The 55,328-nt window shown below is 61.3% G+C and carries 53 protein-coding genes and 2 pseudogenes (1 of these 55 running past the window's edge); 31 read left to right on the forward strand and 24 right to left on the reverse strand.

Annotated elements, in window-relative coordinates:
- The 3 genes from M5G11_RS22575 to M5G11_RS22585 form a co-directional block, all read left to right on the forward strand.
- A partial coding sequence (locus M5G11_RS22575; RefSeq protein ID WP_273925375.1) for a calcium-binding protein occupies positions 1 to 1,902 on the forward strand: 1,902 nt, incomplete at its 5' end.
- Between the two features lie 219 nt (positions 1,903 to 2,121).
- Positions 2,122 to 2,727: an SCO family protein gene (locus M5G11_RS22580; RefSeq protein WP_273910306.1), complete on the forward strand. Its 606-nt coding sequence runs from the start codon at positions 2,122 to 2,124 to the stop codon at positions 2,725 to 2,727.
- Positions 2,727 to 3,224 carry a copper chaperone PCu(A)C gene (locus M5G11_RS22585; RefSeq protein ID WP_273910308.1) on the forward strand — a complete coding sequence of 166 codons (498 nt, stop codon included), beginning with the start codon at positions 2,727 to 2,729 and terminating at the stop codon, positions 3,222 to 3,224. The genes M5G11_RS22580 and M5G11_RS22585 overlap by 1 nt, the downstream gene beginning before the upstream one ends.
- A 67-nt stretch (positions 3,225 to 3,291) precedes the next feature.
- Here the strand turns inward: M5G11_RS22585 and M5G11_RS22590 are convergent, their stop codons facing one another.
- Positions 3,292 to 4,725 carry a purine-cytosine permease family protein gene (locus tag M5G11_RS22590; RefSeq protein WP_273910310.1) on the reverse strand — a complete coding sequence of 478 codons (1,434 nt, stop codon included), beginning with the start codon at positions 4,723 to 4,725 and terminating at the stop codon, positions 3,292 to 3,294.
- Between the two features lie 174 nt (positions 4,726 to 4,899).
- Between M5G11_RS22590 and dapF the strand changes: the two genes are divergently transcribed.
- The 5 genes from dapF (at position 4,900) to M5G11_RS22615 (ending at position 7,931) form a co-directional block, all read left to right on the forward strand.
- The gene (dapF, locus tag M5G11_RS22595; protein ID WP_273910311.1) at positions 4,900 to 5,694 is read left to right on the forward strand and encodes a diaminopimelate epimerase; all 795 of its coding nucleotides are present in this window, start codon (positions 4,900 to 4,902) and stop codon (positions 5,692 to 5,694) included.
- Between the two features lie 181 nt (positions 5,695 to 5,875).
- Positions 5,876 to 6,760, forward strand: coding sequence for an EamA family transporter (locus M5G11_RS22600; RefSeq protein WP_273910313.1), 885 nt, complete (start codon positions 5,876 to 5,878; stop codon positions 6,758 to 6,760).
- A 33-nt stretch (positions 6,761 to 6,793) separates the two neighbouring features.
- Positions 6,794 to 7,114 carry a YbjQ family protein gene (locus tag M5G11_RS22605; RefSeq protein WP_273910315.1) on the forward strand — a complete coding sequence of 107 codons (321 nt, stop codon included), beginning with the start codon at positions 6,794 to 6,796 and terminating at the stop codon, positions 7,112 to 7,114.
- A gap of 161 nt (positions 7,115 to 7,275) precedes the next feature.
- Entirely contained in the window at positions 7,276 to 7,491 is a 216-nt protein-coding gene (locus M5G11_RS22610; protein ID WP_273910316.1) for a hypothetical protein, read from the forward strand.
- A gap of 137 nt (positions 7,492 to 7,628) precedes the next feature.
- A complete protein-coding gene (locus M5G11_RS22615; RefSeq protein WP_273910319.1) occupies positions 7,629 to 7,931 on the forward strand; it encodes a hypothetical protein in 303 nt (100 codons plus the stop codon).
- Between the two features lie 64 nt (positions 7,932 to 7,995).
- Here the strand turns inward: M5G11_RS22615 and M5G11_RS22620 are convergent, their stop codons facing one another.
- The 8 genes from M5G11_RS22620 to M5G11_RS22655 form a co-directional block, all read right to left on the reverse strand.
- Complete coding sequence (locus tag M5G11_RS22620) at positions 7,996 to 8,325, reverse strand: hypothetical protein (RefSeq protein ID WP_337994603.1); 330 nt, start codon at positions 8,323 to 8,325, stop codon at positions 7,996 to 7,998.
- Between the two features lie 452 nt (positions 8,326 to 8,777).
- Entirely contained in the window at positions 8,778 to 9,326 is a 549-nt protein-coding gene (locus tag M5G11_RS22625) for a cupin domain-containing protein (protein ID WP_273910323.1), read from the reverse strand.
- A 63-nt stretch (positions 9,327 to 9,389) separates the two neighbouring features.
- Positions 9,390 to 10,583, reverse strand: coding sequence for an MFS transporter (locus tag M5G11_RS22630; protein WP_273910325.1), 1,194 nt, complete (start codon positions 10,581 to 10,583; stop codon positions 9,390 to 9,392).
- 114 nt (positions 10,584 to 10,697) lie between these two features.
- Positions 10,698 to 13,181 (reverse strand): TonB-dependent siderophore receptor, encoded by a 2,484-nt coding sequence (locus M5G11_RS22635; protein WP_273910327.1) that lies wholly within the window; start codon positions 13,179 to 13,181, stop codon positions 10,698 to 10,700.
- Between the two features lie 98 nt (positions 13,182 to 13,279).
- Positions 13,280 to 14,242, reverse strand: a complete 963-nt coding sequence (locus M5G11_RS22640) for a FecR domain-containing protein (protein ID WP_273910329.1) — start codon at positions 14,240 to 14,242, stop codon at positions 13,280 to 13,282.
- Complete coding sequence (locus tag M5G11_RS22645; protein WP_273910331.1) at positions 14,239 to 14,769, reverse strand: sigma-70 family RNA polymerase sigma factor; 531 nt, start codon at positions 14,767 to 14,769, stop codon at positions 14,239 to 14,241. The genes M5G11_RS22640 and M5G11_RS22645 overlap by 4 nt, the downstream gene beginning before the upstream one ends.
- Positions 14,770 to 14,838: 69 nt before the next feature.
- A complete protein-coding gene (locus M5G11_RS22650) occupies positions 14,839 to 16,194 on the reverse strand; it encodes a heavy metal sensor histidine kinase (RefSeq protein ID WP_420793802.1) in 1,356 nt (451 codons plus the stop codon).
- The gene (locus tag M5G11_RS22655; protein ID WP_273910333.1) at positions 16,194 to 16,874 is read right to left on the reverse strand and encodes a heavy metal response regulator transcription factor; all 681 of its coding nucleotides are present in this window, start codon (positions 16,872 to 16,874) and stop codon (positions 16,194 to 16,196) included. The genes M5G11_RS22650 and M5G11_RS22655 overlap by 1 nt, the downstream gene beginning before the upstream one ends.
- Before the next feature lie 154 nt (positions 16,875 to 17,028).
- On the opposite strand from M5G11_RS22655, the gene M5G11_RS22660 reads away from it, so the two are divergent.
- Together M5G11_RS22660 and queF are read left to right on the forward strand one after the other, a co-directional pair.
- Positions 17,029 to 17,535, forward strand: coding sequence for a cupredoxin domain-containing protein (locus M5G11_RS22660; RefSeq protein WP_273910335.1), 507 nt, complete (start codon positions 17,029 to 17,031; stop codon positions 17,533 to 17,535).
- Positions 17,536 to 17,592: 57 nt separating this feature from the next.
- Positions 17,593 to 18,423: an NADPH-dependent 7-cyano-7-deazaguanine reductase QueF gene (gene queF, locus M5G11_RS22665; protein ID WP_273910338.1), complete on the forward strand. Its 831-nt coding sequence runs from the start codon at positions 17,593 to 17,595 to the stop codon at positions 18,421 to 18,423.
- A 43-nt stretch (positions 18,424 to 18,466) separates the two neighbouring features.
- Here queF and M5G11_RS22670 read toward each other — a convergent pair whose 3' ends face one another.
- Together M5G11_RS22670 and M5G11_RS22675 are read right to left on the reverse strand one after the other, a co-directional pair.
- Positions 18,467 to 18,730: a DUF4404 family protein gene (locus M5G11_RS22670; protein ID WP_273910340.1), complete on the reverse strand. Its 264-nt coding sequence runs from the start codon at positions 18,728 to 18,730 to the stop codon at positions 18,467 to 18,469.
- Between the two features lie 124 nt (positions 18,731 to 18,854).
- Positions 18,855 to 19,439 (reverse strand): HAD superfamily inactivated hydrolase PcrP, encoded by a 585-nt coding sequence (locus M5G11_RS22675; protein WP_273910342.1) that lies wholly within the window; start codon positions 19,437 to 19,439, stop codon positions 18,855 to 18,857.
- Between the two features lie 203 nt (positions 19,440 to 19,642).
- Here M5G11_RS22675 and M5G11_RS22680 point away from each other — a divergent pair, with 203 nt between their 5' ends.
- Positions 19,643 to 20,347 carry an MlaA family lipoprotein gene (locus M5G11_RS22680; protein ID WP_273910344.1) on the forward strand — a complete coding sequence of 235 codons (705 nt, stop codon included), beginning with the start codon at positions 19,643 to 19,645 and terminating at the stop codon, positions 20,345 to 20,347.
- Positions 20,348 to 20,389: 42 nt separating this feature from the next.
- Here M5G11_RS22680 and M5G11_RS22685 read toward each other — a convergent pair whose 3' ends face one another.
- A complete protein-coding gene (locus M5G11_RS22685) occupies positions 20,390 to 20,689 on the reverse strand; it encodes a PilZ domain-containing protein (RefSeq protein WP_273910346.1) in 300 nt (99 codons plus the stop codon).
- A 267-nt stretch (positions 20,690 to 20,956) separates the two neighbouring features.
- On the opposite strand from M5G11_RS22685, the gene rssB reads away from it, so the two are divergent.
- Together rssB and rssC are read left to right on the forward strand one after the other, a co-directional pair.
- Positions 20,957 to 22,141, forward strand: a complete 1,185-nt coding sequence (rssB, locus tag M5G11_RS22690) for a two-component system response regulator RssB (RefSeq protein ID WP_273910348.1) — start codon at positions 20,957 to 20,959, stop codon at positions 22,139 to 22,141.
- Positions 22,138 to 22,620 (forward strand): anti-sigma factor antagonist RssC, encoded by a 483-nt coding sequence (gene rssC / locus M5G11_RS22695; protein ID WP_273910349.1) that lies wholly within the window; start codon positions 22,138 to 22,140, stop codon positions 22,618 to 22,620. Before rssB ends, rssC begins: the two co-directional genes overlap by 4 nt.
- Positions 22,621 to 22,672: 52 nt before the next feature.
- Here rssC and M5G11_RS22700 read toward each other — a convergent pair whose 3' ends face one another.
- The 4 genes from M5G11_RS22700 to M5G11_RS22715 all read right to left on the reverse strand — a co-directional run bounded on the left by M5G11_RS22700 (position 22,673) and on the right by M5G11_RS22715 (position 28,233).
- On the reverse strand, positions 22,673 to 24,571 hold the full coding sequence (locus M5G11_RS22700) for an alkaline phosphatase D family protein (RefSeq protein ID WP_273910351.1): 1,899 nt from the start codon (positions 24,569 to 24,571) through the stop codon (positions 22,673 to 22,675).
- 164 nt (positions 24,572 to 24,735) lie between these two features.
- Entirely contained in the window at positions 24,736 to 25,662 is a 927-nt protein-coding gene (gene tal, locus M5G11_RS22705) for a transaldolase (RefSeq protein ID WP_273910352.1), read from the reverse strand.
- Between the two features lie 121 nt (positions 25,663 to 25,783).
- Positions 25,784 to 26,794, reverse strand: coding sequence for a tRNA dihydrouridine(20/20a) synthase DusA (gene dusA, locus M5G11_RS22710; RefSeq protein ID WP_273910353.1), 1,011 nt, complete (start codon positions 26,792 to 26,794; stop codon positions 25,784 to 25,786).
- 524 nt (positions 26,795 to 27,318) lie between these two features.
- On the reverse strand, positions 27,319 to 28,233 hold the full coding sequence (locus M5G11_RS22715) for a LysR family transcriptional regulator (protein WP_273910355.1): 915 nt from the start codon (positions 28,231 to 28,233) through the stop codon (positions 27,319 to 27,321).
- Between the two features lie 245 nt (positions 28,234 to 28,478).
- Here M5G11_RS22715 and M5G11_RS22720 point away from each other — a divergent pair, with 245 nt between their 5' ends.
- The 8 genes and pseudogenes from M5G11_RS22720 (at position 28,479) to M5G11_RS22755 (ending at position 38,037) form a co-directional block, all read left to right on the forward strand.
- The gene (locus M5G11_RS22720; protein WP_273910356.1) at positions 28,479 to 29,816 is read left to right on the forward strand and encodes a nucleobase:cation symporter-2 family protein; all 1,338 of its coding nucleotides are present in this window, start codon (positions 28,479 to 28,481) and stop codon (positions 29,814 to 29,816) included.
- Between the two features lie 66 nt (positions 29,817 to 29,882).
- A complete protein-coding gene (locus tag M5G11_RS22725; RefSeq protein ID WP_273910357.1) occupies positions 29,883 to 30,392 on the forward strand; it encodes a nucleoside deaminase in 510 nt (169 codons plus the stop codon).
- Positions 30,389 to 30,739, forward strand: coding sequence for a hydroxyisourate hydrolase (locus tag M5G11_RS22730; RefSeq protein ID WP_273910358.1), 351 nt, complete (start codon positions 30,389 to 30,391; stop codon positions 30,737 to 30,739). Before M5G11_RS22725 ends, M5G11_RS22730 begins: the two co-directional genes overlap by 4 nt.
- 397 nt (positions 30,740 to 31,136) lie before the next feature.
- Positions 31,137 to 31,994 (forward strand): hypothetical protein, encoded by an 858-nt coding sequence (locus M5G11_RS22735; protein WP_273910359.1) that lies wholly within the window; start codon positions 31,137 to 31,139, stop codon positions 31,992 to 31,994.
- Between the two features lie 291 nt (positions 31,995 to 32,285).
- Positions 32,286 to 32,687, forward strand: a pseudogene (locus tag M5G11_RS22740) (chemotaxis protein); the annotation flags it as partial.
- 366 nt (positions 32,688 to 33,053) lie between these two features.
- The gene (locus M5G11_RS22745; protein WP_273910360.1) at positions 33,054 to 34,865 is read left to right on the forward strand and encodes an acyltransferase family protein; all 1,812 of its coding nucleotides are present in this window, start codon (positions 33,054 to 33,056) and stop codon (positions 34,863 to 34,865) included.
- A gap of 380 nt (positions 34,866 to 35,245) precedes the next feature.
- Positions 35,246 to 36,994: an LTA synthase family protein gene (locus M5G11_RS22750; protein WP_273910361.1), complete on the forward strand. Its 1,749-nt coding sequence runs from the start codon at positions 35,246 to 35,248 to the stop codon at positions 36,992 to 36,994.
- Positions 36,995 to 37,110: 116 nt separating this feature from the next.
- Entirely contained in the window at positions 37,111 to 38,037 is a 927-nt protein-coding gene (locus tag M5G11_RS22755; RefSeq protein WP_273910362.1) for a methyltransferase domain-containing protein, read from the forward strand.
- Between the two features lie 250 nt (positions 38,038 to 38,287).
- Here M5G11_RS22755 and M5G11_RS22760 read toward each other — a convergent pair whose 3' ends face one another.
- From M5G11_RS22760 to M5G11_RS22770, 4 genes and pseudogenes are all read right to left on the reverse strand, one after another.
- Positions 38,288 to 39,073: a sulfite exporter TauE/SafE family protein gene (locus tag M5G11_RS22760; RefSeq protein WP_273910364.1), complete on the reverse strand. Its 786-nt coding sequence runs from the start codon at positions 39,071 to 39,073 to the stop codon at positions 38,288 to 38,290.
- A gap of 170 nt (positions 39,074 to 39,243) precedes the next feature.
- Positions 39,244 to 40,029, reverse strand: a complete 786-nt coding sequence (locus M5G11_RS27685; RefSeq protein ID WP_420793804.1) for a methyl-accepting chemotaxis protein — start codon at positions 40,027 to 40,029, stop codon at positions 39,244 to 39,246.
- A 117-nt stretch (positions 40,030 to 40,146) separates the two neighbouring features.
- Positions 40,147 to 41,130: pseudogene (locus M5G11_RS27690) on the reverse strand (cache domain-containing protein); the annotation flags it as partial.
- 156 nt (positions 41,131 to 41,286) lie between these two features.
- Positions 41,287 to 42,165, reverse strand: coding sequence for a LysR family transcriptional regulator (locus tag M5G11_RS22770; protein WP_273910366.1), 879 nt, complete (start codon positions 42,163 to 42,165; stop codon positions 41,287 to 41,289).
- A gap of 132 nt (positions 42,166 to 42,297) precedes the next feature.
- On the opposite strand from M5G11_RS22770, the gene M5G11_RS22775 reads away from it, so the two are divergent.
- The gene (locus M5G11_RS22775) at positions 42,298 to 42,729 is read left to right on the forward strand and encodes a PACE efflux transporter (protein WP_273910368.1); all 432 of its coding nucleotides are present in this window, start codon (positions 42,298 to 42,300) and stop codon (positions 42,727 to 42,729) included.
- Between the two features lie 99 nt (positions 42,730 to 42,828).
- Here M5G11_RS22775 and M5G11_RS22780 read toward each other — a convergent pair whose 3' ends face one another.
- Positions 42,829 to 43,263: a hypothetical protein gene (locus M5G11_RS22780; protein ID WP_420793803.1), complete on the reverse strand. Its 435-nt coding sequence runs from the start codon at positions 43,261 to 43,263 to the stop codon at positions 42,829 to 42,831.
- 165 nt (positions 43,264 to 43,428) lie between these two features.
- Between M5G11_RS22780 and M5G11_RS22785 the strand changes: the two genes are divergently transcribed.
- Both M5G11_RS22785 and M5G11_RS27445 read left to right on the forward strand, forming a co-directional pair.
- Positions 43,429 to 45,333, forward strand: a complete 1,905-nt coding sequence (locus M5G11_RS22785; protein WP_273910371.1) for a M14 family metallopeptidase — start codon at positions 43,429 to 43,431, stop codon at positions 45,331 to 45,333.
- Between the two features lie 526 nt (positions 45,334 to 45,859).
- The gene (locus tag M5G11_RS27445) at positions 45,860 to 46,141 is read left to right on the forward strand and encodes a GGDEF domain-containing protein (RefSeq protein ID WP_337994602.1); all 282 of its coding nucleotides are present in this window, start codon (positions 45,860 to 45,862) and stop codon (positions 46,139 to 46,141) included.
- Between the two features lie 130 nt (positions 46,142 to 46,271).
- On the opposite strand, the gene M5G11_RS22795 is transcribed toward M5G11_RS27445, so the two are convergent.
- Positions 46,272 to 47,174: a hypothetical protein gene (locus tag M5G11_RS22795; protein ID WP_273910372.1), complete on the reverse strand. Its 903-nt coding sequence runs from the start codon at positions 47,172 to 47,174 to the stop codon at positions 46,272 to 46,274.
- A 439-nt stretch (positions 47,175 to 47,613) separates the two neighbouring features.
- Here M5G11_RS22795 and M5G11_RS22800 point away from each other — a divergent pair, with 439 nt between their 5' ends.
- Entirely contained in the window at positions 47,614 to 47,901 is a 288-nt protein-coding gene (locus tag M5G11_RS22800; protein WP_273910373.1) for a hypothetical protein, read from the forward strand.
- A gap of 3 nt (positions 47,902 to 47,904) precedes the next feature.
- Here the strand turns inward: M5G11_RS22800 and M5G11_RS22805 are convergent, their stop codons facing one another.
- Positions 47,905 to 48,384 (reverse strand): RidA family protein, encoded by a 480-nt coding sequence (locus M5G11_RS22805; RefSeq protein WP_273910374.1) that lies wholly within the window; start codon positions 48,382 to 48,384, stop codon positions 47,905 to 47,907.
- A 152-nt stretch (positions 48,385 to 48,536) separates the two neighbouring features.
- Here M5G11_RS22805 and M5G11_RS22810 point away from each other — a divergent pair, with 152 nt between their 5' ends.
- From M5G11_RS22810 to M5G11_RS22825, 4 genes are all read left to right on the forward strand, one after another.
- Complete coding sequence (locus M5G11_RS22810; protein WP_273910375.1) at positions 48,537 to 49,064, forward strand: DUF3455 domain-containing protein; 528 nt, start codon at positions 48,537 to 48,539, stop codon at positions 49,062 to 49,064.
- 91 nt (positions 49,065 to 49,155) lie between these two features.
- On the forward strand, positions 49,156 to 49,710 hold the full coding sequence (locus tag M5G11_RS22815; RefSeq protein ID WP_273910376.1) for a sigma-70 family RNA polymerase sigma factor: 555 nt from the start codon (positions 49,156 to 49,158) through the stop codon (positions 49,708 to 49,710).
- The gene (locus M5G11_RS22820) at positions 49,707 to 50,420 is read left to right on the forward strand and encodes an anti-sigma factor (RefSeq protein WP_273910377.1); all 714 of its coding nucleotides are present in this window, start codon (positions 49,707 to 49,709) and stop codon (positions 50,418 to 50,420) included. The genes M5G11_RS22815 and M5G11_RS22820 overlap by 4 nt, the downstream gene beginning before the upstream one ends.
- A gap of 207 nt (positions 50,421 to 50,627) precedes the next feature.
- Complete coding sequence (locus M5G11_RS22825; protein WP_273910378.1) at positions 50,628 to 51,824, forward strand: HPP family protein; 1,197 nt, start codon at positions 50,628 to 50,630, stop codon at positions 51,822 to 51,824.
- On the opposite strand, the gene M5G11_RS22830 is transcribed toward M5G11_RS22825, so the two are convergent.
- Complete coding sequence (locus M5G11_RS22830) at positions 51,765 to 52,628, reverse strand: LysR family transcriptional regulator (RefSeq protein WP_273910379.1); 864 nt, start codon at positions 52,626 to 52,628, stop codon at positions 51,765 to 51,767. The two genes, M5G11_RS22825 and M5G11_RS22830, sit on opposite strands and share 60 nt — an antisense overlap.
- 264 nt (positions 52,629 to 52,892) lie before the next feature.
- Here M5G11_RS22830 and M5G11_RS22835 point away from each other — a divergent pair, with 264 nt between their 5' ends.
- Both M5G11_RS22835 and M5G11_RS22840 read left to right on the forward strand, forming a co-directional pair.
- Positions 52,893 to 53,837 carry a LysR family transcriptional regulator gene (locus tag M5G11_RS22835; protein ID WP_273910381.1) on the forward strand — a complete coding sequence of 315 codons (945 nt, stop codon included), beginning with the start codon at positions 52,893 to 52,895 and terminating at the stop codon, positions 53,835 to 53,837.
- An 84-nt stretch (positions 53,838 to 53,921) separates the two neighbouring features.
- Positions 53,922 to 55,328, forward strand: partial view of a DOPA decarboxylase gene (locus M5G11_RS22840; RefSeq protein ID WP_273910382.1) — the 5' portion only. It continues 6 nt past the right edge of the window; 1,407 of the gene's 1,413 nt are visible here — the first part of the coding sequence; its start codon is at positions 53,922 to 53,924; its stop codon lies beyond the right edge, outside the window.

The raw sequence follows: 55,328 nt of genomic DNA on the forward strand, positions 1-55,328 counted from the left end.
AATGATCGCCTGGAGGGTGGACGTGGTAATGACCGCCTCAACGGCGGGCAAGGTTCGGACCGCTACGTGTTCAACCTGGGCGATGGCGATGATGTCATCAGTGATGACAATGGCTATGGCTCGGGCACCGATGTGCTGACGTTCGGCGCTGGCATTGCTGCGGCGGACATTACCGCCAGCCGTGCCGGCACCAGCCTGATCCTGAGCCACGCCAACGGCCAGGACCGCGTCACCTTGCTCAACTGGTTCTACGACACCAGCAACCGCTATCAGCTTGAGCGCATCGAGTTTGCCGACGGTACGCTGTGGACCAGCGGCCAGCTTACGGCGCCATTCCTCACCCAAAATGGCAGTGAAGGCGACGACGTGATCAGCGGGCTGACGGCGGCGTTCAGCCAGACACTCAATGGCAATGGCGGCAACGACACGCTGACCGCTGGCAACGGCAATGATCGCCTGGAGGGTGGGCGTGGTAATGACCGCCTCAACGGCGGGCAAGGCTCGGACCGCTACCTGTTCAACCTGGGCGATGGCGATGATGTCATCAGTGATGACAACGGCTATGGCTCGGGCACCGATGTGCTGACGTTTGGCGCTGGCATTGCTGCGGTGGATATTACCGCCAGCCGTGCCGGCACCAGCCTGGTCCTCAGCCACGCCAACGGCCAGGATCGCGTCACCCTGCTGAACTGGTTTTACGACACCAGCGACCGCTACCAACTCGAACGCATCGAGTTCGCCGACGGCACCCTCTGGACCAGTGCGCAACTGAGCGCCAAGGTACTGCAGCAAACGGGAACCACCGGAGATGATGTCATGGTGGGCGTTACTGCAGGCTTTAACCAGTTCATGAGCGGGGGCGATGGCAATGATCGGGTCACCGCAGGTAGCGGCATCGACCGGCTCGAAGGTGGTGCCGGGGATGACCGCCTGGACGGCGGTACAGGCGCTGACACCCTGGTCGGAGGCGCCGGCAACGACACCTACGTTATCGACAATGCCGGCGACAGCCTCAGCGAAAACCTCGACGAGGGTATCGACACCGTTGAAAGCAGCCTTACCCATACCCTGAAGGCCCACTTCGAACATCTGCTGTTGACTGGTAGTTCGGCGATCAATGGCACGGGTAACGAGCTGGACAACGTACTCACCGGCAATGCCGGCAACAATAGCCTGGTGGGTGGCCTGGGTAATGATCGCCTTGATGGCAAGGCGGGGGTAGATACCCTGCAGGGTGGTCAGGGCAACGATACCTACGTGGTCGACAGAACCACGGACGTGATCGTTGAAAACCCGGGCGAGGGCATTGATACGGTGGAATCGAGTGTCACCCTGGTACTGGGTAACCACCTGGAGAACCTCACTTTGCTGGGCAGCACCGCCCTCAATGGCACCGGCAATGCACTGGACAATCTGCTCAAGGGCAACAGTGCTGCCAATACCCTGGTTGGCGATGCGGGCAACGACACGCTCGATGGCGGTGCTGGTGCGGATGTGTTGGCCGGGGGCGGTGGCAACGACACCTACCTGTTCGGCCGGGGCTATGGCAACGATACCCTGGTAGAAAACGACGCCACCCCTGGCAACAGCGACCTCGTCCAGTTCATGGAGGGCATCAACCGCGACCAGCTCTGGTTCAAGGCGGTTGCAGGGACGCAGAACCTTGAAGTGAGTGTCATCGGCACCAGCGACAAGCTCACCCTCAAGGACTGGTACCTGGGCGCAGCCAACCACGTCGAGCAGTTCAAGACGCAGAGCGGCAGTGTCTTGCTCGATAGCCAGGTACAAAACCTGGTGGACGCGATGGCCGCGTTCGCGCCACCGCCTGCCGGGCAGACTTCCCTGTCGGCCTCGCAGCGCGCGGCACTTGAGGTGGTGATCGCGGCCAACTGGCAGTCCTGACGGCGCAGCGTCCTGCTCACCCGGTTGCCTTACGCCGGGTGGGCAGGTGGCGTTGCCTTGCGGCGGGCCTTGAAACTTCCTGCGACATCAAGCCGCACCCGCTGGGCGATGGTTGCTGGAACCCTCGTCCCTGATCGTGACAAAATCCGCGCGTGCTGAAAAACGTTCGTATGAAAGGCCCGACCCTCGAGCCTGACACCTTCCCAAAAGGATGGTTACATGACTGATTTACTGACCCGGCGCCAGGTTATCGCCGGGCTCAGCGTGCTGAGCCTTGGTGCTTTGGCAGGCTGCGACAGCTCCAGCAAGTTGAACTTCAAGTACGGCAAGGACATGAGCAACGAGATCCTCGGCCGTACCTTCCGCCTTCGCGACGTCAATGGCGACCAGTACAACCTGTCGAGTTTCCAGGGTTCGATGCCGATGGTGTTCTTCGGCTTCACCCAATGCCCGGCGGTCTGCCCGACCACCTTGGCGCGCGCCGCGCAGATCAAGAAGCTGATGGGTCGCGACAAGGACTTCCTTCAGGTCATCTTCATCAGCCTGGACCCTGAGCGCGACGAGCCGAAAATGCTCGATGCCTACGTCAAGGCGTTCGACCCTTCGTTCGTGGCCTTGTCCGGCACCCTCAAGGAAACCGCGGCCACTGCGAAAGAGTTCGGCGTGTTCTACGAGAAAGTGCCGATGGGTGACAGCTACACCGTCTCCCACAGCTCGACCAGTTTCGTCTTCGATTCCCGTGGCGTACTGCGCCTGGGGCTTTCCCATTCCCTGACCGCAAAAGAGTGCGTAGAAGACCTACTCACCGTCATGGAGGTTTGCTGATGCGTTCCACCCTCGTTAACGCCACTTCGTTCAAGCGCGGCCTGGCTGCCCTGGCCTTGCTCGGCCTGAGCCTGCCAGCCTTGGCCCAGACCAGCGTCGATGACGCCTGGGTACGGGCAACCGTGCCGGGCCAGCCGTCCACCGGTGCGTTCATGAAGCTCACCGCCAGCACCGACAGCAAGCTGGTCGGCGTTGCCTCGAACGTCGCCAAGGACGTGCAAGTGCACGAAATGGTGATGAAGGGCGAAGTGATGCACATGGGCCCGGTCGATGCCGTCGCGTTGCCAGCAGGCAAGACCGTGTCGCTCGATCCGAACGGTTACCACGTGATGCTGATGGGCCTGGTCAAGCAGGTGAAGGAAGGCGAACACGTGCCGCTGACCCTGATCGTCGAAGATGCCCAGGGCAAGCGTGAGAACATCGAGGTCAATGCGCCGGTCAAGGCGCTGACCACCTCGGGCGAAAGCCACGACATGCACGACCACAAGCACATGTAATAAACCGCCTTGAGTTGCGCGACCGCCCGGTGGCGCAACCCAAGGTGCAGGGTTGTCAGCGGCGAACCTATTTGGCTGGCGCGGGTTCGCTGTTACCTGGCAATACCATCTGTGCCGGTGCATGTGCTGCCTTGCCACGGGCAACCACGTAGTACAGCACGCTAGGCACGATCAACCCGATGATCCAGGAAATGTCCACGCCACCCAGGTGTTCGACCATCGGCCCGGTATAGAGCTTGGTCGAGATGAACGGCATCTGTACCAGCACACCAACGGTGTAGACGATGATCCCCGGCATGTTCCAGCGGCCGTAGCGGCCATTCGGATCGGAGAGGGCCGGGACGTCGTAGCGCTCCTTGGTAATGAAGTAGTAGTCCACCAGGTTGACCGCGCTCCAGGGCACGAAGAAGGTCAGCAGGAACAGGATGAACGACTTGAACGCCATCAGGAACGAATGCTGACCGAGCAAGGCGATCAGGGTCGAGGTGCCGACAATGGCCAGCACAAAGCACAAGCGTTGGGTGCGGGTGACGTTCATGTGGCCACGAAAGCCGCTGATGATGGTGGCGATGCACATGAAGCTGCCGTAGCTGTTGAGCGTCGAGATGGTCACCTTGCCGAAGGCGATGCTGAAGTACAGCAACGCGGCAATCCCGCCAGTGCTGCCCAGGCCGACAATGTAGGCCACTTCACGGCCGGCGAACTGGCCGTTGGCAATCGCGGCGGCGAACACGCCGAGCACCATCGATGCCTGTGCCCCCACCACTGAACCCAGCCCTGCGGCAAGAAAGGTCTTCACCGACGAGGTGTTGCTTGGCAGGTAGCGCGAGTAGTCCGCCACATAGGGGCCGAACGAGATCTGCCAGGATGCCGACAGCGATACTGCGAGCAGGAACGATGCCCAGCTGAAGTGGCGGTTCTCCAGCAGTACGCTGATGTCGCTGATCACCATCAAGCGAGCGAACAGGTAGACGAAGGCAATGATGCCCAGCACGCTGGCAATGCGCCCGATGTAGTGGATGACCCGGTAGCCGAACAGCGTCGCCAGGACGATCACGGCGGCGAAGATCAGGATGCCGGCGCTGTCGCTCACCGACAGCAACTGGCCGATGGCCTGGCCGGACAGCACCGTGCCGGTTGCGGTGAAACCCAGGTACATCAGGCACACCAGCGCAATCGGGATCGCCGCACCATAGACGCCGAACTGCACCCGGCTGGAAATCATTTGCGGCAGGCCCAGTTTCGGACCCTGGGCGGCATGCAGGGCCATGACGGCACCGCCGATCAGTTGTCCGAGCAACAAGCCGATCAGCGACCAGAACACATCGCCGCCGAGCACCACGGCAAGGGCACCGGTGACAATCGCCGTAATCTGCAGATTGGCACCGAGCCAAAGGGTGAATTGGCTGTAGAGCCGTCCGTGGCGTTCGTTTTCCGGGATGTAGTCGATCGAGCGGCGCTCGATCAAAGGCTTGCTGCGCTGCACGCTGGCCTGGGTCATTGCTCTGGATCTCCGCCTGTGTTGTTTTTGTCGCGAAGTGATCGGGCATGGCTTGGGTTGCCATGGCGCTGATGTGATCATGTATATACAACTGCGGTCAAGTGAAGCCTGATGGGTGTTCAGATGGGCGGGCTTGTGCGCACAATGCAGTGAAATCGAAGGGAGACGTAACCCATGCATTTCATCAAATATCACGCCGCTGGCAATGATTACCTGGTGTACAGCAGCCAGAGCCCGTTTGAACTCAATGCGGCGCAGATCACCCGGGTGTGCGAGCGTCATCAGGGTTTGGGGGCGGATGGCATCCTGGTGCCTTCCTTCGATCCCGAGCATCTGGCGGTGACGATCTACAACGTCGATGGCTCGCAAGCGGAAAAGAGCGGCAATGGGCTGCGCATCCTGGCGCGCCACTTGTGGGACCAAGGGCATGTGACGGAGCAGCCGTTCAAGGTGCACACGGCAGGAGGGGAGGTGACCTGCCAGGTGCTGGAGAAGGGGGCTCGGGTATCCATCGAGATGGGCCAGGCGCAGTTCAATGTGCCAGAGCCTTTCGCGGTTACCCTGGAGGGGCAGGCGCTGGAACTGCACCCGGTGTCGATGGGCAATCCGCATTGCGTGGTGTTTGTCGAGCAGCCAAGCGAGGCATTGGCGCGGGTGCTGGGGCCGCAGATTGAGCGGCTTGCGCAGTTCCCCAAGCGCACCAACGTGCAGTTTGTCCGGGTGCTCGACCGCAGCAATCTGCTGGTGCAGATCTGGGAGCGGGGAGTAGGTTACACCTTGTCTTCCGGTACCAGCAGTTGTGCAGCGGCAGCAGTGGCAAGGCGTCTGGGGTTGGTAGAGAGGGACGTGGCGGTGCATATGCCGGGCGGAACGATTGAGATCACCTTGAGCGACACCTTTGATGTGCTGATGCAGGGGCCGGTGTGTCGGGTGGCGAGCATGGCGCTGGATAAGGAATGCTTTGCCTGATTTGAGGGCCCCATCGCGGGACTAGCCCGCTCCCACAGGGGCAGGTGAAATATCTGTGGGAGCGGGCTAGTCCCGCGATAGGGGCGCCGCCTATCTACAACCCCAGGTCGTAGCCAATCCCCACACCAAGGCCTTGCAGGGTTATGCTATTTCGGAATATTACAAATTGTGAGACTGCATAATGCCGATCAAGGACCTGCTACTGGCGCTGGTGGTGATCATCGTCTGGGGCCTTAACTTCGTGGTGATCAAGGTGGGCCTCGATGGCTTGCCGCCGATGTTGCTCGGCGCCCTGCGTTTTGCCCTGGTGGCGTTCCCCGCCGTGTTGCTGGTCAAACGGCCCAACCTGCCGTGGCGTTGGCTGATCGCCTATGGCGGGACGATTTCCCTTGGCCAGTTCGCCTTTCTCTTCCAAGCCATGGGCAATGGCATGCCGCCGGGCCTGGCCTCGCTGGTGTTGCAGTCCCAGGCGTTCTTCACCCTGTTCTTCGCTGCGATGTTCCTGGGTGAGCGCCTGCGCGCTGCCAGCCTGATCGGCCTGGCGGTCGCCGCTGGCGGCTTGGCGTTGATTGGCAGTGAAAACGGCAGCCACGTGCCGTTCTTCGCGTTGTTGCTCACCCTGTGCGCCGCCGCCTGCTGGGCGATGGGCAACATCATCACCCGGCGCTTCGGCAATATCGACCTGGTCGCGCTGGTGATCTGGGGTGGGTTGATTCCGCCTTTGCCCTTCTTTGCGCTGTCCTGGTTTCTCGAAGGGCCGGCACTGATTGAATCGTCGCTGCGCAACATCAGCCTCAACTCGATCCTGTCGCTGATCTACCTGGCGTTCGTTGCCACCATGCTGGGCTACAGCCTGTGGAGCAGGCTGCTGTCGCGCTACCCGGCCGGTAAAGTCGCGCCGTTCTCGTTGTTGGTGCCGGTGGTGGGCCTGAGTTCGTCGGCGCTGCTGCTCGATGAGCGGCTTAGCGCAGTGCAATGCTGGGGTGGGCTGCTGGTGATGCTCGGGCTGCTGATCAACGTGTTCGGCCCGCGCATACGCCAACGCCTGCTTGCGGCGCTGGCTTGAGGTAACATCGCGCTCTTTGCGCAGGAGAACGCGATGATCACCACCACTACAGGCACCGTCGAGGGCCGTGAAATTGTCGCTTACCTGGACATCGTCGGTGGCGAATCGGTGCAGGGCGTGAACGTCGTGCGCGATATCTTCGCCAGCTTTCGTGACTTTTTCGGCGGCCGTTCGCAAACCCTGGAAAGCGCCCTGAAACAGGCGCGTATGCAGGCTACGGATGAGATCAAGGCGCGCGCCCGCAGCTTGCAAGCCGATGCCATCGTCGGGCTGGATTTTGAAATCAGCATGCCGTCGGCCCGTGGCGGCATGGTCGTGGTGTTTGCGACAGGCACCGCCGTCAAGCTCAAGTAACCCGCTGCATCCCCCTCTGAAAGCCCGGCCATTGGTCGGGCTTTTGCTTTTGTGACCGGGCAGTCTTCAAATGCCCGGCTAGTCTGTGAAGCATTGAGGTCGATATTTTCCAGGTAATCGTTTGATGGCCGGTATCGATCGTTTGCAGAGGGGAGCAGTACATGAAGGACACCGACTTCGAGATCGATGGCGACGAATTTCCCATCAACAGCGAGTTGAGCTGCGGTCAGTCGACATTCTGCCTGGGGCAGACCCACATGACCTTCGAGGATGCCGCGCAGACACTCGAATACAAGGCGTTGGTGGGCAACAAGCCCGGCCGCTTCCTGCCCAAGCCATTTGCGCAGAAAACCCTGAGAACGCCGCGCTTCAGCTGACCAATGGCAGGGCGATAGTGCCGTTTTATGCCGCTTTGTTGACCCGGCTCAACATCTGGTCGCACCCGGCTGGAGGGTGTGGCCGATCTATGCCTTACTGGGTTGGCAATTCATCAGTGCATCACAGGAGTAACGCAATGCGCATCAGGGAAGAGACTTACTGGAACTGGGCAGACTCTCAACTGCACAGCCGCTGTCACGATGAGCAACTCTGCGACGGCACCAGTATCGACGTGCAGGTACGCCTTTCGCGCACCGGTGCGACCCAGCTGTTTCTCGGTTTGTACGCACGCCATGGCAAGGCGTTGATCGAGGAGTATTACCCGTCGCGCCCAGGCGAAACCATGAGCCGTTCGCTGGTCTGGGGCGTTGATCGGGCAAGGGCCCTGGCCATCGGCGCCTTGCCGCTGGAGCCAACCCAGGTACTGCGCCGGGCCTGAACCTACTATCGCGAAATGAAAAAAGCCCAGCCTTTTCGGGCTGGGCTTCAAAGATGTTGGCGACTCAGCTGAGGCGGTCGATGACCTTCACGCCCGACTCGTTGCGCAGGTCTGGCCACTGCGCTTGCAGGGTTTGCAGCACCTGGCCGACGAAAGCGGTGTCAGCGGCGGCCTTCTTGCCGACATAGCCATGGCCACGGCGGTACATCTTCAGGCGGGCACGCATGTTCGGCGTGCGCTGTTCGAATTCTTCTTCGGCCGTGAACGGCGCCAGCGTGTCGATATGGACTTCGCCCGATGTGCAGACCCAGAGAATGTGGCTGTCGAGGCTGTCCTTGCGCGCGGCGAACAGTTGAGCCAATTCGTTGATGGTCGGTTGGTTGTTCAAGTTCATCATTAAAGCCCCCAGTTACCAGTTAGTTGGTGATTTCACATCTGGCGCTACATCGTGTAGCGCACTACCAAGGCTGCTACAGCAGCGTCGCAACAGGGGCTTTCTTCACTCTGCCTTTTGGACAGTCCCTCTCCACGGGCTACCTGAATACCACTCAAGCGCCTGGAACACCCTTTGCCAGCGCTCCCGATCAGGGAGACGGCCTCATCATGCAAGGGGCGATGAATGGCGTCAATAGGTTTTGTAGTGATTTTTTGATGGCACTACAAATTTCTTCGGAAGCAGTTGGATTGTCCTACAAGGCCCGGGATAGAAGGGGTTCGTCGGTTTTGTCGGGGGAGGGGGCGTGGCTGGGATGTAAAGGCATCGCCGGCAAGGCCAGCTCCCACAGAGATCGGCAGCACCGAAAATACCTGTGGGGGCTGGCCTTGCCAGCGATGGCTCATTGCCAATCAGAAGTTGGCAGGCGTGTTCGCGCTGATGATCTCGGCTTCATCCTGGCCGATATTCTTGAAGCTGTGCGGCAGGGTGGTGGGGAAGTAATAGCCGTCACCGGAGTTCAGGATGCTCACCTGGCCATCCACCCGCAACTCGATGGTGCCACGGGTCACCAGGCCACACTCTTCACCCTCGGTGTGCACGATCGGCTCTTCGCCCGAGTCGGCCCCTGGCGCGTACAGCTCGCGCAGCATGCGCATCTGCCGCCCCTCGACACTCGCCCCGACCAGCAGCAGGCGCAAGCCACCACTGCCCAGGTCAGGTTGCTCTACGGCTCGAAACACGAAACGTTCCTGGCGCGGTGGCTCGTCGAAGCTGAAGAATTCCGCCAGTGTCATCGGAATGCCTTCCAGCAGTTTTTTCAGCGAGCTGACCGACGGGCTGACGCGATTCTGTTCGATCTGCGAAATCGTCGAGTTGGTCAGGCCGCTGCGTCGGGCCAGTTCCCGTTGGGAGAGCTTGTTGCGTTCACGCACCAGTTTGAGTCGTGTCCCCGTGTCCATAGCCGCCTTAAGTGTCAAAAATAATGGGCGACGCATTAAAGCACATTCCGCAGGGGATGCCGCCTACTGCCGTGCACCGCTTGGCCAGAACGCCACCAGACTTAGCAGAACGGCAGCCACCAGGTACGGCAGCCGTGGGTCGAAGGCATAGATCAAGGTGCCGGCAAGCGGCCCGATCACCACGCCAAGCCCCTGCACAGCGCCAATGGAGCCTGCGGTGGAGCCCTGTTCAGAGGCCTCCATGGCGTTGGCCGCCAAGGCCGAGAAAGCCGGGAAAATCCAGCCCATGCCAGCGGCTGAAATGAAGTAGCACGCCCACAGCAGCGGGGCGCTGTCGACCCATGCACCACAGGCAAAGCCCAGCGCGGCAATGCTGCCGCCGACACGGATCATGCGCATCGGCGGCCATTCCAGCTTGCGTACCAGGATCTGCGAACAGATCAGCGCCACACCCACCATGGTCAGGGCGATGCCCGCCGCCTGGGCCGCTTCGGCTGGCGCCAGGCCAAGGCGGTCCAAGGCAAAGAAGCCCACGGTGATCTGTGCCACCGACACACAGACCATGGCCACGAAGGCCACCACCAGTGGCCGGCGCAGGCGCGGGTCAGTCAGGCGCACCGGGCGCGGTGGCTGCTTGAGGTGCAGTTCCTGGCGGTGCAATTTGAAGTACAGGAGCAGCGCTGCCAGCATTGGCAGCACTGCCATTGCGTACAACGGCAAGCTCAGGCTGTGGCGGGCGAGCAGGGCGGACAGCGCCGGGCCCAGCACCAGGCCGATGGCATTGGCCGCGCCCAGGGTCGCCAGGGCCTTGGCCCGGTGTTGCGGTTCGACGTTGTCGGCAATCAGTGCCGAGCTACCGACCGGCAGCGCCGCGTAGAACACCCCGATCAATCCGCGTCCGAGAATCAACCCGGCAAAGGCCAGTGATGCCGAAGGCAAAAAGCGCAGGGCGCCGTCGATAAAAACGCACAGTGCCCAATACGCCACGGTGAAGCCGGCGGTGCCCAGCAACAGCACCCGACGTCGACCGAAGCGGTCACTGGCCCGACCCCAGGGGCGGGCCAGCAACATCCACACCACGCCGGCAACCGTGACCGCCGCGCCGGCTTGCCAGGCAGCAAGGCCGAGGGTGCGGGCGATCGGGCCAATCAGTGAAATAAAGGCCATCATCGCCATGGTGCAGGCCATGTTGGCCACCAAAAGCGGGCGAATGTCGAAGGCGGCTGTTTGAGCGGGGGCTTCCCGAGCGGAGATCATGGGCTATCCAAGGCAGGTAGGAGCAAGCCTGCCATTGTGCAGCAGCTGTCGACGGGGCTGAAGGCAATCGCGCGGTATTTGTGCGCTATGTGCCTTCAGCTGCCGTCGCCCCGATCAGAAGTCGCCTTTGAGGGTGACCATCAGGTTGCGCGGTTCGCCGTAGAAGTTGCCCCAGTTCACCGCCCCGATGCTGCTGTAGTAGTGCTTGTCGAACAGGTTGTTGCCGTTGAGCGCCAGGCTCCAGTTGTCATCCAGCTTGTAGGCCACCCGTGCGCTCCACAGGGCATAGCCGGGCTGGACCACCTTGGTGCCACGGTCCTGATAATGGTTCTGGCTCTGCGCGGTGACCCCGGCGCCGACACTCCAGCGTTGCAGGGCGCCGTCCAGGTCGTAGTCGGCCCAGGCGCGCAGCAGGTGCTTGGGTGCATAGCTGGCGCTGAACGTGGCGTCCTGGCGGGTCTCGTCAATACGCTTGAGGTATTCGATCTGGGTGTAGGTGTACCCGGCGAGCACCTGCAGGCGTTCGAACAATTCGCCGCTGAGCTCAGCTTCGAAGCCCTGGGCGCGTACCTTGCCGCTGTCGCTGTAGCAGAAGCCGTCGGAGGAGCCACCGCAAACGGTGTCGTAGTCCGCTTCGGCACGGTGTTCTTCGGTGTTGCGGAACAGGTTGAACGCACCGTTGAGGCGGCCTTCATACCATTCGGCCTTGACCCCCAGCTCGTAGCTGGCGCCGGTCTTGGGTTGCAGGGCGCTGCCATCGACCTTGGTGTAGGTGCTCTGTGGCTGGAAGATATCGGCGTAGCTGGCGTACACCGACCAGGTTTCGTCGAGGTCATAGATCAGCGCGGCGAACGGCGTGACCTGGCCGTTTTCCTGGCTGCGGTTGCGCTGCCAGTAGTCCCAGGCCTGGGTGTAGGCGTCGTTGCTGTTACGGTACCAACTGACGCGCCCGCCGAGCACGGCGGTCAACGGCTCGGCCAGCTTCAGGCGCAAGGTGGCGTAGCTGCCGAACTGGCGGGTGTCGTTCTCCACCGGCAGCGGGCCGCCCCGGTAGGACTGGCTGGCATACACATCATCGCCTGGCTTGGGCAGATGCGGGTTGGGGTTGAACGGGTTCTGGGTGACGCCGTAGAGGCTGGTCAGGTTGATCAGCTCGTAACGGTCGCTGCTTTTCGAGCGGCTGGCGTTGGCGCCGACGATGATTTCATGCTCCAGGCCCCAGGCACGGAAGTGTCCGTCCAGGTTGGCGTCGAAGCCGTAGTCGTCCTGGTCGTAATCGAACAGCCCGGAATAGACCCGGCTGGCCCCCTGGGTGCTGCCGACCGGGACATTGCCCTCGGCCATGGCGTACTGCATGTTCTGGTCGTTGTGGGTGTACATCGAGGCGACTTTCAGCGCCCAGTCCTCGTTGATCCGGTGGCTGAGGTCGGCAAACAGGCTGGTGCGCTCGCTGTCCCAGTGGTTCCACGAGGCGCCCAGGCAGGTCGAGCGCGAAACCTTCAGGTCGCTGCCATCGCTGTAGCGCGGTAGGCCCTGCCAGCAGGGCTTGGCATCGAGCTTCTCGTAGGCCACGCCCAAGCCCAGGGTAGTGTCGCTGTTCAGGTCGATGTCCAGGGCGCCATAGACCACCTGGTCTTCGCGTTCGCCAATGTCGTAGAAGTACTTGCGGTCCTGCTGGGCCACCACGGCGCGACCACGCACCGTGCCGCTTTCGTTCAGCGGGCCGCCGGTATCGACCTGGGCGCGGTAGTTGTCCCAGGTGCCGGCGGACAGCGTCACGCTGGTCTTGGCCTTGTCCTGCCCGCGCTTGCGGATGAAGTTGACCCCGCCTGCGGAGCTGCCGGCGCCCTTGAGCATGCCGGCGGCACCGCGCAGGATCTCGACGCGGTCGTAGTAGGCCATGTCACTGGCAAAACTGTTGGCCTGTACATAGTTGCCGCCGACGTCCAGTGGCACACCGTCGTACTGGTACTGGCCGGCGATCATGAAGCCGCGGGAATAGAAGTACTTACCGCCCATGGGCGAGTCGTGCACGGTGATGCCAGGGGTTTTCTCCATCACCTGTTCGAGGGTGTTGAGGTTCTGCTCATCCATCATCTTGCGGGTCATCACGGTGACCGACTGCGGTGTTTCGCGCAGGCTGTGCTGACCCTTGCCGATGGAGACGCTGCGCACGGTGTAGCTGTCGGTGCTTTCGGCGGCCAGCAGGCGCGTGCCGTCCACGGTGGTGGCGCCCAGCTCCAGGGCGGTGCTGTCCTTGGGCAGCGGGCGCAGCGAGAAACTGCCATCGGCCTGGGTGACTGCCTGCAGGCCGCTGCCGGCCAGGATGCGGCTCAGCCCGTCGAGCACGCCGTATTGCCCTTGCAGCCCCGGGCTGGTCTTGCCCTGGGTCAGCGGTGCGTCATACGACAGGTTGACCCCGGCGTTGGCGGCAAAGGCACCCAGCACGCTGGTCAGTGAACCCGCTGGGATGGCGTAGGCACTGCGCTGCACGCTGGCCACCGGCTCGGCATGCACGACGGCGCTGGGCAGCAGGGTGGCGGTGATGGCACTGGCCAGGAGGCTGGCGGAAAATACGCGGGGGGAGCGGGGCAGCATGGTGGTCCTCGTCGATGCGTTGGGCGATGGCCAGTTATCTGGTTTCAGGCTAAGGCGCACGAGAACGCAAAAAGGGACACCGGCCGCGCACATTTTTTTCAGGCAGGCAGTACCCGCACCCAATAACGACTGAATCGCTCGATGCGTAAATCCAGCGAATGGGAGAGTGCCGAAAGCGCCGCGTCGGTGTCGGTCAACGAGAAGTTGCCGGAAACGCGCAGGTGCCGGAGTGATTCATCGCACGACAGCAGGCCAGGACGGTAGCGCCCCAGTTCGTCGATCAGCGTTTCCAGGCGCCAGTTGTCGACGATCAGTTGGCCTTGCGCCCAGCTCGCCTGCGCGGCAGCCAGCGTGTGTGGTTTTTCAACGTGTTCGCGACTGAAGAGCGCGGACTCGCCCGCTTCGACCTTGTGTGCGGGGCCGTGCTGCGGGGTGATCAGCACGGCATGCTCGAAGACTTCTACTTCGCTGCGCTGGGTTTGCTGGCTGACACTGAAACGCGTGCCTAGCGCCTGCACCCAACCTTCGGCGGTTTCTACCCGCAACGGCCGTTGCTGCGGGTCCTTGGCGCTGGTCAGGAGGATCCGCCCCTGGCGTAGGCGAATCAGGCGTTGCTGCTCATCGAAACGCAGATCGACCGCTGAAGCGGTGTCCAGCGTCAGGCGGCTGCCATCTTCCAGGGTCAGGCTGCGGAGCTCGCCGGTGGCGCTGTGCACGTCGGCGAGCAGGGCCTGCGCCGGTTGGCTGCGGTAACTGGCCCAGCCGCCCAGGCCCACGCCGCTGGCAATCATCAGGCCCTTGAGCAGGCTGCGGCGCGGCAGGCCGTGTGACTCGGCCCGCTTGAAGGCATCGAAGGCCAGGCCGCCGGGCACGCTGCCCAGGCGCCCGTGCAACTGTTCGACCCGGTCCCAGGCCCAGGCATGCTGCGGGCTGCTGGCCAGCCAGCCCTGCCAGGCACTGGCGAGGTCGTCCGAGCCGTCACCGGCGGTCAGTTGCACATGCCAGCGCGCGGCATCCATCAGGGCCTGGCGCTGCGCTGCACGCAGGGTTTCAATGCTCATGGTTGCTCGTCATAGGCCATCAACAGGCAGCGTTCGGTGGTCTTGATCATGTACTTCTTGACCATGCTGAGTGACACGCCCAGGGCGCTGGCGATTTCGCCGTAGGTCATGCCGAGCCAGTTGGCCATCAAAAACGCCTGACGCGCCTTGGCGCCGCAGCCTGCCAGCAGGCGGTCGACCTCGCGCAGGGTTTCCAGAATCAGCAGGCGCTCCTCCGGGGAAATTTCCTCGTACGCCGGTTGCGCGGCGAGAGCCTCCAGATACGCCTGCTCCAACTGCTGGCGGCGGAAGAAATCAATCATCACCCGCCGCGCCACGGTGGCCAGGTAACTGCGCGGCTCGCGCAGCAGGCGCACCAGCTCCAGCGCCTCGGAGGAGGCGAGGATGCGCACGAAGGTGTCCTGCATCAGGTCGGCGGCCCGCTGCGGGCAACTCAGGCGCCGGCGCAGCCAGTGTTGCAGCCATACGTGATGGTGCTGGTACAGCTGGCCGACATGGGCGTTGGGCGACGATGAAGGTGAGCTCATCCTGACTGCTCCCGAAAAAGGATGCAGATGATAAGCATTCTTAAAAGTGTAATAAAGGCCTGTCGCCAATTACCTGTTTGGCAGCTCGATGACGAAGCGCGTCCAGCCGCCTTCGCTGCTCGCGCGAATGCTGCCTTGGTGGGCGCGGACGATGGACTGGGTGATCGCCAGGCCGAGGCCGGCATGCTCGCTGCTGCCTTCATGGCGGGCCGGGTCGGCACGGTAGAAACGGTCGAACAGGCGAGGCAGCAGGGCGGCATCAATCGGCGTACCACTGTTTGCCACCTGCAATTGCAAGTGCCTGGCCTTTTGCGCAATTTCGATGCGAATCTCGCCACCTGCCGGGGTGAAGCGCAGGGCGTTGTCGACCAGGTTGGACAGCGCGCGGCGCAGCATGTGGCGGTCGCCGGTGAGTGCGGCCTGGCCTTCACGGTGCAGGCGAATGTGCGCGTCCTCCGCCAGGGGCGCGTAGTACTCGAGCAGCGCGTCGGCTTCGACCTCCAGGGCCAGGGGCTCGCGACTAGGCATCAGCAGGCCGTGGTCGGCCTTGGCCAGGTAGAGCATGTCGTTGACCAGTTGCGCCATCCATTGCAGCTCTTCCAGGTTGCCGTGCAGCGCTTCGCGGTATTCATCCAGGCTGCGTGGGCGGGTCAGGGTCACTTGGGTATGGGTCAGCAGGTTGGACAGCGGCGTGCGCAGTTCATGGGCAATATCGGCGGAGAACGCCGACAGGCGCTGGAAGGCGTCTTCCAGGCGTTCCAGCATGGCGTTCACGGTGTGCGCCAGGTCGGCAAGTTCGGCCGGCATCTGCGCCGCCGGCAGGCGGGTGGTGAGCGAGCGGGCCGACACGCTGTCTGCCACTTCGCCCATCTGCCGCAGCGGGCGCAGGCCACTGCGTGCGGCCCAGGCACCCAGTAGCGCGGTCGCCAATGCCGACAGCCCGACGGTCAGCCAGATCAGCCCCTGCATGCGTTGCAGGAAATGCTGGTGGTGGGTGATGTCGAGCAGCAGTGTCAGTTGCGGGCCTTGCGCTTGCTCGGTCGCCAGCGGCACGCCCAGGCTGCGCAGGTCCATGCCGTTGGCGTGCAGCGTCGCCAGGCCGGCGCTTGCCGGGGCGTCTGGCAGGCCGGGGCGGCTGTCGAACCAGACCTGGCCATCCTGGCCGCGAACGCGCAGTGCCAGGTCGGCCTGGTGGCTCAGCTCGGCCTGCACCTCTGGCAGTCGCGTGGTCAGGTCGTCACGGTTGTGTACGCCGTCGAGCAAGCGCTGGAACTGGGCAACTCGCCCGTTCAACAGTTGCTGGTCCAGCTCGACGAAGTGCGCTTCGCTGGCGCGGCTGAACAATACCCCCGCCAGCAGCGAAACCACCGCCGTGCAGGCGGCGAACAAGAGCGCCAGGCGAGCACTCAGGGACAGCCGCGGCATCAGGCGGCACGCTCTTCAAGCACATAGCCCATGCCACGCACCGTGTGGATCAGCTTGTGCTCATGGGCGTCGTCGATCTTCAGGCGCAGGCGGCGGATCGCCACTTCGATCACGTTGGTGTCGCTGTCGAAGTTCATGTCCCACACCTGCGAGGCGATCAGTGACTTGGGCAGCACTTCACCCTGGCGGCGCAGCAGCAGTTCGAGCAGGGCGAATTCCTTGGCGGTCAGGTCGATGCGCTGGCCGGCGCGCTCGACGCGGCGACGGATCAGGTCCAGGCGCAGGTCGGCCAGGCCAAGGGTGGTTTCCTGGGTCGGGCTGGCGCCACGGCGCAGCAGTGTGCGCACCCGGGCCAGCAACTCGGAGAAGGCGAATGGCTTGACCAGGTAATCATCCGCGCCCAGTTCCAGGCCGTGTACCCGGTCTTCCACGGCATCGCGGGCGGTGAGGAACAGCACCGGTATCTCCAGCCCGGCTTCGCGCACCGCCTGGAGGATCTGCCAGCCATCGCGACCGGGCAGCATCACGTCGAGGATCAGCAGGTCGTAATCGCCGCTCAGGGCCAGGTGCTGGCCGGTATCACCCTCAGTCGCCAGCTCGGTGCTGAAGCCCGCTTCGCTCAGGCCTTGGCACAGGTAATGGCCGGTCTTGGCCTGGTCTTCGACGATCAGCAGTTTCATGGGGCGCTCGGTGGCAGTGGGTCCAGGGCGTTATACCGTCTGGAAGACGGCGCAGGGTGAAGCTGACAAAGTTGTAATCTTTTCGTCAGGTAGATGCCAGTCGGGACTTTCTACAGTGAAGGCCTATCGATGCGATACAAGTGAGGTTCGCTGTATGAAAGGTCTGATTTTCGCTGCTGCTTTGTCTGTGTTGAGTTTGCCGGTGCTGGCGGCTCCTGGGCACGAGTTCGCCTTCGGCCAGCCAGCCCCCGCCGCCAAGGCCACGCGCACCGTGCAGGTAGTGCTCGGTGACATGTATTTCGAGCCCGGCGACCTGACGGTCAAGGCCGGTGAGACGGTGCGTTTCGTCGTTACCAACAAGGGCCAGGTGCCCCACGAGTTCAACCTGGGTGATGCAACCATGCATGCTCGCCACCAGCAGGAAATGCTCGCCATGCAAGGCCAGATGGACCATTCGGCAATGGGCCACGGCAGCATGGACCACAGCAAGATGGCGGGGGGTGCGATGAAGCACGATGACCCGAACATGGTCATGGTCGACCCCGGCAAGCAGGGCGAACTGACCTGGACCTTCAGCAAACCCGGCGCCATCGAGTTTGCCTGCAACGTGCCGGGCCACTACCAGGCGGGCATGGTCGGCAAACTGACCATCGCGCAATAGCCAACGCAGGGCTCGAACCCGGTAAACTAGGGCAATTTCGTCCTTCAGGTTTGAGCCATGCACCCCGCCGCCGAACATTCCCCGCTGGGCAAGTCCAGCGAATACGTCGCCACCTACACGCCATCGCTGCTGTTCCCGATCCCGCGTACCGCCAAATGGGCCGAGCTGGGCGTCACCGCGCAGACCCTGCCATGGCTGGGCGTGGACTTCTGGAACTGCTTCGAGCTGTCCTGGTTGCTGCCTTCGGGCAAGCCGGTGGTGGCCATCGGTGAATTCGCCATTCCCGCCGATTCGCCGAACATCATCGAATCCAAGTCGTTCAAGCTGTACCTGAACTCGCTGAACCAGACCGAATTCGCCTCGATCGCGGCGCTTGAGGCGTGCCTGGTGCAAGACTTGTCGGCGGCTGCTGGCAAGCCGGTCGGTGTGCGCATTCGCAGCCTGGGCGAAGTGCAGGGCGAGGGCGTGGTTGGCCTGCCGGGCGTGTGCATCGACGACCTGGACGTCAGCATCAGCAACTACGAGCAACCACAGCCCGAGTTGCTGCAGTGCGATAGCGGCCGCGTGGTCGAAGAGACGCTGCACAGCCACCTGCTCAAATCCAACTGCCCGGTCACCGGCCAGCCGGACTGGGGCAGCGTGGCGGTCCACTACCGTGGCGCGGCGCTGAATCACGCCAGCCTGCTGACCTACCTGATCAGCTTCCGCCAGCATGCCGACTTCCATGAGCAGTGCGTCGAACGCATCTACCTGGACCTCAAGCGTTTGCTGAACCCGCAAACGCTTACCGTGTATGCCCGCTACGTACGTCGCGGTGGCCTGGACATCAACCCGTACCGCAGCACTGAAACCATCACCTTGCAAAACCTGCGACTGGTTCGCCAGTAACGAAAAAGCCCCGTCAATACGGGGCTTTTTAGTGGTTGTTCGTTCAGATGCCCATGCTTTGCAGGCTCTGGACGATACTGCGCAAGGTGGCGGTCAGGCTTGGGTGCTCCACTTCGAAGCGTTCCACGGCCAGGTTGACGCCATCGACCAGGTTGTTGTCCGGGGTGGCGGCTTCAAGTTTCATTTCCGCTTCAATCTGCTGCATCAGTTCTTGCAGATGATCGCGCTCTTCCAGCGAGAGCGGCGGGTTTTGCTCCAGTTGCTCGCGCAAGGTGTCGAGTTGCTCTTGCAGTTCGCGGGCAGGCATGGGTGATCTCCCTTTATGAATAGGCACAGCCATGGACCCCGCCGGGCGGCGAAAGGTCCATGCCCTGTCCATCAGAGTAATCCACGTCGCGGCGCTTTGCATGACCCTGATCAATGGGGCTGTGTCAGGGTTTTTCACCCTTGTGCCGGCGCTGGGCGATATCGGCGAGGCAGTCGCCCAGTTCTTCCAGGTGGTCGATCACCGAATGCACGCCGAGCTTGTACAGCTGCACGGTAGCCTTGCCGCGCTTGTGCTCACGTTCCTTGGGTTCAAGCGCCTGCCACTGGCTGGCGGAGAGCCCGCACAGCGGGCCGCAGGCGGCCAGGCCCACGGTCCACAGCCCGGCATTGAGCCCTGATTGCAGCAGTCGCGGCTCACCACTGACCAGCACGCAGCCTTCCAGTTGGGTCGCCTTGAGCTGCATCAGTGCTTGCCAGCAGGCGTCCGGCGCCGGCCAGGGCTCGCCGTGGCTGGTGGGTATGGCATTCACCCAGGCCGGCAACGGTTGGCTCAGGTGTTGGCCGAGTGCCTCGGGCACTTCGTCCAGCCAGGCGCAAGGCACGCCTTGCTCGTTCAGCCAGCTCAGCGACTGCAACGCGCCCGGGGTGGGCTGGGCGTGCTCGCCCGGGGCCTGGCAGCGCGCGCCAAAGTCGACCAGGCAGCCACGCAGGCTGAACAGCAGGGCGGTGAAAGCCGGAGCGTGTGGCATGGCAACATCCCTTTAAAATAACGTTCGACACTACCGCCAACCCATGACCGTTCGATGACGTTGCAATGACACACAGTTCTTCACATTTTTAGTACGCAGACTGTGGGAAGCTGCCTAATCTGGAGGGAAGCTTTATACTTGCTTCCTTTTTGGCCAGAAGGCGCCTCGGCGCCTTGCCATCATGAATGTTCAGGAGAGTGTGTATGCGTGGGATCGGTACTGGTGTGATCGATCAAATGAGCCGGGTAGCTATCTGTGCTGGTTTGCTCATGGTTCCGTTCGCTGCCCAGGCGGCAACCGAAGAAGACCCGTGGGAGAGCGTCAACCGCCCGATCTTCCGTTTCAACGACACCGTCGACACTTACGCGTTCAAGCCGCTGGCCCAGGGCTACCAGTTCGTTACCCCGCAGTTCCTGCAGGACGGTATCAACAACATGTACCGCAACCTGGGTGAAGTGACCAACCTGGCCAACAACGTGCTTCAGCTCAAGCCGCAGGCGGCAGGTGTCGATACCGCGCGCTTGATCTTCAACACCACCTTCGGTCTGGCTGGCTTCTTCGACGTTGGCACCAAGATGGGGTTGCAGCGCAACGATGAAGACTTCGGTCAGACTCTGGGCTACTGGGGTGTAAGCAGCGGTCCTTACGTCATGCTGCCATTGTTTGGCCCGAGTACCGTGCGCGATACCGTGGCCAAGTACCCGGACACCTTCACCGAACCGTACCGCTACATCAACCATGTGCCGACTCGCAACAGCATGCTGGCGCTGGACGCGGTCAACGGCCGTGCGCAACTGCTGTCTTCCGAGAAGCTGATTCGTGGCGACAAGTACACCTTCATTCGCAATGCCTACCTGCAGAACCGCGAATTCAAGGTCAAGGACGGCGAAGTCAAAGACGACTTCTAATTGCGTGTTACATAAAAAGGGCGGCCAACAGGCCGCCTTTTTTCAGCGCATCGAAATGATCTTTAATCCCAGCTTCTGCTGCCCCTCGGCATGGCTGGCGATCCACACCACCCGGGTGCTGACATCTAGCCCGGCCAGGGCAGGGTGGTCCGAATCCAGCTTTATCTGCAGCTCATCGCCCACCTGGAAGGTCCGTGGCGCCTGTATCTGCATGCCGCTGGCGGACAGGTCCAGGCACACCGCTGCAATCACCTCTCCGGCCTGTATCACCTCGACCTCTGTATCTACCCGCATCCGTATGAAATCACGCTTCTCGCTGTAGTCCACGTGGTTCTGGCTCATGCCCTGATCCTTCCATTGGGTTGCGATAGATAGGGTTTTTATAACTCCCGGTGATTTACGCTGTAAAGAGCACAGGCGACCATCGGTGCATGCTTGAAACGCCTGACGGATGGGAGTACCGTCTGCGCCTTACAGGGCACCTCTACTGTTTGCCGGGCAGGCCTTTCTGTCCTACAACAAAAATGGAAGAGTGGCTAGAAGCGAATCCAGTACGTGTGCTCCGATAGAGCCACCTACGCCAACCTAATTCTGGCGCCGTTTGCCCACATGCAGAAAACCAGTGCAACGCTGCTGATAATCGATGACGACGACGTAGTGCGTGCGAGCCTCGCCGCCTACCTGGAAGACAGCGGTTTCAGCGTCCTGCAGGCAAGCAACGGCCAGCAGGGCCTTCATGTATTCGAGCAGGACCAGCCCGATCTAGTGATCTGCGATCTGCGCATGCCGCACATGGGCGGCCTGGAGCTGATTCGTCAGGTGACCGAGCGTGCGCCTGATCTGCCGGTGATCGTGGTGTCCGGGGCAGGCGTGATGAATGATGCCGTTGAAGCCCTGCGCCTGGGTGCTGCCGACTACCTGATCAAGCCCCTGGAAGACCTCGCTGTGTTGGAGCATTCGGTGCGTCGTGCGCTGGACCGTGCCCACCTGCTGCAGGAAAACCAGCGTTACCGCGACAAGCTGGAAACCGCCAACCGCGAGCTCGAGGCCAGCCTGCACCTGTTGCAGGAAGACCAGAACGCCGGGCGCCAGGTGCAGATGAACATGTTGCCGGAGAGCCCCTGGGTAGCCGATGGCCTGAAATTCGAGCACCAGATCATCCCGTCGCTGTACCTGTCGGGCGACTTTACCGATTACTTCCGTGTCGACGAGCGCCGCATTGCGTTCTACCTCGCCGACGTGTCCGGGCATGGTGCGTCTTCAGCTTTCGTCACCGTGCTGCTGAAGTTCATGACCACCCGCCTGCTGTTTGAATTCAAACGCAGCGGCACCTTGCGCGATTTCAAGCCTTCGGAAGTGCTTGGCCACATCAACCGTGGCTTGATCAACTGCAAGCTGGGCAAGCATGTGACCATGGTCGGTGGCGTGATTGACGAAGACACTGGCCTGATGACGTACAGCATCGGCGGGCACTTGCCGCTGCCGGTTCTCTACTCGCCGGGCCAAGCCCGCTACCTGGAAGGTCGTGGCCTGCCGGTCGGGCTGTTTGAAGAGGCAACCTACCAGGACCACGTCCTGGAGCTGCCTGAGCAATTCAGCCTGACATTGATGTCTGATGGCATTCTGGACCTTTTGCCGGGTGACACACTCAAAGATAAAGAGGCGGCCTTGCCTGAAATCATCAAGGCTGCAGGTGGTAGCCTGGATGGGCTGCGCCAACGATTCAAATTAGCTACGCTTGGGGAGATGCCGGATGATATCGCCCTATTGGTGTTGAGCAGGAACCTTCAATGAGTACTGGTAGAATCCAGTTCGCCGAGCAGAACGGCACCTTTGTTCTGAAGTTTGTCGGTGAAGTGCGTCTGACCTTGTGTTCAGCGCTGGATGCAACGATTGAAAAGATCTTCACGGCGCTGAATTTTTCGGCGATCGTCATCGATCTTACAGAAACCCAAAGCATCGACAGCACCACACTCGGCCTGCTGGCCAAGCTGTCGATCCTGTCCCGGCAAAAAGTGGGCCTGTTGCCGACCGTGGTCACCACCCACGACGACATCACTCGCCTGTTGCAATCGATGGGCTTCGATCAGGTGTTCAACATCGTCGGCCGGCCGATCCCGTGCACCGAGTGCCTGACTGATCTGCCGTCCCAGGACCAGAACGAAGACGTGGTGAAGGCCAAGGTGCTGGAAGCGCACAAGATCCTCATGGGTCTGAACGATTCCAACCGTGAAGCCTTCCACGACCTGGTGAGCGCCTTGGAGCGCACCTGATCGACTGCCCGGGCGCGCAAAACCTGCCGCGCCGGGCGATCACTCCCCGTACCTACTGCTCACGCTGACGAGGAAACTCGGTCGGCGGCGAGCCGTCGGCGTTGAGCTGGAAAATCCGCTCCGGTTGCCCCTGCGCGTTGAAAAACACCTGGCCGAGCCCGGCGCTGTTCCACAGGCGCTCGCCGGCTTTGCTGTGGCTGGGGGTGCGAGGGGTTACCTGCATCAGCCGGCGCTTGGTAAACCAGTTCAGCGGTGAGCGCGGCGAATAGAGCCAGCGGTTGAGGCGATCAAAGGTGTCCAGCAAGCGTCGCGGGAACTCATTCTTGATGCCGCTGCTGGTGATCTGCCAGAGGTGCGGGCTGTTCTGGCGATGGCGAATCTTCACCTCATACACGAACGAGTAGTGCACATCGCCTGACAGAATCACGTAGTGCCCCGGTGTGCGTGAGTGGCGGAAGATATTCAGGATCACCTGCGCAGCCCCGCGATGGGCCATCCAGTTTTCCGCATCCACCAGCAGCGGGTAGCCGCAGGTGCTGAACACCCGCTGCACCGCCTCGATCAGCTTGACCCCGAAAATCGGCGCCGGGGAGACGATGATGGCTGAGGGGTGGTCGAGCAGGGCCTGTTGCACTTCGCTCAGGGCTTCCCAGTCCAGCAAACCCGACGGTTTTTTCAGGTTGCTCTCGCTGCGCCAGCGGCGGGTGCGGGTGTCGAGCACCAGCAGGGCGGGCGTGCTGGGCAGGACGAACTGCCATTCCTGAAAGCGCAGCAGGTCCTTGATCAATTGGTCTTGCTGCGCGCCATCGAGAAAACCGTTGGCATCGGCGCTGCTGCTCAGGGCCAGGCACTGCTTCAGCGGCGCGCTGAACGCGTCCGGGTTGTTGCCCCAGCCCTGGCACAGCAGGTAGGCGATCAGCGCATTGCCGATGATGCGTCGGGAGAAAGGGTGGCCGTAGGCCGTTTCTTCCCATTGCGCCGAGAGGTTCCAGTCATCGGTGATGTCGTGGTCATCGAAGATCATCAGGCTGGGCAGGTGGGCGAGCACCCGCGCTACGCCGCCCAGGCCGCTGACAAAGCCATCGATAGCGGTTTGCTCGACCCGGTAGCGGGCCTGATGCTCGGCGCTCAGAGCCGGGCCAGGGCCCGATACCAGGCGCCATGGCACCGGCGACCAGACCAGCAGGTACATGGCCATGACTTCAGCGAAGGTCACCAGGTGGTTGTCGGCGTTGCTGCTGGTGAAGATCGGCTTGCGCACACCGCCAAAGAAGCGCTCGCGCAGGGTTTCGTTGCTCTTGAGGGCGGGCAGCAGGTCGCCGCGATGGTAATAACTGGCCGGGTGCTGATACAGCCGGTGGCTGTTTTCCACCACCGTGCCTTCGAGGTGCTCGTCGAACAGGCCGAGCCGTTCGATCAGCGCATGGATGGCGTGCAGCATGGGCCCGGCAACGTCGTCGGCGTAGACCTGGTCGCCGCTCATCATCAGCAAGGCAGGGCGCTCGCTTGCAGCGTGCGGCTCGCTGAGCAGGCGGTCGGCACACAGCAGGCCGTCCGCAGCCGGGTGGTGAGGTTTGCGGCACGAGCCGTGCAACAGGTGGTCGATACGTTCACGCAGGACAAAGTTGGGCCGCGCTGCGCCGTCATACAGCAGGTGCGGTGCCCATTCGGCGATGCCTTGCCCGGCGAGGCGCAGGTCGTATTCGAGGATGACGTCGCAGGGCAGCGGGTGCTCCAGCTGCGCATCGATCAGGTGCACGAAGGCGTGGCGACCAATGGGAATGATCGTGCAATCGAGCGGGGCGCTGAAGGCGCTTTGGCCTGGGCAGAACAGTTGCAGTTCAGGTTGCAGGGGCTGCGAGGCGACGAGCCAGAGCACCATGCGCGCGGGCTCGAGGCGGCGCAGCAGAGGGCCGGCCAGAACCAGCGGCAATACGGGACTATCGGACATCAATCACTCGTGTGGCGAATTGAAAAGCATCGCGGGACCAGCCCGCTCCCACAAAGGCCCTGTGCATACAGTACTTGTGGGGGTGAGCTGGTCCCGCGATGGGGCCCTGAAGGCCAACAGAGGATAGTCCGGATTCCCCCAGCCGCTGGCAACCCGGAGTTGTATCAGCGCTTTGCAGCCAGCAACGCCTCAAGCTTCTCCTGGTCCCGCGCAAACTGCCGAATGCCTTCGGCCAGCTTCTCGGTGGCCATGGCATCTTCGTTCGATGCCCAGCGGAACTGGCTTTCGCTCAGTGTCTGGCGTGCTTCACCCTTATTGCCTGGCTTGAGCTTGCGAGCCAGCTCACCCTGGTCGTCGCTCAGCTGTTGCAGCAGCTCCGGGCTGATGGTCAGGCGATCGCACCCGGCCAGCTCTTCGATCTGGCCTATATTGCGGAAGCTGGCGCCCATCACCACGGTGTTGTAGCCGTTGGTCTTGTAGTAGTCGTAGATGCGCGTAACCGATTGCACGCCCGGGTCTTCGGCGCCGACATATTCAATGCCGGTCGATTTCTTGTACCAGTCGTAGATCCGGCCCACGAACGGCGAAATCAGGAACACCCCGGCATCGGCGCAGGCTTGGGCCTGGGCGAAGGAGAACAGCAGCGTCAGGTTGGTCTGGATGCCTTCCTTCTCCAGCACCTCGGCGGCGCGGATGCCTTCCCAGGTGGAGGCCAGCTTGATCAGTACGCGATCGCGGCCGATGCCAGCCTTGTCGTACAGCGCGATCAACTGGCGCGCCTTGGCCAGCAGGGCCGGCTGGTCAAAGGACAGGCGGGCGTCCACTTCGGTGGAGATGCGCCCGGGGATCACTTTCAGGATGCCGCTGCCTACCGAGACGGCGAACGTATCGCACGCCAGGCCCACATCGCCCTTGCTGACGGCGACGGCTTCATTGAGCAGGTCGGCGTAGCCCGGCATGGCCGCGGCTTTGAGCAGGAGGGAGGGGTTGGTGGTGGCGTCGACCGGCTTGAGCCGGCTGATGGCGTCGATATCGCCGGTGTCGGCGACGACCGTGGTGAACTGCTTGAGTTGTTCCAGCTTGGAAGTCATGAGCGTGCTCTGTCCTGTGCGGTTCGACGACATTACCCGAGCGTTGCCAGCCGCTCAAGGGCCGCGCTGGCAGGCGGGGGTAATGGGATGAAGCTTGGAGTGTCGAACCGGGCGCAGGTTCCTAGCGCCCTTGCAGCAACTCGCCAGCCTGATCGAGCAGGGCGAGCGGGTCCTTGCTCTTGTGGATGTCCACCGAGAGCAGTTGGCGGAACTTGCGCGCGCCGTTGAAGCCGGTGCCCAGGCCGAGGATATGGCGGGTCACGTGGTGCATTGCGCCGCCGCTTTCCAGGTGCCGGGCGATGTACGGGCGCAGCTTGGCCAGGGCTTCACTGCGGGTGATGACCGGGGCATCGCTGCCGAACAGCTGTTGGTCGACTTCGGCCAGTACATACGGGTTGTGATAGGCCTCGCGACCGAGCATCACGCCATCGAAGGTCTGCAGGTGTTCCTGGCATTCGGCGAGGGTCTTGATGCCGCCGTTGAGGATGAACTCGAGGTCGGGGAAGTCCTTGGTCAGCTGTGCGGCGATGTCGTAGCGCAGTGGTGGGATTTCGCGGTTCTCTTTGGGCGACAGGCCTTCGAGGATGGCGATGCGCGCGTGCACGGTGAAGCTGCGGCAACCGGCGTCCCGTACCTGGCCGACGAAATCGCAGAGCTCGGCGTAGCTGTCGCGGCCATTGATGCCGATGCGGTGCTTGACCGTGACCGGGATCTCGACGGCATCGAGCATGGCCTTGACGCAATCGCCGACCAGCGCCGGGTGGCCCATGAGGCAGGCGCCGATCATGTTGTTCTGCACGCGGTCGCTGGGGCAGCCGACGTTGAGGTTCACTTCGTTGTAGCCGGCGGCCTGGGCCAGGCGGGCGCAGGCTGCTAAGTCAGCCGGCACGCTGCCGCCGAGTTGCAGGGCCAACGGGTACTCGGCCTCGTCATGGCGCAGGAAGCGTTCGGCGTCGCCATGCAGCAGGGCGCCGGTGGTGACCATCTCGGTGTAGAGCAGGGCATTGCGCGAGAGCAGGCGCAGGAAGAACCGGCAATGGCGGTCAGTCCAATCCATCATGGGCGCAACGCTGAAGCGCCGGGACGGCTCAGGCCGCGTGGTTGCTGGGTTTGAAGCGGAATCTAGGGGCATTTCGTTCAACGTGTTTTGTACCAATTCATGGGTGTTTTTGGGCGTTTCTTTGCTACATCGGTGGAGCAGCCACCGACAATGTCACTTGTACCATCGACAATCGAGGCAAGGAGCAGGGTAGGAAAGAAAGCCGACGGGCTGGCGACTGGGGCCGCTCATATCCGTCTCAAAAACAGAGGTGGCATAGTCTACCAAGAGTGTTGAGTGTTCGCGCGATGGCAGGCCGAAGAGGCTTGGGCGAAGTGACGAGAGGCCGAGCTGACTGAACCGGGTGCGATTGTTTCGTAGAAAGTAACCCCGTTGTGCTCGTTCCGTGTTCCGGCCGGGTTCCCGTCGCCGGCGGCTGACCACATCTGGATAAAGAGCGGCAGGCTGTGAAAAGTGTCGGCTGTGATAGGGGCTTTTTCATCCATGGTGTGCTCCCAGTGCTTGTGAAAAGGCAGTTGCGCTTCAGTCGCAATGTCTGCCCAAACCATCACACCTCGCTTAATGGCCCTTCGAGGGGACTACAATAAGCAAGCGACTCACAACGTAGTCGTCTGCCCATTACGATCAAGCTCGAAAACTTTGTTTGTTTGTAGCCGCGCCTTCAACCATTGCTCAGCCTTCGCTAGGGGGCGTTGACGAGCCCACAGCAAATCCACTCCGATCTGCCAGTCAGTGTGGGGATATGCCGAGAGTTGGAGCTCTACCAACTCACCCCGAGCCAGTTCGCGTTGAATCAGTTGACGCGGCAAGGTCGTCCACCCAAAGCCCGCTCGAACCATTTCCAATAAAGCCAGGTAACTTTCTGCCTGCCACAACTGGGTTGACCGCAAATACTCGCTGCTGGGCAGTTTGCTGGCATGTGCAGTGAACGCTAGCCGACGATGTACATGCAGATCATCGAACGTCACCGACTCCATCTGGGCCAGCGGATGTTGGGGGTGACATACATGCAACATGATCAATTTTCCCAACTGCTGAAATGCCAGTTCCTGAGGATATCCCGGTTGCGAGAATGCGACGCCTAGCACAGCTTCACCTTGAGCTACCAGCTCGCTGACATCGCCGTGGACGGGATGGCGAATGATCAGGTCAACATAGGGGAAGACCAACTCGAAATCCTTGAGTACCGGCATGATCGGCCCGTACGGTGTTTCAATCGCCAGGGTCAAGCTGGGTTCTAAGGTTTCGGACAGACAATCGGCATGAGCCTCGAGAGTCAGGCAACGCTCCAACACCGCTTCGGCTTGAATCAGCAACTTTTGCCCGCTGGCGGTGAGGACCGGGTTTCGACTGCTTCTGTCGAATAGTTCCACGCCCAGATCCGTTTCCAGGTTAGCGATTGCGGCGCTGATTGTGGATTGAGTTTTCCCCAGCTTACGCCCCGCCCCAGAAAACGAACCGGCCTTTACGGAATCCACAAACATTTGCAGTTGGTCCAGAGAAAATCGCAATGTTTTACGCCTTATCAAAACCGGTGGTGGAAAGGGCTATCGCTGAACTGATCCTGCAACGTGAAACCATATTGCGCAAGGGAGCATCCATCGAGCTGATCGATAGCTACTAATTTGTCTTATCGTCTGCAACGCTAAATTATACCCCTCGACGTCAGTAGGTCCTGCCGGGCTCCGCATCCTGTTCACCGGCCACCGGGATGCCCCCAACAACAATAAAAGCTGCACCTCAGGAGACATGCGACATGAGCATTAAAAGGGTACATCCGGTGGACGAAGTCTTACCTTGGCGCCAATTGTTTACCTACGGCCTACAGCATGTGCTGGTGATGTACGCAGGCGCGGTGGCGGTGCCGTTGATTCTGGGCAGTGCACTCGGGCTGACTTCGGCTCAGGTGGTGATGCTTATCAACGCCAACCTGCTAACGTCCGGGATCGCCACGTTGATCCAGACCCTCGGGTTTTGGAAGTTTGGTGCGCGTCTACCAATGATCCAGGGCTGCTCGTTCATTGCCTTGGCGCCGATGATCATGATTGGCAAGGAGTTCGGCCTCACCGAAGTGTTTGGTGCGGTAATAGCGGCAGGGGCGATCACCATTGCTTTGGCGCCGATCTTCAGTCGCCTGCTGCGTTTTTTTCCGCCAGTGGTGATCGGCAGCTTGATCACTATCATCGGTATTTCGCTAATGCCCGCTGCGGCGATCTGGCTAGGCGGAGGTAACCCTGGTTCCGCTGAATTCGGCGCACCGTCCAATCTGCTACTCGGGTTTGCAACGGTTGCTGTGACGCTGGTTATTTACGCCAAATTCTCCGGCTTTCTCGGCAACCTCAGCGTATTGATCGGTCTTTTCGTCGGGAGTTTGATTGCAGCGGCCTGCGGCATGACCAACTTCAGTCAGGTTGGTACTGCAGCCTGGTTCGAACTCAGCCCACCCATGGCTTTCGGTGCGCCGGAGTTCTCGCTGATGCCAATTCTGGTGATGACGCTGGCGATGCTGGTGATCATGGCTGAGACCACTGGTAACTGTTTGGCCATCGGTAAACTCGTCGACAAGCCCACTACTCAACTCACTCTTGGTAATGCATTCCGTGCCGACGGCCTGTCGACCATGCTCGGGGGCTTGTTCAACAGCTTTCCTTATAACGCCTTCACCCAGAACACTGGATTGATTGCACTCTCCAGCGTAAAGAGCCGGTATGTGGTAGCTGCCGCTGGCGCAATCATGGTGGTGATGGGGCTGTTTCCAAAGCTAGGTGCGCTCATCGCAGCGGTGCCAACCCCCGTACTCGGCGGGTGTGCCATCGTGATGTTTGGCATGACTACTGTGGCCGGCATCCAAGAACTGTCGCGCGTCCAATTCGAAGGCACCCGCAACGGCATCATCGTCGCGGTTTCGGTTAGCGTCGGGGTGTTGCCAATGTCCTTCCCAGCGTTGTTCGAACACGCCAGCGGTACCCTCAAGCTGATTCTCGAAAGCGGCATCTTCCTCGGTGCGATCACCGCAATCATCCTGAATATTCTTCTCAACCCGCAAAAGAAGGCGATGACTCCGGTCGCAGGTAACGTTGAACTGGCCGACTGAATGCTGATTTTCATCCCCTCTGCCAGGTGGGAGAGGGGAACCTTTAAACAAAATAAGGAAGTCGTTATGACCGTTTTTGCCCCACTTGCTCCTGCCGGCATCACCGAACTTGATCTGGAGTTGTTGCGCCAGTCGATCCAGATGTCCGAAGAGTCCAAGGAGCGTGGTCGTCATCCATTCGCAGCACTGGTAGCCGACCAGGACGGGAAAATAATTGCCAGCGCTGGCAACAACTCGATGCCGCCCGAAGGTGATCCAACCCAGCACGCAGAACTAGCCGCTGCCGCTAAAGCCGCCAAGTTGTTGACTCCAGAGGCTCTCGCCAAATGTACTCTGTACACCAGCGCCGAGCCCTGCTGCATGTGCGCAGGGGCGATTTATTGGACTGGTATCGGTCGAGTGGTCTATGCGTTGTCAGAGCATGCATTGTTGGGTCTGACCGGCGACCATCCAGAAAATCCTACGTTTTCGCTACCTTGCCGCGAAGTGTTTGCTCGTGGTCAACGGCAGATTCCGGTATTCGGGCCAATGCTGGAAGACGAAGCCTCCAAGGCTCACGTCGGCTTCTGGAAATGAATGGAGGCGTTTCCATCCACGTAGTGGATGTCGCCAGCGGTAAGGTCGCCCAGGGTCTGCGAGTAACGGTCCGACGGACGGACGGCGGGTTGGTATGTGCCGGTCGAATTGCAGCCAACGGCCTGCTGGTTGAGTTGAGTGAGCTGGCCGAACGTTTCACTCAAGGTGGTTATGAAGTGCGCCTGGAAGTCGCCGACTTCTATCGTGAGCAAGGCGCAATACTGCCCGAAGTGCCGTTCCTGGATGTGTTGATATACCAATTTGGCTTAGACGACATCCGCCAGCACTACCACTTGCCATTCAAGTTGACGGCGTGGGGAGTGTCATGTTTCCGCGGCGGAGCTTAAAAGACTGAATCTCATCCACAGCAGTGCAAATAAAGTGCTGCTTTTGTAACTCGGTGGAATAGTTGCTCCGCTTTAACATCGCCGAGTTACTTTTTATTGCTTGTAGTGCGACCCTGGTAGAGCGCTCTCTCCCAAGGTTGCCCGCGCTTGCTCATGCCTGAGCATAGCAAGGCTACTTGAAAAGTGATTCGGTTTTTATGTGGGTCACTGCCCGACTTCATTGACTGGGTCCTTTGGCTGAAGACTTCTTGGTCGGAATGTTGATAGTTTTACCCTGAGCAAATTTAAGAGCGGCTCGCTGAATAAGGCTGTATGTACGCCTGTGAGATTTCCTCGGCAAATATAAAAACAATGAGTTCCTATTGGTCGATAGGGGCTAATAATCTAGGAATAGAAAATGCAGAACTGCAAGTTATTTGTCCGTCAGGCCTTCGTCAGTAGTACTCTATTGCTGGGTGCTGCAATGTCCGTGAGTGCGGCCGATTGGAGCGATAATTCCATCAGTTATTTGTATGGTGCTCGCTTTAGCGAGCCCGGTATCGATGATGGAATCGCCAAGAGCATATTCGAATTCACTCATGTTGATGGCTACCAGTACGGCAGCAACTTCCTAAATGTTCAGGTGCTATTTTCCGACAGTGCCGATCCCGCCGAAGGCAGCAGCGATGGCGCGACGGAGTTCTATGTGGTCTATCGTCATCAGCTTTCACTAAATAAGATTTCCGGCCAGAACTTTACATGGGGGCCCGTTCGCGACTGGTCGCTATCGGGTGGCGTGGACTTGAACACCAAAAACACCGATTTCGCTCCCGCAAAGCGCATGCTCGTTATCGGCCCAACCATCAACTTCGATGTACCAGGTTTCTGGGACTTCAGTGTGATGTACCGCTCCGAAAAAAACCACAATGGCTTGCCATTCGCCGAGGAGCACGATGTCCGCTTCGATGACACTTTTTATTTGGAAACCGCCTGGGGCATTCCATTTCAGCTCGGATCGGTACCGCTCAAATTCAAAGGTTTCGCCAACTTCATCCCCCCAAAGGGTAAGGACGGCTTCGGTAATGACACTGTGAGCGAGACGCTTGTGCACGCCGCATTACTGGTGGACGTGGGCCAGATTGCTTTCGGCAAGAAAGATACCTTCTTTGCCGGGGTGGGCTACGAATATTGGAAAAATAAGTATGGTAGCAGCTCATCCGACACAGCGGGTACCGAGGCCAATACACCATTTCTGAATTTGGAGTGGCACCTGTAAATTGTTAGTAACGCATTCACTGTCTTGTACGGATAGCTGCGGCGAGACTATCCATTTCATGGATGGAAATCGCACCGATGCACGGTTAAACGCGCATCGGCAACGTAATTGTAAATACATATTCTGCTAAATGGGTTGCGGGTGGTGTGAAACAAACATCATCTGCAATTTACCAGGAGCCATGCGGTACGTTACTACAACATCACTTCTAAACCTATGGTTATCGGGTATCTACTTCCCCAGGGCTCGGCTAGTGCAGTAATACAGCCTTTCATCCTTTTTGGGGGCTTCATGCAGTTCTGGCAACGCAGTATTCAATGGCAATTGATCCTGAGTATGGGCTCCGCCTTAGTGGTCAGTATTTTGATCGTGGTCGGTATCTATACGGTGGTTGTCAACCGTCTGGCCCAGAGCTACCTGTTGGAGCAGGCGCTACCGTCGAGCATCGAAGCGATGCGCAACGATATCGAGCGAATTCTGGTTCAGCCGCTAGCCGCAGTGAGGGACATCGCTACCAACACTCTGGTGCTTGATTGGCTTGCCGATGACGAAAATAGTGCCCAAACGAGCGGCTTTATTAGCTATCTGAGTGGCGTTCGCGCTGAGCATAAGGCGTTTACCGCATTAATTTCGGCATCTGCTACAAATCATTACTACACCGAGAAGGGGCTCGAACGGACCTTAAATAGGAATAGGTGGGCGTTGGTCAGTCATGTTTCTATGGCATCGAGTGAACGGTGGCTATGTGTGTAGCGCTGTGGTGATGATGGGTCCAACTTGTAACCATGTTTTTTAGCGCAATGACGTCGCGGTTGAATGGATACAGGGTTTATTTAAAGGTGAATTGTTATGGTGTTCGTGTTTGTAGCTGGTGCAAGTGCTGACGTGCGTTTCATTGACAGCGCCGTTGCGTCGTGGGTGATCGCCGCCGAGGAGCGAGGCCGGCGTTTGAAAAATCCTGTACCATCCCGTCCGCAGGAAAACAGGACAGCTGGCTACACCGATCGAGTGTGAGTGAAGCCAAGTAATTAGCAGGCAGTGAGTGCCGGGTAGCGAGCAATGGAATTCAGAAAAGACATAAACGGTTTAAGAGCGCTCGCGGTACTGGCGGTTGTGATCTACCACTTCAACGCCATGTGGCTGCCGGGCGGCTTTGCCGGTGTGGATGTATTTTTTGTGATTTCGGGATACCTCATGACGGCAATTATTTGTCGTGGGGTCAAGGCACATACGTTTAGCCTGCGTCGCTTTTACATTGCCCGGGTGAAACGTATCGTGCCGGTGTTGGCGGTCATGTGCTGCACATTGATGGTGTTTGGCTGGATGAGTCTACTCCCGGCTGAATACAAGGAAATGGCCAAGCATGTGCTGAGCAGCCTGGGCTTCTATTCGAACGTCACCTACTTGAAAGGGCTGGGGTATTTCACTGCCAGCCTGAATGAGCGCTGGCTTCTGCATACCTGGTCACTGTCGGTGGAGTGGCAGTTCTACCTGATCTACCCCGTTGCACTATTGTTGCTGACGAAACTCTTTGGCCTGCGCGCCTTCTACTTGTTGTCTTCACGGAGTTGGGAGCTCTGCGCCGGTGGCCTGGCCTTCCTGTTTCCGCTATCGCTCGGTAAAAACTATCAACGGGCCCTGGAATGGTTGGGGCTGGGCTTGATTTTGCTGGGGTATGTGGTCATCTCCAAAGCGGTCATGTGGCCTGGCTACTACGCATTGCTGCCTGTGGTGGGGACGGTGATGGTCATTGCGGCAAATCGACAGGATTCCATGGTCACGGGCAATCCTGTATTCCAGCGCGTGGGCCTGTACTCCTACTCGATCTATATTTGGCACTGGCCGGTGATGGTGTACATGAGCTACTCGGGCTGGTTGAGTAGTGTCACCAGCATGCTGCTGGGCGTGATCGTCTCTCTCGTACTTGGGGGTATCTCTTATTGGCTGATCGAGCGCAAACGCGCTGAACACGCGCAGGGGCTCCGCGCAGCGGCCCCTGTCACTGGAGTTGTTGCACTCGTTCTATTTAGCCTGTTTGTCTACAAGAGCGACGGAGTAGATTCCGATGTGCGTGGCGAAGGTATTAGCGAGAAGTCAGCGTTCGTCAATGAGTATGTAGCGTTACACAAGGGCCTGACAGACGCCTACTGGTTGAAATGCAATACCTATGAAACGCTGGCCGCTTCAGGCTCCAGTCAAATTGACGCGTCGTGCACGCGCAAGCAGGGTGAGGGGGGAGTCTTCTTGTGGGGGGACTCTCATGCGGAAGCCCTATCGCTGGGTATTCGCAGTAGTTTGCCTGAGGGAGTCGCTTTTTATCAGGTCACCTCATCGGCCTGCGGGGCGTCGCTGACGCATGACTCTGCAACGCTGGAGTTTCAGGCGACCTGCAACGCCTCCAATGATTTTGCCTTGCAAGAAATGGCGAGGCTAAAACCGGACGTGGTGGTCATGGCGCAAGCGAGCGCGCACGAAGGTACCGACTGGAATGAGATAGCCCGGCATTTGAAGACATTGGGTGTCAAAAACGTTGTACTCGTTGGTCCGGTCCCGCAATGGCGGCCGTCGCTGCCGTTGGTCATGACCAAGCGGCACTGGAAGTCCAATGGCGACCATATTGTTGATCAGGGGCTTGATCAACGAATGCTGACGTCTGATGGTTTGCTCGGCCAGACGTTGAGCAAACAGTACATTACCTACATCTCTGTGATTGAGCGCTTGTGTGAAGGGCCTGCTTGCCTTGCCAAGGTAGATAATGGCAAGTCGCTATTGGTTGTTGATTATGGTCACCTCACACCCGCGGCGTCCAAATATGTGGGGTCGACAATTATTCTTCCGGTACTCAAGCAGCTTGCGACGGCGATCCCATGACCTGACGCTTCACCTTGCCTCGTGGGTATTGGGTGCCGCCACGAGCGGTGGAGCGAGACGCTGTTCCGGTCGAAAGTGTGCGCCTCTTCGAGCGAGAGGCGCACCGCCTGATGGTTTTTGCACGGCAGAGCGATAAATGTCGAACTCACCGCTGGAGGGGCGAGGCGGTATCGATGGATTGTTGCAATAATATTTCGCAATTCTGCCGTGAGGCACATAAAATCCGCAGCCGGCCATCCTCCAATATTCTAATCGCCAGGTTCTGCACAGTGAGCAAAATTGCAACAGTGAGTAGCGGTATACTCCGTTTTATACGCGAAGCGTTTATTTATCTTTCTTTCTCCGTGTTACTGGTATGCCTGGTTGAATGGTGTGCTGGATTGAACCTGGTTACGCTGAACTTTCTGACCCTCTCGATACGCGAAGCGAGCGTAACGGCACTGTTGTTGGCAAGTCTGTTTGTTCTGCTCGACACCGTAGTGCGGCGGCGCTATTTCTCAATGTTGCCATTGGCGCTGCCACTCATAGTGATAGCAATTATCAGTCAGCAAAAACTGGGCTATCTTTCAGAGCCGCTATATCCCTGGGATTTCATCTTTGCCGAGCAGATCTACAAGTTGCTGCCTGAGCTTGCCAATGAAAAGCCCCAGCAGTTGATGGTTGTGCTCGGGTGCGGCCTGCTGCTGACTGCCTTGACGCTTTGGCTCATTCGCCTGGTCTTCCGCAAGCAGCGCGGCACAGCGCCTGGGCGGCCGATGCTGGCAAGCAGCGTGTTGACAGTGCTTGCCCTGGTGGTCTGTATCAACACCGCTTTCGGTCAGCGGTTTGTGCAGGACGTGCTGAAGATTCAGGCCATGCCCTGGGTTCAGGTCGAAAACTACAGGCAGAACGGATTTATCCTGGCCTTTGCCATGAACATGGAGTCCGCACTGATCGAGCGGCCAGACCTGTCCGTCGATACCGTGCTGGAGCAAGTTGCCAAGCTTCCCGCTGTGCCGGCTGCGGCAAGTGATGAGCAACGACCAGACATCATTTTCGTCATGAGCGAGGCCTTCTGGGACCCTACACGTCTGCCGGGCGTCCACCTGAGCCCTGATCCCATGCCGACCATACGTGCGTTGTCTTCCGGCGATATCTTTTCACCTAGCCAAGGTGGCAACACCTCGAATGTGGAGTTCGAGCTGCTTACCGGTTTCTCCAATGCCTTCCTGCCCGTCGGCTCTGTGCCGTATCAACAGTATGTGCACAGGAACCTCCCGTCGATCATCTGGACGCTGAAGGCTCAGGGCTATGCGACCATGGCCATGCACCCCTACTACAAGCACTTCTGGAACCGCGACAACGTCTACCGGTACCTGGGGTTCGACCATTTCATGGCGCTTGAAGATATGCCCGGCATTGCAGCCCGTGGCCCATTTGCGGGTGATGGGGCATTGCTGGATCGTTTGTATGAAACCCTGGAAGCCACCACGCAACCAACGGTGCTGTTCGCCATTACCATGCAAAACCACGGTCCTTATGAAAAGGACAGGTATGCGCAACCCATGGTCTCCATGCAGTTGGATGGGCAACTGGATGAGCACGATGCCGTGCAGATCTATAGCCAAGGCGTACACGATGCGGATGACGCATTGAAGTTGTTGATTGAGCGATTGAGCAAACGCTCGCGCCCCAGCCTTTTGGTCTTTTTCGGCGACCATACGCCCTATCTGGGCAAGAACCTGTCTGCCTATCGACAGTCCGGTCTCGTCAGCAACTCAGCGTCCGATGAGTTGAGTCAGAGTGATTATGTGAACCTGCATCAAACGCCACTGGTGATCTGGTCTTCTACCCCAGCGCAGTCGGGTGCTCAGGTTGAGAAACTGTTGAGCCCCAGCATGCTTCCGAGCGTGATAATGAACAAGCTGCATATCCAGCACCCGTTCTATTCCGGTGTACTGCAGGATGTAGCGCGGGCGTTCCCGGTGGTCGACCGCCGTGTGCTGCGCAAGGAAGATGGGCAATGGATCGAACACTGGCGTGGGCAAGAAGACCCGTCAATCCAGCGTTATCATGCAATCCAGTACGACATGATCTTTGGTAAGCAGGAGAGCCATTCGGCGCTTTTCAGTGATATGCCGATCCAGTAGCACGCCGAGGCCAGTGCAGCCGACGCCGACTCAATAAAATCCTGCGCTAGCCGATAGTGATCGTGTCGGCTGCCTGCTCGGCCTGGCATCTATTTTTCGAAGGGACAAGAGTCGTTATGAACGTTAATGGAATGGCACTGGCCAGCAAGTATTGTCAGGGTTTCGGCCTGGAGCTTGGCGCTGCCGCGCATAACGCCTTCTATTTGCCAGATTGCCTCAACCTGGCGCCCTGTGATGGCGAGTCATTCCTGCACCCGAAGGACCTGGAAGACTACCAGCACTACAAGGCCGAACAGGGCAGCTACCACGTGGCGCCGGCCAAGGTCGATGCGCTGGGCGACTTTCTGGAAATCCCATTCGCCGCCGACACCTTCGACTACCTGATCAGCTCGCACGTCATCGAGCATGTGCCGAACCTGTTTGCCGCCTATGTCGAGGCCTCGCGGGTGGTCAAGGATGGCGGGGTGTTCTTCTGCATTTTCCCCAACCGCAACGCCGAACCCACGGACCGGATCCGTGCGCTGACCACCCTTGAGCAGATGATCGAGGCGTATGAGCAACGCATCGACATGAGCAAGATCAGTGAACACCTCTGGCGTGGTCATCACCTGGTGTTCTCGTTGCAGAGCATGCTGCGCGCGATCAACCTGGTGAACTCCGTCGGCATTGGCCACTGGCTGATCGAAAGCGTCGAGGAAACCGACTCCAAAGTCGGCAATGGCCACACGGTGGTGTTGAGAAAGCAGGAAGGGCTGTCGGGCCTGACCTATACGGATGTCAGCCAGTTCAACGACGCCTTCAACGCACGCTTGCAGGCACAGGACCTCACCGGTGCGCTGCACCTGGTGAAGGCTGCGCTGTCGTTCGACTTCTTCAACGCGCACAACCTGTACCTGGCGTTTGCCCTCAGCTGCCAAATGGACAACACGGTTGAAGGCCTGGAGTTCCTGCGTCAGGCCTTGATCATCAACCCGGAAAACGAAGAGCTGCGCAAACTGTTCGTGCAGTTCAGCGGTGGCCCGTTCGTGAACCCGGTGCTCTGAGCACCGGGTACCCGGTCAGATCACGATCAGCCCCGTGGCCAAGCTGTAGATCGCCGCCAGGCTGAAGATGGCCAGCCCGACCCGGGTAATTCATCGTGGCCTCCAGGCGGCGTGCGCGTTCCCGATGGAGTCACTGGAAAATGCACTCTGACTGTATTCACGTTGATCATCGCGCAATGCGTCGCAGCGTCGTCCTGGCCAGGTGCGACGCGTCACGCGCGCGGGTTTTACCCCTGCGCCGGGGGGGGAATCAGAACGCCAGCTTGTAGCCGATCATCAACAGCATCGCCGCCAGGCACGGGCGCAGGACGTTGTCGGAGATGCGCCCGGTCAGGTGGCTGCCGAAGTAGATGCCCGGCAGCGAGCCGAGCAGCAGGTAGCCCAGCAGCGACCAGTCCATGTTGCCCATGCCGGCATGGCCCAGGCCCGCCACCAGGGTCAGCGGCACGGCGTGGGCGATCTCGGTGCCGACCAGGCGGCGGGTGACCAGGTGCGGGTACAGCAGGAACAGCGCCACGGTGCCCAGCGCGCCAGCACCAATGGAGGTCAGCGAAACCATTACGCCAAGTACCACCCCGGTGACCACGGTGAGCGAGTTCAGGCTGCGTGCGTTCAGGCTATAGCGGTCACTGGCGTGCTTGCTGGCAAAGGCTTGCAGCTTGGCCTTGAACAGGATCGCCAGCGCGGTAAGGATCAGCACCACCGCCAGGCCTTGCTTGATGATCGCGTTCAGCGCCTGGGTGTCGGTGTGCAGGGTGGACAGGAACCACAGGGTCATTGCCGCAGCCGGGACGCTGCCCAGGGTCAGCCAGCCGGTGATCTTCCAGTCGATGTTCTTTTGCTTGCCATGCACCCAGACACCACTGGCCTTGGTGATTGCAGCATAGAGAAGGTCGGTGCCCACGGCGGTTGCCGGGTTGATGCCGAACCACAGCAGGATGGGGGTCATCAGCGAGCCACCGCCAACGCCGGTCACGCCGACGATGAAGCCTACAACCAAGCCTGCAATCGTGAAGCCGAAAGATCCTACATCCATAAATAACCTAAACGCCCAACGTGCCCGTGATCGGATGAACGCAGCATAAAGGTTTTTTTATAGCCAAATAGACTAGTTCGTTATTAGGTTATAACTACGGAAGCTGTAGGAGGTACGTTGAAGTATTGCAACCGACTCGTCGGGAGAGTCGGTTGCACAAGGGGCGGGGGTTAGATCTTGAAGCTGTCGACCAGCTGTTTCAGGCGCCCGGCCTGACGCGCCAGGTCATCACAATGCTTCAGCGTGTCATTGAGGTTGACCACGCCTTGCTGGTTGAGCACGTTGATCTGGGTGATGTCCAGGTTCAGGCTCTCGACCACGGCAGTCTGCTCCTCGGTAGCGGCTGCCACCGACTGGTTCATGCCATCGATCTCGCCGATGCGCTGGGTGACGCTGGTCAGGCGTTCGCCCGCCTGGTTGGCCACCACCACGCTTTCCTCGCTGGAGACCTGGCTGGCGTTCATGTTGTGCACCGCTTCACGCGAGCCCACCTGGAGCGTGGTGATCATCTTGTGGATCTCCTCGGCCGACTCCTGGGTACGGTGGGCGAGGTTGCGCACTTCATCGGCGACTACCGCGAAACCACGGCCGGCTTCACCGGCACGGGCCGCTTCGATGGCCGCGTTGAGCGCCAGCAGGTTGGTCTGCTGGGAGATGCCCTTGATCACGTCAAGGATCTGCCCGATGTCGTCGGTGCTGGTGTTCAGGGTTTCGATCTGCTGGCACGACTCGCTGATCTTCTGCGACAGCGCAGTCATCGCCGAGATGGTTTCCTGCACCACCTGACGACCGTCGTTGGCCTGGTCGCTGGCGCCGCTGGCGTGTTGCGAGGCATCGGCGGCGTTGCGCGCGATTTCCTGGGTAGCAGCGCCCAGTTCGTTGATCGCGGCGGCAACGCTGTTGGTGCGCATGCTTTGCTCTTCCGAGCCGATGATCGAGGCGTTCGACGCCGCCATCACCCGCTCCGACAGGTCGTGTACCTGGCGGGTAGCCGAGGACACTTCCGAGATCGACGCGTGAATCCGCTCGACGAACTGGTTGAACGAGGTCGCCAGTTCACCGAACTCGTCCTTGTTCTCTACCACCAGGCGGCGAGTCAGGTCGCCTTCACCCTGGGCGATGTCCTGCATGGCGCGGCCCATGGTGGTCAGCGGACGCATCAGCAGCGGGATCAGCAGGCCGAGCAGGCCGGCAATGACCGCCACGGCAATCAGCATGGCAATGATCGCGGAGGTACGGAACTGGCTGAGCGGGGCGTAGGCCTTGTCCTTGTCGATCGACAGACCGATGTACCAGTTGGCCGAGGGCAGGCCGGCGACCGGGGTGAAGGAGAGGATGCGCTCCTGGCCGTTCAACACCACGTCCTGGTTGCCCGACTGGATGCGCAGGTTGCTGCCGGGGTAGATGTCCTTGAGGTTCTTCATCACCTGGTCTTTGTCCGGGCTGACGATCACCTGGCCGTTGCCGTCCACCAGGAAGGCATGGCCGATGCCGCCGAAGTCCACGGCGTTGATGATGTCGACCAGGGTCGCCAGGCTCAGGTCACCACCGACCACGCCGAGCAGCTCGCCCGAGCCCTTGGCCTTGACCGGCATGGCGATGGTCACCACCAGGCCGCCGACGGCGGCCATGTACGGCGGGGTCAGCATGGTCTTGTTGGCGGCAACGGCGGCGGTGTACCACGGGCGTTGGCGCGGGTCGTAGCCGTCAGGCATCTTCGCGTCGGGGCGCTGGGTGAACACACCATTGGCCTGGCCGACGTAGGTGAACTGGAAGTTGTCGGTGAACGACGGCTGGTCGACCAACCCCGGGAAGTCGGCGTTGGCGCCTTGGTGGGCGACGTTCTGCGAGAGGTTCTCGAGCACCAGCACACGGCCGCTCATCCAGTTCTGCACGCTACTGGCGGTCAGGTCACCGGCTTGCTGCACGGAGGACTCAATGTTCTGGTGAATGGTGTTGCGTTGCAGGTAATCGTTGTACAGGGTGAACAATGCGAAGGCCAAGACCACCACGCCGCAGGCGCTGAGCAGGATCTTGTGGCGGAATTTCAGGTTCATGTTTCGAGACCTTGTGCCAGAAAAAGGAAGTGTGGCCGAGCGTTTCAGGACCTTGTGGGCACTGCTGTCGCGCTGAACCAGGCATCTAACCCGAAGGTTATCGGCAGAAGGCCTGAAAAATTTACGGGCTTTTTGTCACAGGTGTTTCAAACCGTCTCAACGCACCAGCAAACCGACCAGTTCCTGGGCTGCGCGTTGCAGCGGCTGGCTTTTGCGCCAGCAGGCATGCACGGGCAGTTGCAGCTCGTTCTTGGTGTTGCGAAAGGCCAGTCGCACCAGCCTGCCGGCGGCCAGCAGCGGGGCAATGCGCGACAACGGGAAGTCGCCCCAGCCCAGGCCTGCCTCGACCATCTCGATGGCCATGCCGAGGCTGTCGGTGCGCCAATGCGAGGTGCCGATCAGCGGGCGGGTGTCGGCCATGGGCAGGTCGCGACTGGCGACGATGATCTGGCGCACGTTGATCAGGTCTTCCAGGTAGCGCACCTGGCCGCGCTCGCTCAACGCCGGGTGATGGGGGGAAACCGTGGCGGTCAGGGACTCCGTACCGATGTGCTGGAAGCGCTGGCGTGGGTCGACGCTCAGCCCGGCGAAGGCCAGGCACAGGCCGACCCGGCCTTCGTGCAACAGCTGCAGGGCATCCTCCTGCGGAGCGGTGAACACTTCGACATCCAGCAGCGGGTGGCGCTCGCTGAGGGTTTTGATCGCGCGCAGCAGGGGTTGATGGTCGATGTCCGGGACCACGGCAATGGCCAGCTTGCTCTCCAGCCCTTGCGACAGCTCGATGGCATGCACCTGCAACTGCGCCAGTTGCTCGGCGATCAACCGGGCATGCGGTTCCAGCGCCTGGGCGAGGGCAGTGGGGCGGGTTTCGCGGTGGGTGCGTTCGAACAAGGCGAAGCCCAGCTCGGCTTCGAGGTTGGCAATCGCCATGCTCACGGCCGAAGGCACGCGGCCCAGGGCGCGGGCAGCGGCGGAAAACGAGCCGCGGTCGAGCACGGCAAGGAACAGTTCGATGTTGTCGCTGGAGAAGTTCATGCGCGGCCAAGAGGCAGGTTGATATCAGTCAATCTGATAGTTGCTGACTTTTTCTGTCAAGAACATTGACTCATCCTGCGCCCCTCTGCTGCCCCGACCGGGTGGCCAATGGCTTTGAATACGAGGTAAAGGGTGCAAGGGGTAAAACGCAAACTGGTCTATGTCTCGGCCTACGAAATGATCGGCCTGTGCCTGTCGACGCTTGGCCTGGCGCTGCTGTCGGGCACTGCGCCGAGCAACACCGGGCCGCTGGCGGTGCTGATCACCACCATCGCCATGGCCTGGAACTTCATCTACAACACGCTGTTCGAGTGGTGGGAGAGCCGCCAGCTCACCCGGGGGCGCAGCGTGGCGCGGCGGGTGGTGCATGCGATTGGCTTCCAGCTGACCCTGGTGGTCTACCTGATCCCGCTGATCGCCTGGTGGCTGGGGATTTCGCTGTGGGAAGCGTTCCTGGTGGACCTGGCATTCATCGTGCTGATCCCGTGCTACACCTTTGCCTACAACTGGCTGTTTGACCGGGTCTTCGGGTTGCCGGCCTCGGCGCTGCCAGTACAGGCCTGACGGGTGCTATCGCCGGCAAGGCCGGCTCCCACAGAGGTGCTCAGTGCTGCATACCCCTGTGGGAGCCGGCCTTGCCGGCGAATAGGGTCAGCGCGAACCTCAGGCCGCTTGCGGCTGCAGCACCCACTCACCGTCAATTTCCTTGACCAGCCCACTGGCCAGGAACAGCGGCACAAGGCGCACATGCAGCTGGGTCTCGACGAACGACTTGATCGTCGCCAGGTCCAGCACGCCGGCCGTCCCCAGTTCAGCCTTGGTATACGACAACCAGGCCTTCTTCAACGCCATCAGCACATCGCTGCCCGCCGTGGTGGCGAAGCGGCGGTTCACGGTCAGGCCGTTGAAGTTGAACGTATGCGCGTAGGCATACCCGCTCTCGTCACCAGCACCTTGCTGGCAGCGGCTGCACGAACAGGCACCTTCGCCGAAGGCGTTGGCCAGGTAGCTGTTGAACTCCACCACGGGCTTGAGCGAGAGACGCTTGTCGACCTCGAACAGGTCCGAAGTCAGGTTTTCTTGCAGGCTCAACATCATTCCCCTTGTCATGTACCGCAGATTTTTTGCGGTCGCCACGATACCAGTCGAGCCCCGCCGGTGCATACCCTGGGTCGGCGGGCGGCGCATTGAGCGATTGCTGGTGTAGGATTTACGCCATCTTGCTCTAAGCTGTCCCCCGATTACTCATGATAAGGATCCATCATGAAGCACCTGCGCTTGAAGCCCCTGCTCGGCATGATGCTGTTGGGCAGCTGCCTGCCGGCCCTGGCGGCATTGCCCGCCGCACCGGCGTATATCGATGACAGCGGTTACCCGGCGGCAGCCAAGCAGCGCATCCTGCCGGCGATGTTCGAACAGACGCTGACCAGCACGCGCTACCTCGCCAAGCCGGACAACCCGCTGATCACCCTCGCCGAGTCGAGCAAATTCCAGCAGACCAGCAACTACACGCAGACGCGTGCCTATATGGACAAGCTGGCTGCAGCCTCCGGCGGCACCATCAAGCTCAGCGACCTGCCGGAAACAAGCGCAGAAGGTCACCCGATGCTGCTGGCGGTGGTGTCCACCGAAGCCGACAAGTCGCCCGCGGGCCTGAAAGCCTCCGGCAAGCCGACGCTGTTCATCGAGGCCGAAATCCACCCAGGCGAGGCCAACGGCAAGGACGCGATGTTCATGTTGCTGCGGGACATGACTACCGGCGACAAACCGCTGGCCGGCCTGCTGGACAAGGTCAACCTCCTGTTCATTCCCACCGTCAACATCGACGGCGACCTGCGCAAGAGCCCTTATGGCCGGATCAACCAGAACGGCCCGCTGGACACCGGCTGGCGGGTCAATGGCCTGAACTACAACCTCAACCGGGACTTCACCAAGCTCGACAGCGCGGAGATCCGCAACGTCGCCTGGGTCTTCAACACCTACGACCTGGCGTTCTTCGCCGACACCCACTCCACCGACGGGGCGATGTACCCCTACGACAGCTCCTATTGCCACAACGGCAACGGTTGGTCGCCGGCCAGCAGCGCCTGGCTGGACACCGTCATGCGCGCGCCAGTGTACAAGGCCCTGCAGGATGATGGTCATGTGGTGCACGAGTGCATCAGCTTCAACGACAACCAGGACCCGACCCAGGGCTACTATCCCTACCGCAGCGACCTGGCACGCTTCTCCAATCAATACGGTGACATCCGCAACGTGCCGTCGATCCTCATCGAGCAGCATGCCCTGCACCCGTACGAAACCCAGGTGCTGGGCAACTATGTGATGCTCAAGGCGATGTTCCAGGTGATTGGCGAGCAGGCGGCTTCCTTGCGCGAGGCCATCCGCCAGGACCGCGAACGCCTGCGCAGCCAGCAGCAGGTGGTGCTGACCTGGAAGCCGGGCAAGGACGAAACCACGCCGTTCACTGTCGGCGACTACCGTTTTGAGCAATCCCCGATCACCGGGGCGAAGACCATTGTCTGGAGCAACACGCCCAAGCAACTGAGCGTGCCGGTCACCGGCAACACCGAGCCAGACCTGGTTACCCAGCGGCCCAAGCAGTACATCGTGCCCGGGCAATGGCGCGAGGTGATCGCCCGGCTCAAGGCCCATGGTATCCAGATGAAGACCCTCGACACGCCGACGGCCATTGCCGTCACGCTGTATCGCATGGACGAGGTCAATGTGGCGGGAGGCTTTGAGCCTGATCGCAGCCAGCCGAACAAGATCCCGGGTTACGAAGGGCACTTGCTGGTCAGTGGCGTCGCCAAGCCGTTCCAGCGTTTACAGACCTTCCCGGTGGGTTCGGTGGTCATTGATGTCGACCAGCCGTTGGGCGTACTGGCGGTGAACCTGCTGTACCCGCAAAGCCCGGACTCGTTCTGGTCGTGGGGCTTCTTCAACGCGACCCTGGTCGCCGCCGAAGAGCCTGAGGAGTACGTGATGGAGCCCATGGCGCGCAAGATGCTGGCCGAGAGCCCGGCATTGAAGGCCGCGTTCGAACAGAAACTCAAAGATGACAAGGATTTCGCCGCCAGCCCGAGTGCGCGCTTGCAGTGGTTCTATCAGCGCACGCCGTTTTATGACGTGAACGCTTTTGTCTATCCGGTAGGAGCGGTGTACTGATCCATGGCTTTGCATATTCCGACCTTGCTGGTGGTCTCCATCTTCGTGTTCTGCCTGCTGGGGCTGCTGATCCTGCACGCCTGGAGCCGCGAGACCGTCGCCGGGCCGGTCGTCTGGCTGCTGCTGTGCCTGATCCCGGCGTTTCGCGAGACGCTGGCGCTGCGGGTCTCGGTCTATTCGTTCATGGCTGCCGGCTATGGAGCGCTGACCTTCAGTGAGTTCTGGCGCAGCCGCCACAGCCTGGAGGTGTCCTACCTGCCGGCCATGCTGCTGACGGCGCTGCACACCTTGTTCTATTGTGTGCGCATCTTCAGCGATCAGGCATTGGAGCTGGACCAGGCATTGGCAGGGAAGGGGTCGGGCATACCGTTCTTTTCGTTCATGCTGATCGAGTCGATGCTCTACGTGATCGGCATCAGCTACGTGACCCTGGCCATGGTCAAGGAACGCGCCGAGCTGCGCCTGAAGGCGGCAGCCTACAGCGACGCCTTGACCGGCATCGGCAATCGCCGGGCGTTCATGCTCAATGGCGAGCAGATGTTGGCCGACTGCAAGCGGCGAAGAGTTTGCCGCCTTGCTGCTGGACACCGACGAAGTCAATGCGGTGGCGGTCGCGGAGCGCATCCGCCATGGTTTTGCCGGGTTGACGCTGCTGGAACCGGGGTTCTTGAGCGTGAGTATCGGCATTGCCGTTACCCAGCGCTCGGGCCATGAACTCTCCCGCCTGCTGTCGACGGCGGATGAAGCGCTCTATCTGGCCAAGGGCGCCGGCAGGAATCAGGTGCGGGTCGCGGTGTTGTCGAACTGAAGCCAGGCCTGCCGAACGGGTCGGCAGGCCTGGCCGGCCCACTCAATGCCAGAACAGCGCAAGCAGGATGATGATCGGGATCGGCACACCGATCAGATAGAGCAGAATCGAGCGCATGGTGGTTCTCCTGTCATTGCACGGGATGTGCTGGAAGTACAGCGGTGTGGACGGTGTCGACGTTCAGTACCAGCGCAGTGTCCCGACGACGGCCGCCCCAGATGGCGAACAGGCTGGCAAAGAATGCGCCGCACAGCAGCGCGACGAACATCCACAAGGCAGAGGCGGCGGCCGCTTTGCGGGCGGCATCAGCCAGTTGCTTGGCTTCGTCGATGGCCTGGCGGGCTTCGGCGAACACCGCATCGACCCGGCGCTCTGCTTCTGCCTGGCTGATCTGGGTGCGCTGGGCGATCACGTTGGCAAGGTAGCTGCGGTCTTCGGCGCTCAGCTGGTTGTCGCCCAACCCACGCACGAAGATCCGCGCGGCAATGCCATGGGCGGCGTCATCGGTCACGGCGACGGGGCGATCATCACGAAACAGCATGTCGATGAAATACGCCGAATCGTCGCGGGCGGCGGGTTGGCTGGTGACTGCCGCGCTAGTGGCTGCGGCACCGGCATGTACGCCGGCGCCGACAATGCCGCTGACCGAGCCCAGCACCAGCACGGCCGTGACCAGGGTGGCGAAGGCCCAGGCGAGAAAGCCGTGGGCGGTGTCGCGAAAGTACACTTCATCGCCATGCAGGTGCGCCCATTTCACCCGCAGGCGCCCAGCGATGTAGCCGCCCAGGCCCGCTGCGAAAATCTGCGTGAAGGCCAGCCAGGCGATGGTTGATACGCCGATCTGCCGAGCGCTGGCGCCATCGCCCGGCCAGGGTGAAACGGCAGAGAAGCCCAGGCCGAAGCCGAGCACGATAAGGATCAGCGAGAGGGCGGCGGCAGCGGTGGCGCCCGCGAAGATGGCAGCCCAGGACACCCCGGACTGATTCGACGGCTCCAGGGCGGAAACGGCATAGGCATCGGCACTTGTCATCATTGTGGGTGCTCCGTTGCGTTGCAGGTTGGGAGGGTTCTACCTCAACAGAGCAGCGCGCGTGCCAAATGCTACGAAATGTTTAGATTAGGGAAATCAATGGGTTGCGCAGAGGGTTTGTAAGCGCTTCATGCAGGCTGCATGAGCAGGGCTTAATCCCCATGCAATTTGCATGGTTGAAAGGGCTTGGGTGGGCGATCAGTTGCCTGACATGCTGGCCTCATCGCCGGCAAGGCCGGCTCCCACAGTGTTGGGAAGTACATCATTTCTGTGGGAGCTGGCCTTGCCAGCGATGAGGCCAGCACAGGCACACTGGATCAGTGAGCGAAACGCGAAACCCTGCATTCGTCGTCAGGCACGGGCGTTTTTTGCGCTTCTGGCTTACCCTAGGCGCCCTGCGCGCCGCCCGGCGCCGTCTTCCTGTGTTTTCTGGAGCCTTTGCATGTACAACTACACCGCCACCGTGACCATCAGCAACGATATGGATGATGATGTCGAGGCGGTCGAAAACACGGCAATCCGCATCGGTCTGGAAGCGGTTACCGAAGACCTGAAGAAGGTCCACTTCATCGGCACCCTGGCCGCCCCGGACGGCCCGACGCACATCTGTGTCACCCTCGACAACGGCCTGAGCTACTACGGTCCGATCGTCAATGGCCACGCAGAACTGGAAGGCGGCTGGCTGGCCTTCGAAAACGACATGCCAACCCCGGAAGAACTGGGCCTGTAACCCTTACGCCTCGGGATATACGGCTGCCACCAGGTCCAGTTCCACGCTGGCATTCTTCGGCAGTTGATAGGCGCCCACCGACGTTCGCGTGTGGGCGCCGACCTCACCCAGCACCTGATAGAGCAGGTCCGATGCGCCATCGGCCACTTCACTGTGCTGGGTGAACTCCGCGCTGCACTGCACAAACACGCTGATACGCAGGATGCGCCGCACCTTGTCCAGCGAACCCAGGCTGCGCTGCAGCAACGCCAGGGCGCGCATGGCGCCGATCTTCGCGGCCAGTTGGGCCTGCGCCAGGTCCACCGTGTCACCCACTCGCCCGGTTACCACCACCGTATCGCCCACCCGCGGAATCTGCCCGCTGATGTAAACCTCGTCGTCATGGCGCAGCAGCGGCACGTAGTTGCCGCCGATCTTGATCTCGCCATCAAAGGAATACCCCAATTGCTCGGCAGCAAGGGTGAAGCGCTGGTCTGCGGACATGGACGTGCTCATACGGGCTGAGGCCTGAGGCCGGGTTTCGTAACCTAGCAGATTTTTTTCATCGGCCTGCATCCAGTTCGCCACCTGGCGGGTAGTACAGGTAGTGGCCTTGCGTGCCGCTGCGCTGTTCACCCTTTTCTGGAGAGATGCCGATGAACGCCAAACACGTCCTCACCCTGGCCGGTACCTGCCTGCTGCTGGCCCTGCCAACCGCCCATGCCACCTCGAACCTGCCAGACAGCATCAAGGTGCCCGACGGCCACAAGGTCGCCCTGGAAACCGTCGGGGTAGGTGAAATCACCTATGAGTGCCGCGACAAGGCCGACATGGCCGGGCAGACCGAATGGGTGTTCGTCGGCCCCAAGGCCGTGCTCAATGACCGCAGTGGCAAGGCTGTCGGCAGCTACTTCGGCCCACCCGCCACCTGGCAGGCCGCCGATGGCTCCAAGGTCACCGGCACCCAGTTGGCCGTCGCCCCGTCCAGCCCCGGCAACCTGCCGTATCAACTGGTCAAGGCCAACCCGGTGGAAGGCAAGGGCGCGATGACCGGCGTCACCTACATCCAGCGTGTCGCGCTCAAGGGCGGCGTGGCCCCGGCCACTGCCTGCACCGCGTCGAACAAGGGCACCAAGGAGGTAGTGAAATACCAGGCCGACTACATCTTCTGGGCGGCCAAGTAGCCGGGCTGGCGCTGGCAAAGTCGTCTACGCTGCATATCGCAGCCCCCCGCCTGACTGCGGGGGTACGACGACTGGCTGATGGCGGGCATCCGTGACGCAACTAGAGCGCACCTTCGACTACGAAGCCACCCTGGCCGCGTGTGCCCGTGGCGAGCGGCCGGCGTTGCAGAGCCTTTATCAGCAGGAGGCGGCGCGCCTGCTCGGGGTGTTGCTGCGCCTGGTGCGTGAACCGGCATTGGCCGAAGACCTGTTGCACGATGCCTTCCTGCGCATCTGGACCGGCGCCAGCAGCTTCGACCCCGCCCGTGGCAGTGCCCGTGGCTGGGTCTACAGCGTTGCCCGGCACCTGGCGCTGAACCACCTGCGCAACCGTCATCGGGAAATCCAGGGGGCTGGCGTCGAGGAACTGCTCGGCGTCGAGGAAGCGGGCGTCGCCCTGGGTGAAGGCATCGATGTCACGCTGCATGCCGCGCGCATCCACCTGTGCCTCGACCAACTGCCGCCGGCGCGGCGTGCCTGTATCGTGCACGCCTATGTCGACGGCTTTTCCCACGCCGAGATCGCCCACAAGCTCGGCGCACCGCTGGGCACGGTGAAGGCCTGGGTCAAACGCAGCCTGGCTGCCTTGCGGGAGTGCATGGGATGAACGACGGCCCGGACAACGACGCGCAGGACGAACTCGATGCCCTCGCGGCCGAGTATGTGCTGGGGACCCTGGCGGCAGGCCTGCGCACCGAGGTCGAGCATCGGTTGCCGCATGATGCCGCGCTGCGCGAAGCCGTCGATGCCTGGGAAGAACGCCTGCAACCGCTCACCGAACTGACCAGCCCGCACGCACCCTCCGCAGCCTTGTGGCCACGGATCGAGCACAGCGTGGACGAGCTGCACACACGGCCCGCCAGCGTGCCGAGCACGCCGTGGTGGGATTGGCTGGGCCTGTGGCGCGGCCTCGCTGCCGCCGGGTTGGCGGCGACCCTGGTACTGGGCACGTTGCTGCTGGGGCGTGATGCGCCGGCACCGAGTTACCTGGTGGTGCTGGTGGCACCGCAGGACAAGTCCCCAGGCTGGGTAATCCAGGCCAGTGACCAGCAGACCATCCAGTTGATCCCGCTGGGTGTCGCCGAGGTACCCGAAGACAAGGCCCTGCAGTTCTGGACCAAGGGCGCCGACTGGCAGGGGCCGGTCTCGCTCGGCCTGGTCAAGCCGGGGCAGACGTTGAAAGTGCCACTTGATCGCCTGCCACCGCTTGAGTCCGACCAGCTGTTCGAGCTGACCCTGGAAGGGCGCAGCGGCTCGCCGACCGGCAAACCGACCGGGCCGATCCAATTCATTGGTCGCGCGGTGAAGGTGATCTAGGCCCGACCGACACTGCAAAAAAAATGCAGTGAACCTGCATTTTTTTCCGTTGGAGCGCTTTCGACAATTTCGCCAGACTGGCGCGCATCTGAACTTTCCGGTTTCCATCTCCATGGACGGAACCGTTTGTGTATTGCCCCCTCGCGATACAAAGTCCGTCTGTTGTTGGGCGGGCTTCCTTTCTTCACACAGGTGCCTGGTCGTCGCATGTCTACCCGTGGTCTGAATCATTGGCTTGATCGCTTCATCCCCGCTGCTCTGCATATCCCGCCCAAAGAATGGTTGCGCGCCGGCTTCGGTGCCTTGCTCGGCTTGCTGCTGGCGGGTGGCGTATGCAATGCGCTATTCGGCAGTGCGGTAACCCTGCACCTGATGGCGCCGCTGGCGGCCTCGGCGGTGTTGCTGTTTGGCGTGCACTCGGGGGCGCTGTCGCAACCCTGGCCACTGCTGGGCAGCTATGCCTGCGCCATGCTGGTGGGCCTGGGCCTGCACCACTGGATCGGCCCCGGCCTGCTGGTGGCGGCCTCGGCGCTGGTGTTGGTGATCCTGCTGATGTGCCTGCTGCGTTGCCTGCATCCGCCGGGCGCGGCGCTGGCGGTCAGCCTGGCACTGGCCGACCCGTCATTGAGCCGGCTGGGTATCGAGGTGGTCGAGCCGGTGCTGCTCAATGCGTTGTGCCTGCTGCTGGTCGCCGTGCTCTACAACCGCCTGACCGGTGTGCGCTACCCGAAAATCGTCGCACCGCGCAAAGACCTGCACCAGACCCAGGACCGCCCAGCCGCCGAGCGATTGGGCCTGCGTGCCAATGACCTGGACCAGGCGCTGGAAGAAGTTGGCGGCTTTGTCGACATCACCCGTGATGACCTCGAGCGGATCATCCGCGCCACCGAGCGACATGCACTGCAACGCAGCCTCGGCGGTATTACCGCCGCGCAAGTGATGTCCCGCGATGTGCAAAGTGCCGCCCCGGACATGACCCAGGAACAAGCCTGGAAACTGCTCGCCGGGCATCGCCTGAAAACCCTTCCGGTGCTCGATGCGCAGCGTCAGCTGGTGGGCATCGCCAGCCTGAGTGATCTGGTGGGCCCGGCCATGGCGCAGCGTCGTTTCAGTTGGCGGGCATTGTTCGGCCGCCGCCGTGATGTGCGCCTGGCGCAGGTCATGAGCCCACGGGTGATCAGCGTGCAGAGCGTTCAGCCGGCCAGCGAGTTGGTGACCTTGCTGTGTGACCAGGGCTTGCACTGCCTGCCGGTACTGGAAGACGGGCAACTGGTCGGGGTGATTACCCAGACCGACCTGATTGCCGCGTTGCATCGCCATCTGGTGCAGCGCGAAGAGCTGCCCTCAGATGAGCGGGTCCCAGCGTTGCGACCAGTCGCTGTCCCCCGTCGCGACGTGGCGTAGCAGGCTGCGGGCCTGTTGCAGCGCGACGGAGTCACGGTCGCGGGTGTAGACCAGGTAGGTTGGGTAGGTGAATTCGGGCGCCTGCGGTACGCGTTCAAGTACGCCGCGATCCAGATAGCTCTGCACCACGCGGGTGCGGAAGTAGCCGCTGCCGCCGTGTTCGAGAATGAATTGCAGGGCCATCGGGCCGAGGTTGACGCTCAGGCTCGGGTGGGCCAGATCGGGCAGGGCGGCGTCATGCTGGCGGCGGAAGGCCTCGCCCCAGTCGATGTACACGTAGGGCTCTGCCTGGTGGACGCTGCGCACGCGCACGAGTTTTTCTTCCAGCAATTGCTCGACCTGCAAGCCGGGTGCGTAGCTGGGCTGGTAGACCACCACGGCGTCGAGCTGGTCCTGCTCAAGTTTTCGCAGCAGGGTGTCGCTGTCGCCGACTTCGCTGCGAATGGCGTGGCCGGGCACTTGCTGGTGCAGCGCACTGATCCAGTCGATCACCAGCGGGTTGCACAGGCTGGTTTCGCCGCCGATGCGCAGTACCGGGTGACGTCCGTCGGGGAGCGGCAGGTCGCGGCGGGCGGCTTCCCAGGTTTGCACCAGCTGGTTGGCATAGACCACGAAGGCCTCGCCGTCGGCGGTCAGGCTGGCGCCGTTGCGGCTGCGCACGAAGAGCTGGCAACCCAGGTGTTGTTCGAGCTTTTGTACCCGGGCACTGATTGCGGTCTGGGTGACATGCAGGCGCTGGGCGGCGGCGACCAGGCTGCCACTGCGATGGATTTCCAGGAAGGTGCGGGCGAGGTCGATGTCCATGGGGCGCTCTTGTGCGGCGAAGGGGGCATTCTAGCTTCAGGAGCGCTTGCTAGTCATTCAGGCCTCATCGCCGGCAAGGCCGGCTCCCACAGGTATTGCATGCTCTGCTGACACTGCTGACACTGCTGACACTGCTGACACTGCTGACACTGTGGGAGCTGGCCTTGCCAGCGATGGGGTCAATGCAGATGGCAACTGATACCCGTGCTTTTAATGCTTGGACAAAGCCCTTAGTCTGCCAAGCCCCCCACGCAGGAGCGCCCCGTGAACCCCGTCTTTGCCTCGCTGAGCGTCGCCCATCTGCATGCCCTGGACACCCTGTTGCAGCTCAAGAACCTCAGCCACGCCGCCGAGCGCCTGGGCAGCAGCCAATCGGTGCTCAGCCGGCAACTGGCGCATATGCGCAACGCCTTCGACGACCCGCTACTGGTTCGCCAGGGCCGGGGCTATGTGCTCAGTGAACGCGCCGAAGCGTTGGTCGCGCCACTGCGCCAGGTGCTCGCCCAACTCGACACCCTGCGCCAACCCGAAACCTTCAGCCCCGCCCGCTGTGAACGGCGCTTCAGCCTGGCCGCCTCGGACTACATCGCCGAACACATGCTGCCACTGCTCATGCAGCGCCTCGCGCAGCAGGCCCCCGGCGTCAGCATCGACTATCACGCCTGGCAACCCGACCAGTTCGAGCGCCTGGCCAGCGGCGAGATCGACCTCGCCACCACCCTGTTCGACAGCGCACCGCCCGGCCTGCATGGGCGCATGCTCGGCGAAGACCGGGCCGTGTGCCTGATGCACCGCGACCACCCGTTGGCCGAACAACCGCAGGTCAGCCAGGACGATTACTGCGCCTGGGGCCATGTGCGCATCTCGGCAGGTGGCGACAAGGACAGCTTCGTCGACCAGCATTTGCGTGCCCAGGGCCTGGCCCGGCGGATCATTTTGCAGGTGCCGTTCTTCTCTGCCGCCGTGCAGGTGCTCGGCGGTAGCCAGGCGCTGGCCACAGTGCCCGAACACATCGCCCGCCAGCTCAGTCGCCTGCACCCGTTGACCTGGCGGCCGCTGGCGTTTGTCGAGCACACGCAGCGCTACTGGGTGGTCTGGCACCAGCGCCTGCAGGCTTCGGCCGAGCATCGCTGGTTGCGCGGGCTGGTGTTCGAGTTGTGGCAGCAGTCGCAGTTCGGGGTGCAGGGCAGGTATGCGGATTCGCCATAGCAGCTATGCGCCGGGCGGCGTTCTTCAGCGCGCCAGCAGCACCTAGACTCAGCGGCACTACCTCGCATGCCAAGGAGCTGCCGCGTGAACCCGGAAGAATTTCGCAAACAAGGCCACCTGCTGATCGACCGCATTGCCGACTACCGCTCGAACATTGCCGAGCGGCCGGTCATGGCCCAGGTCGAGCCGGGCTACCTCAAGGCCGCGCTGCCGGCCACGGCGCCGACCCAGGGCGAACCGTTCGAGCGCATCCTCGACGATGTCGACCAACTGCTCATGCCCGGCTTGTCCCATTGGCAGCACCCGGACTTCTTCGGCTATTTCCCCTCCAATGGCACGTTGTCCTCGGTGCTCGGTGACTTTCTCAGCACCGGGTTGGGCGTGCTGGGCTTGTCGTGGCAATCGAGCCCGGCCTTGAGCGAGCTGGAAGAGACCAGCGTCGACTGGCTGCGGCAGATGATCGGCCTGTCCGGCGCCTGGAGCGGAGTGATCCAGGACACCGCGTCCACCAGTACCCTGGTGGCCTTGATCTGCGCCCGAGAGCGCGCCAGCGACTACGCCCTGGTACGCGGCGGCCTGCAGGCGCAGAGCAAGCCTTTAATGATCTACACCAGCGCCCAGGCCCACAGCTCGGTGGACAAGGCGGCGCTGCTGGCAGGTTTTGGCAAACACAACATTCGCTACATCGAGACCGACGAGGCCTTCGCCATGCGCCCCGAGGCGCTGGCCCGGGCGATCGAGCAGGACCTGGCCGCCGGCCTGCAACCGTGCGCCATCGTGGCGACCACCGGTACCACGGCGACCACCGCCGTCGACCCCTTGCAGCCGATTGGCGTGATCGCCCGTGCCCATGGCCTGTGGCTGCATGTGGACTCGGCCATGGCCGGTTCGGCGATGATCCTCCCCGAGTGCCGCTGGATGTGGGACGGCATCGAGCAGGCGGACTCCATCGTGGTCAATGCGCACAAATGGCTGGGGGTGGCGTTCGACTGCTCGTTGTATTTCGTGCGTGACCCGCAGCACCTGATCCGGGTCATGAGCACCAACCCGAGCTACTTGCAGTCGGCGGTGGACAGCGAGGTGAAGAACCTGCGCGACTGGGGTATTCCGTTGGGCCGGCGGTTCCGCGCGCTGAAACTGTGGTTCATGTTGCGCAGTGAGGGGGTGGAGGGTTTGCAGCAGCGTTTGCGTCGTGACCTGGAGAATGCCCAGTGGCTGGCGCAGCAGATCGAGGGGGCAGGGGACTGGGCGTTGCTGGCGCCGGTGCAGTTGCAGACCCTGTGCATTCGCCATCAGCCGGCCGGGCTGGAAGGTGAGGCGTTGGACCAGCACACGCGGGCCTGGGCGGACCGGCTGAATGCTTCGGGGCTGGCTTATGTCACGCCGGCGACCTTGCAGGGCCAGTGGATGGTGCGTATTTCCATCGGTGCCTTGCCGACCGAGCGTGAGCATGTGCAGCGGTTGTGGCAGCGGTTGCAGGCTGTGGTTCTG

Source organism: Pseudomonas fontis (genome assembly GCF_028656955.1).
Classification (GTDB): Bacteria; Pseudomonadota; Gammaproteobacteria; order Pseudomonadales; family Pseudomonadaceae; genus Aquipseudomonas; species Aquipseudomonas fontis.

What these genes read in the sequence shown, in the direction of transcription:
- M5G11_RS22580 (WP_273910306.1), top strand. Translation starts at nt 2,122, where the DNA reads ATGACTGATTTACTGACCCGGCGCCAGGTTATCGCCGGGCTCAGCGTG.
- M5G11_RS22585 (WP_273910308.1), top strand. Translation starts at nt 2,727, where the DNA reads ATGCGTTCCACCCTCGTTAACGCCACTTCGTTCAAGCGCGGCCTGGCT.
- M5G11_RS22590 (WP_273910310.1), bottom strand. Translation starts at nt 4,725, where the DNA reads ATGACCCAGGCCAGCGTGCAGCGCAGCAAGCCTTTGATCGAGCGCCGC.
- dapF (WP_273910311.1), top strand. Translation starts at nt 4,900, where the DNA reads ATGCATTTCATCAAATATCACGCCGCTGGCAATGATTACCTGGTGTAC.
- M5G11_RS22600 (WP_273910313.1), top strand. Translation starts at nt 5,876, where the DNA reads ATGCCGATCAAGGACCTGCTACTGGCGCTGGTGGTGATCATCGTCTGG.
- M5G11_RS22605 (WP_273910315.1), top strand. Translation starts at nt 6,794, where the DNA reads ATGATCACCACCACTACAGGCACCGTCGAGGGCCGTGAAATTGTCGCT.
- M5G11_RS22610 (WP_273910316.1), top strand. Translation starts at nt 7,276, where the DNA reads ATGAAGGACACCGACTTCGAGATCGATGGCGACGAATTTCCCATCAAC.
- M5G11_RS22615 (WP_273910319.1), top strand. Translation starts at nt 7,629, where the DNA reads ATGCGCATCAGGGAAGAGACTTACTGGAACTGGGCAGACTCTCAACTG.
- M5G11_RS22620 (WP_337994603.1), bottom strand. Translation starts at nt 8,325, where the DNA reads ATGAACTTGAACAACCAACCGACCATCAACGAATTGGCTCAACTGTTC.
- M5G11_RS22625 (WP_273910323.1), bottom strand. Translation starts at nt 9,326, where the DNA reads ATGGACACGGGGACACGACTCAAACTGGTGCGTGAACGCAACAAGCTC.
- M5G11_RS22630 (WP_273910325.1), bottom strand. Translation starts at nt 10,583, where the DNA reads ATGATCTCCGCTCGGGAAGCCCCCGCTCAAACAGCCGCCTTCGACATT.
- M5G11_RS22635 (WP_273910327.1), bottom strand. Translation starts at nt 13,181, where the DNA reads ATGCTGCCCCGCTCCCCCCGCGTATTTTCCGCCAGCCTCCTGGCCAGT.
- M5G11_RS22640 (WP_273910329.1), bottom strand. Translation starts at nt 14,242, where the DNA reads ATGAGCATTGAAACCCTGCGTGCAGCGCAGCGCCAGGCCCTGATGGAT.
- M5G11_RS22645 (WP_273910331.1), bottom strand. Translation starts at nt 14,769, where the DNA reads ATGAGCTCACCTTCATCGTCGCCCAACGCCCATGTCGGCCAGCTGTAC.
- M5G11_RS22650 (WP_420793802.1), bottom strand. Translation starts at nt 16,194, where the DNA reads ATGCCGCGGCTGTCCCTGAGTGCTCGCCTGGCGCTCTTGTTCGCCGCC.
- M5G11_RS22655 (WP_273910333.1), bottom strand. Translation starts at nt 16,874, where the DNA reads ATGAAACTGCTGATCGTCGAAGACCAGGCCAAGACCGGCCATTACCTG.
- M5G11_RS22660 (WP_273910335.1), top strand. Translation starts at nt 17,029, where the DNA reads ATGAAAGGTCTGATTTTCGCTGCTGCTTTGTCTGTGTTGAGTTTGCCG.
- queF (WP_273910338.1), top strand. Translation starts at nt 17,593, where the DNA reads ATGCACCCCGCCGCCGAACATTCCCCGCTGGGCAAGTCCAGCGAATAC.
- M5G11_RS22670 (WP_273910340.1), bottom strand. Translation starts at nt 18,730, where the DNA reads ATGCCTGCCCGCGAACTGCAAGAGCAACTCGACACCTTGCGCGAGCAA.
- M5G11_RS22675 (WP_273910342.1), bottom strand. Translation starts at nt 19,439, where the DNA reads ATGCCACACGCTCCGGCTTTCACCGCCCTGCTGTTCAGCCTGCGTGGC.
- M5G11_RS22680 (WP_273910344.1), top strand. Translation starts at nt 19,643, where the DNA reads ATGCGTGGGATCGGTACTGGTGTGATCGATCAAATGAGCCGGGTAGCT.
- M5G11_RS22685 (WP_273910346.1), bottom strand. Translation starts at nt 20,689, where the DNA reads ATGAGCCAGAACCACGTGGACTACAGCGAGAAGCGTGATTTCATACGG.
- rssB (WP_273910348.1), top strand. Translation starts at nt 20,957, where the DNA reads ATGCAGAAAACCAGTGCAACGCTGCTGATAATCGATGACGACGACGTA.
- rssC (WP_273910349.1), top strand. Translation starts at nt 22,138, where the DNA reads ATGAGTACTGGTAGAATCCAGTTCGCCGAGCAGAACGGCACCTTTGTT.
- M5G11_RS22700 (WP_273910351.1), bottom strand. Translation starts at nt 24,571, where the DNA reads ATGTCCGATAGTCCCGTATTGCCGCTGGTTCTGGCCGGCCCTCTGCTG.
- tal (WP_273910352.1), bottom strand. Translation starts at nt 25,662, where the DNA reads ATGACTTCCAAGCTGGAACAACTCAAGCAGTTCACCACGGTCGTCGCC.
- dusA (WP_273910353.1), bottom strand. Translation starts at nt 26,794, where the DNA reads ATGCCCCTAGATTCCGCTTCAAACCCAGCAACCACGCGGCCTGAGCCG.
- M5G11_RS22720 (WP_273910356.1), top strand. Translation starts at nt 28,479, where the DNA reads ATGAGCATTAAAAGGGTACATCCGGTGGACGAAGTCTTACCTTGGCGC.
- M5G11_RS22725 (WP_273910357.1), top strand. Translation starts at nt 29,883, where the DNA reads ATGACCGTTTTTGCCCCACTTGCTCCTGCCGGCATCACCGAACTTGAT.
- M5G11_RS22730 (WP_273910358.1), top strand. Translation starts at nt 30,389, where the DNA reads ATGAATGGAGGCGTTTCCATCCACGTAGTGGATGTCGCCAGCGGTAAG.
- M5G11_RS22735 (WP_273910359.1), top strand. Translation starts at nt 31,137, where the DNA reads ATGCAGAACTGCAAGTTATTTGTCCGTCAGGCCTTCGTCAGTAGTACT.
- M5G11_RS22745 (WP_273910360.1), top strand. Translation starts at nt 33,054, where the DNA reads ATGGAATTCAGAAAAGACATAAACGGTTTAAGAGCGCTCGCGGTACTG.
- M5G11_RS22755 (WP_273910362.1), top strand. Translation starts at nt 37,111, where the DNA reads ATGAACGTTAATGGAATGGCACTGGCCAGCAAGTATTGTCAGGGTTTC.
- M5G11_RS22760 (WP_273910364.1), bottom strand. Translation starts at nt 39,073, where the DNA reads ATGGATGTAGGATCTTTCGGCTTCACGATTGCAGGCTTGGTTGTAGGC.
- M5G11_RS27685 (WP_420793804.1), bottom strand. Translation starts at nt 40,029, where the DNA reads ATGGCGGCGTCGAACGCCTCGATCATCGGCTCGGAAGAGCAAAGCATG.
- M5G11_RS22770 (WP_273910366.1), bottom strand. Translation starts at nt 42,165, where the DNA reads ATGAACTTCTCCAGCGACAACATCGAACTGTTCCTTGCCGTGCTCGAC.
- M5G11_RS22780 (WP_420793803.1), bottom strand. Translation starts at nt 43,263, where the DNA reads ATGATGTTGAGCCTGCAAGAAAACCTGACTTCGGACCTGTTCGAGGTC.
- M5G11_RS22785 (WP_273910371.1), top strand. Translation starts at nt 43,429, where the DNA reads ATGAAGCACCTGCGCTTGAAGCCCCTGCTCGGCATGATGCTGTTGGGC.
- M5G11_RS27445 (WP_337994602.1), top strand. Translation starts at nt 45,860, where the DNA reads ATGGCGAGCAGATGTTGGCCGACTGCAAGCGGCGAAGAGTTTGCCGCC.
- M5G11_RS22795 (WP_273910372.1), bottom strand. Translation starts at nt 47,174, where the DNA reads ATGATGACAAGTGCCGATGCCTATGCCGTTTCCGCCCTGGAGCCGTCG.
- M5G11_RS22800 (WP_273910373.1), top strand. Translation starts at nt 47,614, where the DNA reads ATGTACAACTACACCGCCACCGTGACCATCAGCAACGATATGGATGAT.
- M5G11_RS22805 (WP_273910374.1), bottom strand. Translation starts at nt 48,384, where the DNA reads ATGTCCGCAGACCAGCGCTTCACCCTTGCTGCCGAGCAATTGGGGTAT.
- M5G11_RS22810 (WP_273910375.1), top strand. Translation starts at nt 48,537, where the DNA reads ATGAACGCCAAACACGTCCTCACCCTGGCCGGTACCTGCCTGCTGCTG.
- M5G11_RS22820 (WP_273910377.1), top strand. Translation starts at nt 49,707, where the DNA reads ATGAACGACGGCCCGGACAACGACGCGCAGGACGAACTCGATGCCCTC.
- M5G11_RS22825 (WP_273910378.1), top strand. Translation starts at nt 50,628, where the DNA reads ATGTCTACCCGTGGTCTGAATCATTGGCTTGATCGCTTCATCCCCGCT.
- M5G11_RS22830 (WP_273910379.1), bottom strand. Translation starts at nt 52,628, where the DNA reads ATGGACATCGACCTCGCCCGCACCTTCCTGGAAATCCATCGCAGTGGC.